We start from the raw sequence: 42,034 nt of genomic DNA, 5'->3' as shown, positions 1-42,034 counted from the left end.
GCAGCCTGGCCCTACAAGTGGCCACCCACGCAGGGCCGGCCGATCTCACCCTCGCCCTCTTCTGCGACCACGGCAAGGAGCAGGACTGGGGCTGGGCGTCCTGGCTACCCCACACCCGCCAAGCAGGCAGCGTCACCGGCGGACGCTGGATGGCCTCGGGCCGCCAAACCAGCACCGAGATGCTGCGCAACATCCTGCAAAACATCGACCACTTCATCACCCCAGCTCTGGTGCTGGTGTTGGACTCCGAGGTGCTTACCGAAGGGCGCGACGCCCCGGCCCGTGACCTCCTGGGATACGGCAGAGAAACCACTGGCCGGTCCCTGGGCTTTGGGAACCAGCAGGAGCCACGCACAGTCTCTGGCATCGTAATCGCCAGCTCCGAAGAACAGCTGCCTGCCTCCTGTACCAGCATCGTGCGCGTACGAGAGGACGCCGACGCCGAAATCTTCGAACCCGAAACCCGCACCCTCATCAAAGATGTGGTGCTCGCCGGGCTGGGGCTCGAGCAGACAGAGACAGCCGCCATGCAGCTCGCCCACTTCGATGACCCCGAACTGGTCATCCCCGGCGCTGCCCTGCCCCGCCTGGTACGCGCCCCAGAGCTCTTTGACCTAGCCCCAGCAACCGCCCAAAAAGTGCAAAAACTGTGGAAAGAAAAGAGCGGGGTCTCAGCCCCCATCGGCATTGGCGACGACGGTCAGGTAGTGCTCGATATTGTGCGCGATGGACCCCACGGCCTGGTCGGTGGCACCACCGGCTCCGGCAAAAGCGAATTCCTGCGCACCTTCGTGGCAGGTCTCGCCGCACGCAACTCACCCGATGAGCTCAACTTCATTCTCATCGACTTCAAGGGCGGCGCCGCCTTCAAAGCCTGCGAACGACTACCGCACACCATCGGCACCATCAGCAACCTGGACGAACAGCTCGCCGACCGAGCCCTGCGGGCCCTGGACGCCGAAATGCACCGCCGCCAGGTGCTCTTCTCCCAGGCGGGTGAAGGCGTCGATAACATCAAAGACTATATGGCCACCAACCCGCCCGAGCCTATGCCCCGCATCCTGCTGGTCATCGACGAGTTCGCTATGCTGGCCAAGGACTTCCCCGACGTGCTGCAGTCCCTGGTCAACGTGGCAGCAGTGGGCCGAACCCTGGGTGTGCACATGATTCTGGCGACCCAGCGTCCAGCCGGTGTGGTCAATGATGACATTCTCGCCAACACCAACCTGCGCGTGGCCCTGCGCGTGCAGAGTAAAGAGGACTCCTCTAACGTTATCGGCGTGCCCGACGCATCGGCCATTGAACGTACCCAGATGGGCCGCGCTTACGTGAAACTGGGCCAAGAGGACATCTCGGCAGTTCAGACTGCCTTGGTTACCGGTCAAACTCCGGTCGAAGGTGCCACACAGCTAGAGCTGAGAGACAGCAGCATCTTTGGGGTGCCCCAGAAATCCCTGGTCGATAAACCAAAAATTATCTCGGATGAAAACGACCTAGACCTACTGATTACCGCCATCTGTCAAGCCCACCAGGAGCTGGGGCTGGTAGAACCCCGCCAGGTCTGGCCCGAAGCCCTGGGCAAGCGCGTAGCCCTAGACGGTTTCTCAGAACCCATCGTCACCGATCTGGGTAAAACCCAGCAGCCGGTTGGCTCTTTTGACGGCAAGCACCTGCACTTTGCACTAGCCGATCAGCCCCACCTGCAACGTCAAATCTCCACAGGCTGGGATCTGGGCAAGGGTAACCTCATGCTGGTTGGCATTCCCGGCAGCGGCACGACCACCACCCTGGCGTCCCTGGCTCTCACCGCAGCCCGCCATGGTTCCCCTGCAGAAGTAGACATCATGGTGCTGGACGTTGGCGCAGGCGGCCTCAAAGATCTACAGATGCTGCCCCACACCATTGCCTACGTGGGGCACGGTGGGCGCGCTAAAGAACAGCGCGTCAGGTTTTTGCGGTTCCTGCAGGCAGAGCTAGAACGCCGCCGCGCCAGTTCAGCCCCCGAAAAACCCCTGCTCATTCTCATTGACGGTCTGGCAAGCCTGCGCGATGAATTTGACGACTACGACGGGCAAACTCTGCTCAACCTGCTCTACCGCGCCTACGCCGAGGGCCCGTCCCTGGGCATGCACTTTGCCATCGCCACCCCGCGTATCAAAGCTATACCCACCGCTATGGATGAAGTCACCACCCAAAAGTGGCTCTACCGCCTGGCCGATGCCTACGACTACTCAGGCCAGGGCGTCAAGGGCAAGACCGTCCCTGCGCCCATCGCAGGCCGATGCGTGAGCGTCGAGCACCTGCTGCAAATGCACGTGGCAACTCCCGATACCTCCCTGGCTGAAGCGGTAGGAAAGGTCCAGGCTATCTGGCCTACCGCTGAGCCTAAACCCGAGGTAATTGGCCAACTACCCACCGAGGTTAAGGTGGCAGAGCTGGGTGCTCATGCTGATGTTTCAGGTGAACCCTGGCGTCTACCTGTGGGACTAGGTGAGCAGAACCTTCTACCTGTTTACTTGGAAACATACCAGGGTGAGCATATTCTAATTGCCGGGCCTGCCCGCTCTGGCAAGTCCACCCTCCTGCTGGCCCTTCGTAACGCCCTAGAACAAGCCCATACGGCAGACGGTGGCCAGCAGCCCAGTATCTGGGCCATCTGCTCCCGCCGCTCCCCCCTAGCCCAAGAAGGCTTCGAGCACTGTGCCGTGGGCGATGACGAAATCCCGGCACTAGTAGCCCAGCTCCGTCTATCTACCGGCCCTTCTGTGCTGCTCATTGATGACGCCGACGGCTTTGCTGATGGCGATAAGTCAATTAGCAGCCTGCTAGATCAGCCCCTGCCGGGCCTCTGCATTATCGCTGCCGGCAGGTCAGACGAGCTACGCACGCTCTATAGCCACTGGACCAAAACCCTGCGCAAAGCAAAATGCGGAGTGCTCCTGCAGCCTAACGTCGACCTTGACGGCGACCTCTTTGGCGCACGCCTACCGCGCAAGGCACCCGTTGAGATTACCCAGGGCCGTGGCTACGCTATTTCTAACGGAGCCGTCCAGCTCATCCAGGCAGTCAGCCCTTAGATTTAAGTCTCGCGGCATAACCCCAGTGAACTGGTGGACACTAAGCAAGAGTGGGACCAAACTTAACAGGTGGTCTAAAAACTTTTGTCAAAACTGGCACTATTTTTAGACCAGTTATCTGGGGCACAGTAGAACCCATGACTGAAAACCAGACCACCGAAACCACCGGCTCGCCCCTGCTCAAAACCGGGCTAGCTGACATGCTCAAAGGCGGCGTCATCATGGACGTCGTGACCCCCGAACAAGCAAAAATCGCTGAGGACGCCGGCGCCGTAGCTGTCATGGCACTAGAACGAGTGCCTGCAGACATCCGCGCCCAGGGCGGCGTTGCCCGCATGAGCGACCCCGACATGATCGAGGGCATCATCGACGCCGTCTCCATTCCCGTTATGGCAAAAGCCCGCATCGGCCATTTTGTTGAAGCCCAAATCCTGCAGCACCTGGGTGTGGACTACATCGACGAATCTGAGGTGCTCTCACCTGCTGACTACGTCAACCACATCGACAAGCAGGGCTTCACCGTGCCCTTTGTCTGCGGTGCTACCAACCTGGGCGAAGCCCTGCGCCGCATCACCGAGGGTGCCGCTATGATTCGCTCCAAGGGCGAGGCGGGCACCGGCGATGTTTCAGAAGCCACCAAGCACATTCGCACCATCAAAACCCAGATCGCCGAGTTGCAGGCTCTGCACGCTACCGCGCCAGACTTGCTCTACGTCAAGGCTAAAGAGCTGGCAGCCCCCTACCAGCTGGTCGAAGAAGTAGCGCGCACCGGCAAACTCCCCGTGGTGCTCTTTACCGCCGGTGGCGTCGCCACCCCCGCGGACGCTGCCATGATGATGCAGCTGGGCGCGGACGGCGTCTTTGTGGGTTCGGGTATTTTCAAGTCCGGCAACCCCGAGGCGCGTGCCAAGGCAATCGTCAAAGCAACCGCTTTCTACGATGACCCGGCCGTGGTAGCTGAAGCCTCCCGCGGTCTGGGCGAAGCAATGGTGGGTATCAATGTTTCCGACCTGCCTGCGCCCCACCGCCTGGCAGAGCGCGGCTGGTAACCGGCAAAAGTTCTCGGCATCTAAGTAAGACACGAGCGGCGGTTTGCCGGTGAGCACCCTTGAACGCTCGCCCCGAGCCAGGTCATCGGCACACCACCGCCTGCGTCCACCCGTAAAAAACCCGGAATCATGTTTCCCCAACTTTTTGTAATTACAAGAGGAAGGCGCCTATGAGCCACCTACCCGGAACCGGTAAAACTGTAGGGATCCTAGCCCTGCAGGGTGGAGTTGCCGAGCACTCAACCCTCTTGGAAAGCCTAGGTGCGCAGGTTCGGTTAGTTAAAAAGCCTGAGCAGATAGAGGGTCTAGACGCCCTGGTGCTACCTGGCGGCGAGTCCACCGTTCTTGACCGTCTCACCCGTCTCTTTGGGCTGCGTCAACCCCTAATGGACGCCATAAGCGGCGGATTACCCACTCTGGGCACCTGCGCCGGGCTCATTATGCTGGCTGACCGGGTAGAAGACCCGGTAGCAGGCCAACAAACCCTTGGTTGCCTAGGTGTGACGGTTCGACGCAATGCTTTTGGCCCGCAGGTCAATTCTGCCGAAACCACCCTTGGCTGGGGTAACCCGGGAAACCAGGTGGACGTCCGTGCGGCCTTTATTCGCGCCCCGCTGATGGTGCGGGCGAGCGCTGGGGTGGACGTGTTGGCCCGCTACCGCGGGGAAATTGTGGGTGTACAGCAGGGCAAGATAATCGGCATTTCTTTCCATCCCGAGCTGACCGGTGACACCACGGTGCACCGGCACCTGCTGAGCCTGACCTAAACAGTGCCGTACCTGCAACATAAGAAAGTCGTTGCACTTATTTCATTAGCGTTAATGAACTACGCGACTGCTATTGATGCTATCAATTAGGTATTTACTTCACAGAGTATCCCGGATCAGTTCGGCTACCACTGGCGCTGGTCTAGCCCGGCGTCCTGCTCTAGAAGCTCGACCCGCCGCCACCGCCGCTAAAGCCACCGCCGCCACCGAAGGATGAGCCGGAACTGAACCCGCTACCACCGGTGTCATCACTACCGCTACTGGGCGTGACGTTACTCCCTGAATAGAGCAGAGGAGCTACCATGTAGAGCGGCAACCAGCTATTAAAGGTGCCGGCATAGCGGGTGTACTCTTTCCCGGTTTTCTCTTCTTCCTCACGCAGTTTTTCATCCTGCTCTTCAGTGCTCTCAGCGGGTGGCTTGCGGTTAGCGTAGCGGTATTTGATGTAGGCGGCACGCATCTCGTCGGAGATTTCCAAGCCAGGGTTTTCCTCCTGGTGCCGCCGCATCTCGTCTTTGGCTTTGCGGGCTACCTTACGGTAATCCAGCCAGATCCAGATGCCCGTGACGGCGCCAAGAAGAGCCAGCACTCCGCCCACGACCCAGCCAATATAGCTGGGTACACCTTCACCCTCGTCATAGGCGCTCTCCCCACCGTCAGCCAGCAGGTAAAGCTCAGTGACGGTATCGGTGAGCCCAGCGGCATAGTTTTCGTCAGCAAGGGCGGGGCTTAGAACCTTACCGGCAACGTCCTGAGCTTCACGGTCGCTAATCTGCTCACCGGCGCCGTCTGCTACAGCAATATAGGTTTCCCGCTCACCCATATCAACTACTACCACCACGCCGTTGTCTTCACCCGCGTCCCCTACACCCCAGGCGTCGCCCAGAGCGGTGGCGTAGTCAGAAATGCCGCCAGGGGCGCTGTCGGTGGTATGCACGACCACCCGGGCAGCGCCCGTGCCAGAGTTTTTGCGGTCGATGAGCGCGCTCAGCTCGGTTTCTTCGCCGTCAGTCAGCAGTTCGGCGCTATCAAGTACGTTGCCGTTGGGTGGAGGGGCGGGCAGTTCCTGCCCCTGGGCCGGGAGCCCCAGTGCCAGGGCACCGGCGATAGCCAGCAGAAGCAGGGCGGGTTTACGAGCGGTCATGGCTTCCACCTTTCTAGCCGTCATTGGCAAGCTGTTATATCCACCTTACTCAAGCAGTAGACTCCCTACCTCCACCGAGCGGAGGATATTAGAGGGGTAGGTGCGCCCTAGAAAGTGCTGACGCCACTTGCCTCCTGGGCGCGGTAGGCAAAATTCTGCAGGACGCCGCGTAACCCGGTAGACGCCGGGTGCACCGCATAGTCAACAGTAAAGAGGGCGGGTGCACCGGCGTCATTGGTCCAGATCACCTGCCACATAGCCGCGAACTCCTCGGCAAGGGGGGAGCTTTCTGGCACCTGCACACGCAGGCTAGTTTCCAGATTAAAGCCGCTCACGTTGCGGCGGGTAAAGTTCCCCGACCCGGCAAGGATCTGGCACTGTCCCGGGGTGAAAACTGCCAGGTACTTGGGGTGGAACTGCTCGCCGTGGGTCTCGTACCAGCGCACCTCTACCTCGGCCTTCACCAGTTCAGCTGCCACCGGCTTACCCGGTAACCCGGTTTTCCTACGCCCAAAGGCGTCGATGTTCTGGTCCAAAATGACCTGCACCTGCGCACCGCGGGCAGCAGCACCCTTGAGGGCAGAGATAATACTGCGTTCAGAAAGGTAGAACATCCCCAGGAGAACCCGGTCACCGCAACCGGCGCCCGCCAGCATCTTTAAGGCAGCATCACGAATACCTGTCTCAGTCACCAGCTGAACCTGCGCGCTGCCTGCCGCGGCGGCGTCCTCACCTGTCTCAGAATCGAGTGCCAGCCAAGAGGCGAAACGCTCAAAGACCGCAGGATCTCCGCCAGAGAGCCGATACACCGCAGCTTCACTTGCTACTAAATCAGCTAGCATCGGGCCGCTGACCCAGAATCCCAGGTTGTTGTTAGGGGCAGAAGCATCGTGCGGGTTAGCCGAGCTGACCACCGCTTCGCGCTCGCTGATAGCCACCTTGCGGTGATTTGCCTTAAAATTCAGCAGGCGCAGGTAAGAGCCCAGGCTCACCTTGGAATCAGAAGGAGCGAGCGGATGAGGTAGAACGCCGGGCAGCTCGGGCAGGTGCCGCAAATAGGTGCGGTAGAAGCTGGAGTAGAGGGGATGAGAGTCGCGCAGCGGCTCAAGGTTGGTTTCCACCACTTGCACCCCGGCGGCGCGCAGAGCCTCAAAATGAGGCTGGGGCGTGCTGCCGTAGAAAGTGTTCATGGGGTCAGTGATAAGCACTATCGCAACATTTGGGGCGTCCGCTCGCTTAGCCAGGAGGGCGTCGGTTAGCCGCTGGGCTAGAGCGGGGTAGGTGCCGGCAGGCTGGCTGTGATCGGCGTTGAAGAGGAACATGTCCAGCACCAGGAAGCGCTCGGCTCGGTCAATGAGCTGCTCCACGACGTCAAAAATCTGCTGGCCAGAGATGCTTTGCCCCTCAGCCCGGTAGGTGAGGTCAACCAGAAGGCGCACCTGCCCCGAGTGGACGTGCCCACTGACATTCAGACCGGCAGGTAGGGCACGGCGGGCGGCAGCGACCCCCACCAGTACTGGGGCAGCAAGAAGTGTGGCTGTTGTGAGCTTGGCGGTAGGGTGCATAAACCCAATCTATCGATTAACTCTTGATTTTGTGCACTCTATATTTCCTTGACTGTGCCCTGGGGGTACTCCGATGACCCTAGAACCACCCGTACCCCGCTTGCAGATTTTCCTTACATGTGTAAACTTTACAAACGTAAGGAAAATCTAGGCAGAAGAAACGCATGACCACCGACCCCCGCCCCGCACGCTCCCGCACCGCCCTCATTCACGCCATCACCGACGTTCTGACACAGCAAACTCCTGACGCCATCAACATCACAGACATTGTTAAGGCCGCTGGCGTCAGTCGCCCCACCTTCTACCAGCACTTCCCAGACACCACGGCACTCACCCGCGCCGCTGCACTTGAAAAGCTCAAAGCAACCTTCGCTGCTGTTGACGCACAAAATCTCACCCCCGAGACTGAGGGCTTCACCAACCGGTTCACCACCGCTCTCCTCCTCGAGTTACGTGATGATGCCACCTTCTGCCGCAACGTACTCAAAACCGCCGGTGACTCCGCCCTGATGAGCGAACTCGTCAGCTTTCTTAGTAACCGTCTGCTCAACCACTCCCCCTTTGCGGCCGGGGTGCGGTCCAAGACCATAGAACACGAAAGTTACGCCGAGTTTATTGCTGCTGGCATGAGCTGGTCGGCAATGCGCTGGCTGTGCACGGACTTCACCGGAAATAATGCCCCCGAGGCTATGGCAGAACGGCTCACCGCCACGGTCCGCGCGGCAACCTACTAAACCATCAGAACCGAACCTACCTGCCACAAGATTTTAAAAGCCGAAAGAAGAATTAAGATGTCGTCACACCGAGCTAAAAAACCGCAGCTCAACGACCGCTTTAACGTTATGAAGTACCTGGTGCTATTAGCGGTCATCATCATCCCTTCCGTCTACGCAGGGGTGCTGACCTGGGCTAACTATGATCCCACGGGCAGAATCGATACTGTGCCTGCTGCCATCGTCAATGAAGATCAGCCTGCGCAACCATCAGAGGGTGATCAGCTCAATCTGGGGGCAGATATCACCGATGAGCTACTGAGCAACACCAGCACCAGCAATTTCAACTGGCGGGTGATGGAGGCGGATACAGCCAACAAAGCACTTGAGGACGGTGAGGTCATGGCAGTTTTAACCATCCCCTCAGATTTCTCTGCCAACGTAGTTTCCGTTTCTGATAACGACCCAGCGGCGGCCCGCAAGGCACAGTTATATATTGCCACCAATGATGGGTCTAATCTTGTCGCTGGCAATATCGCCAACGTTCTGGGCACCTCGGTGGCTGACCGCCTCAAAGAGCAGGTAACGGATCAGTACCTGCAAAACATCTACGCCGGTTTCACGACCCTGCACGATTCTCTGGGTGAAGCTGCTGACGGCGCGAGTCAGCTGACCGACGGCGCTACCAGTGCTAAAGACGGCAGTGACGAGCTGGTTCTGGGCCTGAATGACCTCAAGAGCGGCGCCGATTCACTGGCATCCGGCTCTAACGACCTTGCCACCGGCGCTGCCAGCGCTCGTGATGGTGCCGGTTCGCTGGCGCAGGGTGCGGGTTCTTTGGCGACCGGCGCAAACGATGTGAATACCGGCGCCGGCGCCCTAGACGATGGCAGTAGCAAGGTAGCTGAAGGTGCCAGCAGTATCAATGACGGTGCAGGTCAGCTCTCAGAAGGCGCAACCAGCGCTAAGGAGGGCGCGAGCGCTCTATCCACCGGAGCTACCTCGGTGAATGAGGGTGCGAGCGCTCTGTCCACCGGAGCTACCTCGGTGAATGAGGGTGCGGGTTCTTTGGCGACCGGCTTGGATCAACTTAATACCGGGGTTTCTGGACTACCCGCCCAGGCCGATGCGCTGGCTGCTGGCACGCAATCGCTGGCTGATGGTGCCGCGGGCCTTGCCACCGGCGCACAGGATCTTGAAGAGGGTGCCGGGCAAGTTTCTGAGGGAGCTTCTGCCCTATCTGAAGGTTCTGTTGCGGCTCTTGAAGGTGCACAGCAGCTGGACGCTGGTGCTGTGGCTCTGCGTGATGGCACGGGGGTCTTGGCGGAAGGTGCGGACAAGGTTTCCACCGGTGCTCAGACTCTGATTGATAACTGGGCTCTACTGACTGACGAACAGAAGCTGGCTGCCGTTCAGGAACTTAAAGTCGGAGCTGACGCGGTCAGCACCGGCGCCAGTACATCCCACGCGGGTGCCAGCACCTTAGCCGAGGGCACCACTGCCCTTGTGGGTGACCAAAACGGTGGCCTCACCAAACTTTCTGCCGGGGCAGGCACCCTAGCGACCGGGGCGTCATCCCTAGCCACCGGAGCAACTACGCTCTCTGACGGGGCTGACACCCTATCAGCCGGCACCACCGAACTGAAAGATAAGGCAGCCGCCCTCCCTGAGGGTGTAAGCACCCTAGCAGATGCTATCTCCCAGGCTTCTGATGGGGCAGACGCTCTAGCGCAGGGAACCGAGAAGCTAGCGGGCGGTGCCACCGGCCTCTCTGAAGGCACGGACAAACTGGCAAGCGGCGCGTCCAATCTTGCCACCGGCACCGACACTCTGGCTACTGGCGCATCTGACCTGGCGGCAGGCACCGGAACCCTGGCAACGGGGGCATCTGATGTATCAGCAGGTGCTACCGCCCTGCACGATGGCACCGGCAAGCTGGCAAGCGGCGCAGGTGATCTCTCATCAGGTGCCGGCACCCTGGCAGATGGAACCAGCGAACTGGCCTCCGGGGCGCAGACTCTTGCAGACGGTGCGGGGCAGCTCAATACCGGCGCAGGCAGTGCGGTGGACGGCGCGAGCTCGCTTTCCCTTGGCCTGGGAGATTTGGAGGAGGGTAACCAGAAGCTCTCCACCTCCCTGGGTGAAGCAGTAGATGAGGTTCCCGCCTTTAGTACCGAGCAGGCGCAGCAGCTAAGTAACGTGACCTCCAACCCGGTCACACTAGAGAAGTCCCGTCTGAATGAGGTAGCTACCTACGGTCACGGCCTGGCCCCGTATTTCATGTCACTGGGTATGTGGGTGGGTGCGATTGCCTACTTCATGATGTACCCTGCGATCTCCCGCAAGTTCGCCCGCAGCGGTCACTCCGGCCTCGCTACTTTGCTGGGCGCGCTTACTCCGGTGGGCGTTATGGGCGCGATCCAAGGCCTCGTGGTTGCTCTGGTCCTGCACTTCATGGTGGACATCAACATGGCCTCTTTCTGGGGCATCGCCGCTTTCTCTATGCTGACCTCTATCACCTTCATGACCATCAACCAGGCGCTCATCGCCCTGCTGGACGCCCCAGGCAGGTTCATCGCGCTCATTCTGACGGTTCTGCAGGTGGGGGCATCGGGCGGCACCTACCCCATCGAAACGGCCCCGGGCTTCCTACGTGCTGTTCACCCCTGGCTACCACTCACCCACTCCCTGGAAGGCCTGCGTTCCCTCATTGCCGGTGGAACCCTGGGCATTGCTAGCGGGGTGCTCTGGCTGCTGGGCTGGACGCTGGTTGCCGTTGCGGGCACTGCCTTCAGCATCTGGGTGCGCCACCGCCGCGAAGAACGTGCTGAAGTAGCCCTAGCAGCGGCACGGCAGGCGCAGGCGGTCTAGCAAGGCAGCTTTTGGGCGGATGGAAGAGGGCTCATTCACCCAACAAAATCGTGGATGAGCACAGAGCGCCGCTCAAATCTGCGGGGCACGGATAAACTTGGTGAAGACCACCAGCCCCCGCAGAAAGTTGACCATGGGTTTCTTTGACTCCGCGCTCGCTCCCGCTGCTGCCCTTCAGCCCCTCACCGCTGAGAGGTTGCAGCAGGCACTGACCCGCCTTGAGGTGAATTGCGATGAGGAAGGCGGCAACCTTATTACCCAATTTGAGCAGGGATACTTCTTCTTTCTGCTGATGGGCAAGGGACAGTTGCTCAATATTCGCGGCACCTGGCGCGGCTCTCTACCCGCCGATAAACTGCCGGCAGCTAGTGCTTTTGCTGAGAGTTGGAACCGTGAGATGGTGCTGCCTAAAACCTACCCCACTGTTTTTGAGCAAGATAGCCAGCAGCTGGTCATCATGATGGCAGAGACTAACTACCCCACCGGTGCAGGGGTGACCGATGAGCAGCTGGATGAGCTACTGAGCACCGGTATTTCAGCCGGACTTAACGTTTTTGAGGCACTGAATCAGAACCTGGGTGAGGCATAAATGGCACAGCGTTTTAAGGTCGATTTAGGTGGCCTGGTTGAATTGCTCTCTAAGAATCTCTACTCGGGCCCGCAGGTTTACTTGCGCGAGGTTTTGCAGAACGGGGTAGACGCTATCACCGCCCGCACCGACCTTGACCCGGACGCTCCTGCACGCGTCCGGTTGGAGCCTTGGGTTGACGGTGCCGGTATCACCATTACCGATACCGGTATTGGTTTGACCGCCACCCAGGCGGAAGAATTCTTGGCGACCATTGGGCGCACCTCCAAGCGTGATGAGGTGCTGGGGGAGGGCCGTGCCGAATATTTGGGACAGTTCGGTATTGGTTTGCTGGCCTGTTTCTTGATTGCTGACGCCGTTGAGGTGACCTCCCGCAGCGCCACCCCAGGGGAAGCTCCGGTGCGCTGGGTAGGCCTGGCTGACGGCACTTTTGAAGTGCAGACTCTCGCTGATGCTGAAGTTGAAATCGGCACCACGATCTCGCTCAAGGCACGGGCGGACGCAACCCACTGGGTTGCTGAGGAAACCGTGGTGACATTGGCGAGCGATTATGGGGATATGCTACCCTTGGATGTTTCTGTGCGGGTAAACGCTGGCGGTCAGCGAGTCTGGCGCCGTATTTCCCGCACCGGCCTGCCCTGGGCGGTGGCTGTGGAGAAAGGCGCTGAGGGCACAGAGCATGGCAGCACTGCGCCCAACCCCCATGAAACCGCTATGGCGCTCACTAACTACGCCGAGGCGTCCCTGGGCTTCACTCCCCTAGCCACCATTCCCCTAAATGTTCCGGCAACCGGCACCACCGGCGTCGCCTATGTTCTGCCGCAGGCGGTATCCCCCGGCTCTGGGCGCCACCGCGTCTATGTGAAGCAGATGCTGGTCAGCGGTCGAGAGGACACCCTGCTACCTGACTGGGCGTTTTTCGTGCGGGCGGTGCTGAATTCTGAGAGCCTGACCCCCACGGCCTCCCGAGAGCAGCTCCGTGAGGACGAGGTGCTTTTGTTGACCCGGGAAGCTATCGGCGAGCAGCTCAAAAGCTGGATTACCGCTACCCTTACCGAGCCCTCCCCTGTGCAGGCCCGCCTGCTGGAAACCCACCACCTGGCACTGCGTGCTGTAGCGCTGGCTAGCGACGACATGCTGGATGTGGTGGCCCAGGCTCTGCCTTTTGAAACCACCCAGGGCTTTACCACTCTGGCTGAGGTTGCTCGTGAGGGCGGGGCAGTCCGCTTCACCCCCACCACCGAGGGCTACCGCCGTATTGCCCCGGTGGCGCGCGCCCAGGGTCTCTGGGTGGTCAATGGGGGCTACGTCTATGACGCCGATATTCTCGCCAAGCTGGCGCACCGCCCTGGCTGGGAGGTTACCGAAATGACTGCCGGTGAGCTGACCCAGACCCTTGAAGGGGTGGGCATCGACCGTGAATTTGAGGTCATGGCCGCCCTAGAGCGCGCCAAGACTCTATTGGCTGAAGAGGACTGTGACGTGCAGCTACGCAGTTTTGCCCCGGCGGACGTACCCGCCGTGCTTCTGCGTGATGCTGAGGCTGAGCGCCGCAGGGCTATCAGCCAGGAAAACGAAGCTGCCGGGGACGTGTGGGGCGGACTACTGGGGTCCTTTACTGACCCGTTAGACAGTAAACCCAGCCGCACGCTGATGCTCAATGACACTAACGACAGCGTCTGCCGTTTGCTGGCCCAACCGCACCATACATCCTTTGAAGCGGGCATGAACACCCTTTATCTCTCGGCGCTGATGCTGGCCGGTGAGGGGCTGGGATCGCGGGAAACCGGGCTGCTCAGTGACAGTCTGAGCCAGTTGCTGGCCGCTGCCCTGCGCACCGAAAACTAGGGGTCATCATGTGGTCACTTGAAGAAGCAAATCTAAAAATCGCCCGTCTGCGGGAGATGCCCTACGGCACCGGCCGCACCGCAGCTGCAGAATTCATCGCACGTACCATTGAAAACGAGGGGCCGGAGCAAAAGCTGCCCGAAGCCCTGCTTGAGCTGGTTGAAGCCTACGTTTTTGGTACCCCCAACCCCGCGTCCTTCGCTACCTTTTCTCAGTTGCTGCGCCTCTGGGACACTCACCCCGAATACTTCAGCGAGCATGATGGCCGCACCCTTTTTTGGCAGTTTAAGTGGGTGACCGGAGACCTCGCCGCCTGGCCGCAAATCTCCCGGCAGCAGGCCCGCGGCCTACTGGATGAGATGCGCAAACGCTACGCCGTAGCCGGGTTTAGCGCCGCAGCGGTAGACCGCGCCGAGTACATGTGGGCAGGGCACTTGGGGCTGGACGAGGAGGCCGAACGTTGGCGAGCTATCTGGCTGGCACACGGTGAAGACGAGATGGATTGCGGTTCCTGTAAAATCGGCGGCACCCTGCGTGATCACGTGGTGGCCGGGGAATTTGAGCAGGCAGTTGCTCTGGGTGCGCCTACCGAAGATTTGTGCAACAGGGAACCCGCGAATTCCCACCGACAGCTTGCCCTGGCTTATCTGCAACTGGGCGATGGTGAAGCGGCGGGGCGACAGCTGGCTCGGGCGCAGGCGACCAGCGGCGGGCACTACGACCCCGATGATCTGGGTATGGAGTTTGAGATTTTGGCACGCGGCGGTCAGCTTCATGCTGCATTGGATTTACTGGCGGCTCACGGCCAGCGGGCACTGCAGCTAGAGGGAGACCCCGGCGATAACCGCGGCTTTTTACGCTATCTGGTGGCAGGTTTGGCCTGGACAGCTGAAGAACAACGCCAGTTACCCACCCGCCTGCACCAAGCTGGCACCCTGGGCGAGCTTTATGACTGGGCGGTTCAACAGTCCGTTCCGCTGGCTCGCGCTTTTGATGAGCGAGCAGGCAACCGCCGCTTTACCGAGTTCTTAGAGGCAGCCCAGCAGGAGCCCAGGCTAGCTGACCTGGTAGTGGTCACCGTAAAAAACACCGGGTTGAACTTATCCACCGGCACACGGGCATACGGTGCAGTGCAACCCGTTACTCACCAGAGGGGTGCATCTTCTATCAAGCACGACGGGGATACCGACCCCTACGTCACCGCCGATGGCTTCCTTGCCGCGGGTGACCTGGTGCAGGCTACCTACTGGTACGAACGTGCCGGGGAAGCACGAGAAGCTGCCGGTCAGCTGATGGAAGCTGGTATTGCTTTTGCTGATGCCGCGCAGAGCCTTGCACAGTTGCGGGAGCGCGGGCGAGCAGCCGAGCTTTTTGAGCGCGCTTGGGAGCTACTACTTGCCGGGAGCGCCCCGGCGCGCTTACTCCTGGCGGTTCTGGCCGTCCGTGGGCAGGTGGCTGAGTTGCTGGGGCAGTATGAGGGGCTGGAAGCGGCCGTTCTGACTGCACGCGCCCGGGCGGACGCTGAGCACAATCAGCTAGAGCAGGCGGACGCTGAACCCTGGCAGGTGGTAGCAGTAGATGCGCTGGTCACCTATGCTGATAACCTTTTGGCTAGACTATATGCCGCAGAGGGAAAGTATGCTGATGCCGCACAACTTGCTGGTGAGGTGGCTAAAACCTATGAGCAAGCAGGGCAGAGTGCCCACTGCGGCGCCGCGCTGCTGCTGGCTGGTCAGTGCGCTAAGGACGCCGGGCAGAGCACCCAGGCTGCGAAGTTTTTGGAGGGCGCCGTGGCAGCTTTTGATGCGGCCCAGCGTAAAGAGTCTAAGGCTAAGGCTCTAAACCTGCTGATTGAGGTGCTGAATAAGACCGGGCAAACCCACCGCGTCCAGAACCTACTGGACGGGTTGCTCTAGATGAGCCTTATTCCCAAGAAATAATTACACATCAATCACCAGTAAAAAAACTTCCGGTTTTCACCTTTTTAATGAGAGCATGAAAGGACGCCGCTAGCAAGCAATCATCCCAAGGAGTAGCCTGTGCACCACCAGTCAGAAACTCTCTTCATAGTAGAGAACTCACCAAATCCAACCTCCCCTCTGCGAGGCCAGGCAACGCTGAAGCGGCTCTCTGAACTTGGCATAGAACTGGAAATTTTCAAACAAGCTTTAGCAAACGGTCATGGTGGTGCTGGACAAACCACCGCTGTCCACGCCCGCACAGCATCTGGAAGTTACCGCTGGCATGAAACCCTCGCCTCGTTTAGGGACTCTTTAGTTCAAAAAGGCTGGAAGCAAACTGATTACAGGAACGCTCCACGGATTGTAAACCCAGAGGGCAATATTTCCATCATGGTTGCCACAGGAAACAAGAAGACAGGGACTAAAGACACACCTTCCAATGCCACCGCAAAAGGCTCGATGGCGAAGAGAGACCTTCGAAACAACAGCGACTCCGGGCAACAGGTTATTCAAGAAGTTATAGAAGCGGAAAAGGCCTACGCACCTACCACCTGGGTTCTGCTTTACTTCTACTGCAAAAAATCCAACCACATTCGCGCGGAGCTATCTCTCCCCAGTGCTGACGGAATTAGTGATCGTGGTTTCATTACAAAATGGGAGGAACGTCTTATCCTTCCGGTGATGGACCTGTCAGGCGAGGAAGAGCTACTTGATATACAGTCTGATGATGTCCCTGAAGATATTATTTTCGAGATAGGCAATGAACAAGCAAGCTAATACGATTGACCCCACCAGAGTCCAAATTGCTCGAGAGATTGCTGGCCTCTCCAAGGTGGAATTGGCCGCATTTTTAGGAGTCACCCCGCGCACCATCAACACATTCGAAAACGAAGGTGCCCCTGGTAAGCACCGGGACGCTCTAGCTACAGCGACAGGACGCCCTACGGGGTTTTTTACCGACGAGTCCTTTGAGCGTATCGATGTTGAGAATGTCCTTTTCCGGGCAGCAAAGAAGGTCCCTCAAAAAGCTAAAAATGAGAGCACTTCTCTGGGCGCTGTGGGTTTACAGTTATATGCTCGACTTGTAGCCCCTTACTCCTTACCAACAGTTGACGTGCCCACTGTAGATAGCAGTAGCCCTGAAATTGCGGCTCAGCGTATCCGCACCGCGTGGTCGCTTCGTGAAGATCCGCTACCTAATATGATTCAGCTTTTTGAATCTCGAGGTATACGGGTGCTGTCATTGCCGAAGGCTATTCAGAAGCTGGATGCTTTTAGTTACTGGTACACCGATGGTAAGCCCTATATTTTCTTGAATACGAGCGAGACTGCGGAGCGGGTGCGTTTTGATTTGGCGCATGAGCTGGGGCATCTTGTCATGCATGCGCGAGGAGCCACTGAGGGCGCTAATTTAGAGAAGGAAGCAGACCACTTTGCGGCGGAGTTTTTGATGCCTTCTCGTGCAATTAACCGCGACATGCCCACCTACGCTGACGTTTCCACGGTATTAAAGCTGAAAAAGAAATACCGTGTATCTGCAATGGCGATGAATTATCGTGGCGGAGAGCTTGGGATTCTGAAAGAGTGGGGGCTACGTCAAAACTATGCAGAACTGGCTAAACGCGGTTTCCGTTTAGGGGAGCCGGGAGGCTTGACTCTGGATCGTTCGCGTGTGATTCCTTTTGTGGTTTCGCAGATGCGTGAAAAGGGGCAGCGCATGGCTCAACTAGCTGCTGAGGTGGGGGTGACGATGCAGGACGTGAACGGTTTCCTATTCGGCGAAGTTCTGGCACCTGTCAGCGCCCTAAAGCAGGACGACATGCAAGGTTCCTCTGACTATCAGCCACCGGTGCTTTCGGTAGTCCGATAGCACCGGCCAGACTCGCCGCATCCAGGATCTGCTGGACGGGTTGTTGTACTAAGACGGCAACAATGAGCCTTAAATCCCCACAAATAGTCTCAAGTCAGATGAGAACAACCGTTACCACGAGAAGAATAGTAGAGAGGGTAGTAAACCAACCTCAACCAGATAAGGACCTCACCAGGCAACTTTAGGGTGCCGACAGGGTACACGTACACCATGCTGAACAGACTGGACCCCATCCCCTCCTAAGCGAGGGTGCAAGAGTTTGCCTACGACTCCCTGGTGATTCTGACTTATTTAGTGTTGCTCTTCGGGGTAACCATGGCGGTTTATATGCTACTTTTGGACGAAATTCCCCAAATGAGCGAACTACAGTCTCAGCTCATCGCCCTAGTTACCTCCGTGATTCCGGTTGTCCCAGTTTTTACCAATCTGGACTACACACAACGCGGTAGTTCCGGCAAGAAAAAGGCTGGCCTCAAACCGGTCTACTGCCATAAGTCAGTAAAAAGGAGTCTCCTAAGGAACGTCATCAAGTTCCTGCCCTAGCAGCTAGGGCACATGAGCACTATTCACGGAATCTACACGGATTATGACCTGCTGGCTGTCGGACTCTCATGCGCCAGCCTTGCATTAACTACTCTGCTTCTCTTGATGACATTGGTGCGGAAGGATACGAGACACCTTTGCGACTTATTGGCAGGCACCTAGGTGCAAGTTCAATAGAATCTAAAGATTTATTGCTTGTCCTACCCTGAGTCTGCGCCTATGCTCAAGGCAAGGATCCCAGAAAAGTGGTTTGTAGTGATTTATCCTCAGTTATTAACCTCCGACGGGATCGTTGTCTAGTTAGTGCGTATGGGTGTTCACCTACTTTTGAATAAGCATCAAGGAGTGATTGACATAGATACATTCAATGCACAGGATTATTTTCTTTTCTATGACCTGATGAGCAAGGCACAAGGCGGACTAATATCGCTCGATTCAGACGAAGATACAGAAGTAAATAATCTCGTATATGCGTTGTTAGATGCGGGATATGCTGAGTCGCAGGAGAGCTTAAGTGGGAACATCGACTCTGTATTTCTGACCACGAGTGGAGAAGCATTCCTAGGTAAAGTACGTCGATGGGTTAAACGTGACGGTCGCAAAGGAAAAGTGCAGCTAAAAGTCTTTGAGGACGCTGCGAACAACAGGGGTATAACGCTTGAAAAACTGCTTGATACCGAAATAGACGGGCAAGCAATCTTGGCGGCAGAAATACATGAAGCGTTAGATGAACTCGAAGATTGCAATGCTATCTATATCCCTAAAGGCGGTAGGGGAGTTAAAGAGCACGGGCTTCCCTTCCAAGCCAGAATCCATGAGGGTTGGATAACGCGTATGGAAAAGAGCGAACCGCCAGCGTGGAATAACCTAAACTCTAGAATCGGGAGCACCTACAACACCGTGGACAACACACAGCACAACACCGCAAACATCAGCGGCAACTCACAAAACGTTCAAACATCATTCGGGCATAACTCGATTCAAAACCAAACGAACTACACCCTCAACACAGACCAGTCGCGAGAAGTCCAAGACTACTTCACTAACTTACGAGAACTACTTCAAAAAATGGGGCTGGAACAAACACAGCTTGCAGCACTTGAGGAAGAAACTAGAAATGCTGAGGCTGAGATCTTAGCGGCAGAATCCGAAGAAGCAAGGCAAACCGTTGTAAGTAAATTTATGGGGAAGTTTCTAACTGCTGTGATAGCCACTGTAGGCGCAGAGGTAGGAAATGGGCTTGTTGAGACGGTTGCGCAGCTACCGGAGTTTGTAGATTCTCTAACTATGTAAGAACCCGATAAACGAAGAATGGGAGCCAAGCAAAACTGCTTGGCTCCCATTTTCGTTTTTAGTATTTCCTTTGGCTTATCTAATACCTCATGTAAGAGCTGATTTGCTCTAGCACGGTCTACTGTGGAGTCACGTACCGACGACTACTACGAGCGTGCCTTCCATGACGCTGACGGCAACCAGACCGGAATCACCGCTTAGCTCTAGCGGATCCACACTCCGCTGTGCGCCCGCCACCACAGGGTCAGAGCGCGGGCACCCATGTACCAGAGGGCATAGGCGCACCAGAGCAGCAGGTAAGCCAGGGTGGCGAGCTGAACTTGTGCACCGGCATCTTGCCCAACGAACCAAAGATGCAGACCCACCAGCACAGGAGTGTAAACCGCCAGGGTGCACAGGGCAGCTGTGCCCAGGTAACGCACATCGGCGGCACCGATCAGCACGCCGTCCAGAATAAAGACGTAGGCAGCCAACGGCTGTCCCACCCCCAGCACCAGCAGGGAGAGGGCAAAGAGACGCTGAACCTCAGGGTCCGGAGTAAAAATCCAGGCCAGACCAAAACCAAGCGCCGGGCAGATGAGCGCGGTGAGCAGACCAAAACCCAGACTCCACCGCACCAGGCGGTTCTTCAACTGCACCACAGCGCCCTTACCCGCAGGGGTCGCAAGGTTTTGGGCGCCCATCTCCTTACCCAGAAGCGCCTGAGCAGCAATCGCCAGAGCATCCAGGGCAAAGGCCAACAGGTTAAAGAAGCTCAAAGTCAGCTGGTAGGCGGCAAGATTAGCCGGCCCCTGGGCGGTCACCACAAAGACAGTTGCCAGCAGGGCGATGCGCATCGACACCGCCCGTAGCATCAGCCATGACCCCACCTTAAAAACAGCCGCCAGGCCGGGGCCGTCAGGTGCAAAACCTACCGCATAGGTGCGTACGCCCACCACCACGCGAGCAGAAAGCACCAGTGCCATACCCCACTGCACAGCTGCCGTAGCGATAGCAGACCCGGCAACACCCAGCCCCACCGGGTAGACCAAGACCCAGCTGAGCACCACGTTAACCGCAGCGCCGCCGGTGGCAACATAGAGAGGTGTTTTAGTGTCTTGAAAACCGCGTAGAGCGCCGGTTGCAGCCAAAACCAGTAGCATGCCAGGTAGCCCCACCAGCGAGGGCAAGAGGTAGGCAAGCCCGTAGGTCAGCACATCCCCCTGGGCGCCCAGGGCTGTGAGAACGCCGCGCGCACCCACCGCGAGCCCTGCGGCTATTAGAACGCCCAAACCCAGCGCCACCCAAAGACCGTTACGGGCAGCGCGATAGGCACCCGACGCATCTCCAGCACCGAAGGCGCGGGCTACTGCCGGAGTGGTGGAGTAAGCAAGAAAAATCATCAGCCCCACCACGGTATGGGCCACCGTAGAGCCCAGTGTCAGCCCAGCCAGTTGCAGACTGCCCAGGTGACCCACAATGGCAGAGTCTGCCAAAACCAGCAACGGCTCAGCGATCAGGGCACCAAAAGCGGGAACCGCCAGCGCAAGGATCTGGCGGTTCAAACTGGGGCGTGGTTCCGGTGTCTTAGACATTAGGCGCGTTTCATAATGTAGGTTTTTCTGCCAGCAAATTCATCGGTAGAGGCGATTGCAAAACCCTCTTTTTCGTAAAAACGAATGGCTCGGGCATTAGTGGTGAGCACTTCTAGCTCAGCTGGGCCATCCACAAGGACGCCCTTCATGAGCGCCTGTGCCCCACCCGTACCAAAGGCCTCCGGCAAGAGGTAAAGAATCTCTAGTTTCTGTGTTTCGTAGGGCATACAGGTAGCAAAAGCTAGCCCTAGGAGAGAACCGACCTCTGGCATGTCCAGGGAGGTACCTCCATCGGTTCTTGCTGCCACTAACGCTTTGCGGCGCTGCCCCAGTTGGTCCTGCACATCCTGGCCCGTATTGGCAGTTGACGCGATCCATTCTGCAAATACTGCTGCCCGCACAGGCACCTGGGCCTCTTGCTGGGCGAAAGTGTCGGCGGTAAAGTCATGAGCATAGGCCTTACGCCAGGACACAATGCGCAGTTTCTCCCAGGCTAAAGCCTCATCTTCACGCGGGGCGCGAACTTCAAAATCCATAATCTTCCCTTAGCGCCACCTCAAATGTGCTAACGAGGTCTAGTCCAGTGGCGCACAGAAAAATCATACAGCGCTCAGAGGTAGATGATAGATAAAATCCTGCCCCAGCACGCCGGTTGTTAACTCAAATGTGCGGATTCCCACTTTAATGAAGCCCATTTTTTCGTAAAATGCCTGCGCACGGTAGTTCTCTTGGTGGGTTCCAAGATGAATACCGTCATAGCCAGCAGATTGAGCATCTTCTACCAGTTGCCCCATCAGCATCCCAGAAATGCCTACTCCTCGGGCGTCTGCCCCCACATAGAACTTACTGAGATAAGCCGCATTCCCAGCAACCTCGATCGGCTGGGGCTGCACCGTGTCTATCGCCGAGTAGGCAAGGATTTGCCCTTCCGTATCAAGCACAAGATTAACCGTATATACCCCGCTGGTAATAGCTTGCCCTAGCACCTCTTCAGTCAGATTCTCAGCGATAAAAGCCTCAACAGCCTCACGGGGCACCACGGCAGGGGCGGCGTCCGGAAAATTCTCGCCAGCAAAAACGGAGAGAGCTGCAGCGTCCGCCGGAGTAGCGGCGCGGAGGGTAAAACTCATGGGGAGGCTATTCTTTCTCGTAACCGCGCAAGCGATTCAGAGCGCGGCGTTCGTCCTTAGTGGGTCTGCCCGAACCTCGTTCACGGCGGGGCATGACCCCGGAGCTCAAGTAGGCGGGTTTGGGTTCAGAGATATCCTCATAGCAAGTCACTGCCACCGGTGCTCCCACTCGCTTGGCCAGGGTTTTCTTGACTACGAAGGTGCGCTCCCACCCCGGGTAGCGCACCTTGACCACGTCCCCCGGCTTTACCTTTTGGGAGGGCTTGGGATGGGCATCATTGAGCCGCACGTGCCCCGCCTTAACCTCATCGGACGCCAGCCCGCGAGTCTTAAAAATGCGCACAGCCCAGAGCCAGGCGTCAATCCGCACGGGAGCCTGAGGTAACTGGGTGCTGGCATCTGGGTGAGTCATGCTCTCAAGGTTACCTAAAACAGGTGCCTAGATTGAAGTCAGCGCAGAGCTTAGACCACGCCGGTGGCGCCCAGTAGGGATCCCACTGCGAAGGTCACTACCAAAGCCAGCGCACCGCCAATCACCACGCGAGTTGCAGCACGAATGTAGTGCGGGGAGCCTCCCCACTTGGCGCCCAGGGCACCCGTAACAGCGAGGGCAACCAGCACACCGGCGAAGGTTGCAGGGATACGAATTGATACTGGCAGAAGGAGGATGAGCAGGGTGGGTAGAAGCGCGCCCACCAGGAAAGCACTGGCAGAAGCGAAGGCTGCGGCCCAGGGCGAGACGCTTTCTTCTTCATCAAGACCTAACTCAAAGTGGAGGTGGGTACCCAGAGCATCCTTCTCGGTCATTTCAATAGCCGCCTTGCGGGCAGTATCGGGGGCGATACCGCGGTCCATGAGAATCTGAGTCAGTTCGTCCAGCTCTTCTTCGGGCATATCGCGGAGTTCAGCTTTTTCTTTAGCAACCAGTGCCTTTTGACTGTCCACCTGGGAGGATACCGAGACGTATTCCCCCAGCGCCATAGAGATAGCACCGCCCACTACGGCAGCGGCAGCCGCAAGACCAATGGTGGGGGTTGAGGCGGTAGCACCTGCTACACCAACCACGGTGGCAGCTACAGAAACAATACCGTCATTGGCGCCCAGGACGGCGGCGCGCAGGCGGTTAAGTTTCTCCTGATAGGTGCCCATGGCATGAGCTTCTGAGATGTGCGGGGTGAATTCCTGTGTGGTCATATTTCGACTGTACTCTAGCGTCCTGCCAGCTTCTAGCAAGTGCACAGTCATCACCCATTCGGTAGCTCTTAACCACCGAGTTAGTAAGGGCAAACTGTCTTTGCCACCAGTGCCACCAAAGGGGGCCAGATGCGCTACTTTTTACGCCTACCCGCATAGATGAGGGGTTTCGCTACCTCAACCAAAAAGTAGACCGCGAGCCCCATACCGAATGAGACAGTGTAACTACTCGATGGTTGGGGCTGAAGCAGGGAGAGCCTAGATGAAGGCGCACTGGGCATCTCTCGTTAGTGCAGGTAGCGGCGTACCCAGTCACCCAGCTGGCTGTAGGCGTCTGACCGGACGGCCGGGGGTGAAAGGAAAATATCATGCACCGCCCCTTCAATCACCAGACTGGTGACCTGCCTGCCCAGCACCGGAGCCCATCGACGAATGTGTTGCACGTTGAGCACCGCGTCGAAGTCATGTTTCTGAGTGCGCGTCTTCATGCGCCCCGACCGTGCTGAACTCATCACAAGCACGGGCACGCGCACGTCCAGACCGCGGTGGAGCTGACGCTGCGCCCGGCGGACGGCCGCCAACCAGCCGGCGTAAATAGGTGGGAAGTCAAAGGTCTTCCAGGTCTCGTCAAAGCTCCACTCCCCACCAAATTTTTGGTGCAGGCTCTCAGCGGCCGGATCGTTTTTAGGCGGTTGGACGATGGCACGCGGCTTGACGCGCGCCAGGGCAGAAACCCCGGCGGTCAGTGCCACTCGGACTAGCGGCGGGTCAAAGTGATCCAGCCAGGGGGAATTGAGAACCAGAGCGGTCAGCTCAGCAGGCTGGGTGCGGTGCGCCCAGAGGGGAGCAATGAGGCCGCCGGTGGAGTGCGCCATCAGCACCACCTTCCGATGCCCGTCCCGCCCGGTGATGAGCTGCCAAGCACGGTTGATCTCTAGGTCGTAGTCAGCTAGGTCTTCGGTGTAGTAAAAAGTTTGACCATCGGTGTGCGAGCGCCCGTATTTTCGGAGGTCAAGGGCGTAGAAATCGTAACCCTGGGCTGCCCACCAGTCGCCGAGTTCGCGCTGGAAGAAGTAGTCCACGAAGCCGTGGATGTAGAGCACAGCACCCCGGGGCTTGCCGTCGGCAGCCGGGGCTGAAGTGTTCTCAGCGGGACGGCGTACTAGGGTGGCGGTGAGGGGCCCTTCGGCGTCAGCACCCAAATCTAGGGTTTCTCGGGTGTAGGGGGAGCCTAGAATGTCTTCGGTCATATCACCACTCTACTATTAGGGCTCCTTGAGTTTCATCGGTACACCCCTCGTCATCACCACATGGAACCCAGACTGCCCAAAAATCGGCGCCGGTAACGTATGCTTTGTTCGACTACCTTTTGAGGCCCGTGTCACCCCGTCGGGCTTTCCCCTTACCTCTTGAAAGGCCACCACCATGACCTACACCGTAAGTGACTACCTGCTTGACCGCCTGAATGAGCTGGGCCTGCGCGACCTTTTTGGCGTACCTGGCGACTTTAACCTGCAGTTCCTGGACCATGTGATTGAGCATGAGGGCATCGCCTGGGTGGGCAATGCCAACGAGCTGAATGCTGGTTATGCAGCGGATGGTTATGCTCGTGTGAACGGCATCGGTGCCCTAGTCACTACCTACGGTGTGGGTGAGCTTTCTGCCATTAATGCCACCGCTGGTTCTTACGCTGAGCATGTGCCGGTTCTGCACATTGTGGGCGCTCCTTCTAAGGACGCCCAGGCAGCGCACCTAACCATGCACCATACCCTGGGCGATGGGGATTTCACCCACTTCATTCGTATGGCGTCTGAGGTTTCTTGCACGGTGGCTGACCTGGAGCATGCCACCGCTGTCAGCGAGATTGATCGTGTGCTGCGTGAGATGATGATTCATAAGCGTCCCGGCTACATCCTTTTGGCTACCGATGTGGCGCGCGTGGAGGTTGATCCCCCTGCGGCGCCGCTGAATGTTCCTGCTAAGCTCTCCTCCCCTGGTGCCCGCGAATCCTTCCGCAAGGATCTCACCACCCTGCTTGCCGGCAAGAAAACCACCGTACTGGCTGACCTTTTGGTGCACCGCATGGGAGCACAGAACAACCTAACCGAGATGCTAGACGCCACCGGCCTACCCTACGCCACCCTCATGTGGGGTAAGACCCTGGTCGATGAGTCTAAGCCCGAGTTCGCTGGCATCTACGCCGGTGTGGTCTCTAACGAGCGCACCAAGAAGGCTGTGGAGGACGCTGAGATTCTCATTTGCGCAGGTGTCACCTTTACTGACACCACCACCGCCGGGTTCTCACAGAACCTTCCAGAGCACACCGTCTTCCTGGACGCTCAGACGTCCCGCATTGGCCGCAAAATTTACGCTCCTCTCACCCTGGATACCTCCCTGGATATCGTGCGGGAAGTTGCCCTTGAAGTCGGCGCACTACCCCAGGACCTGCTGCCCTGGGAAGAAGAAGACCACGCTGACGTCGATATGGATGCTCCTCTCACCCAGGACGTCCTCTGGTCGCTGCTTTCCCGCGAGCTAACCCCCGGCAACATTGTGGTCGCAGACCAGGGCACCTCATTCTTTGGCATGGCATCACGCCGCTTCCCCGAACGCTCTATGTTTATCGGTCAGCCCCTATGGGGTTCCATCGGCTACACTCTGCCCGCCATGATGGGCGCTGCTATTGCTGACAGGGACGCCCGCGGCGTGCTGCTGATCGGTGACGGTTCAGCACAGCTGACCATCCAGGAACTGGGCACCATGCTGGAGCAGAAAATTAACCCGGTGGTTGTGCTCATCAACAACGATGGCTACACGGTAGAACGCGCCATCCACGGCGCCACCCAGCCCTACAACGATATCCGCACTTATAACTGGCAGCTGCTCCCCGCCGCCCTGGGCGCCCGTGAGGATGAGGTGCTGATGTTGCGCGTCAACACTGCCACCGAGCTGGTGGACGCCGCCCGACTTACCCAGCAGACCCGTGACCGCCTGGTCTTTATGGAAATCATGATGGATAAGGACGACGTGCCTGCCCTGCTCGCGGACGTCGCCTCTGCCCTGACCCGCGCTAATTCCTAGCGGCGGTCTACCTACGGCCGCAGTTCCTGCCGCAGAGTAAGGCCTCTGCCCCGCTGTTATGCGGGGCAGGGGCCTTACTCATACCTGAATTTTTTGGAATTACAACTTTTCGGCTAATAAGTGCTGATATCGTCTGTTTCCATCCCCTGGTCGGCCAGCCGCTTCTCTGCAGTGTCGAGCGGTTGCATCGGCGAATGGGCGCCGCGCTTTAGTGGGATGGGTGCAAAGGCCCAGGGTTGCTTATGTAGCTAGAGGTTAGGCCACGTAGTAGAGACGCTTGTTGACGAACTCATCCATGCCGTAGGGGCCCAGCTCACGGCCGTAGCCAGAGCGCTTGACGCCGCCGAAGGGAATCTCGGCACCTTCACCGGCAGGGGTGTTGACGTTGGCCATACCCACCTCAAGCTGGCGGGCAACAGCAGCCGCGCGGGCTTCATCCTGACTAAAGACCGCACCACCCAGGCCGTACTGGGAATCGTTGGCAAGAGCAATTGCCTCTTCTTCGCTAGCTACCTTGTAGACGGTAGCTACCGGGCCAAAGAGCTCCTCGTAGTAGATTTCTGACCCAACCGGAACATCGGTGAGTACGGCGGGGCTGATGTATGAAGATGCTTCATCGAGTAGCTGCCCACCGGCGCGTAGGGTTGCCCCCGCCTCGACGGCGCGGTCCAGCTGCTTTTTCAGACCCTCAGCGGCAGTGCGGGATGAGAGCGGAGTGAAGGTCCCTTCACCGGCTTCTTCAGGTTTGGCGGGCTTCATGCCCTCTGCCAGGGTCACCAGGTGAGCCACGAAGTCCTCATAGATGTCTTCCGTGATGATCATGCGCTTGTTGGAATTACAAGCCTGACCGGTGTTATACATACGGGTGCCCCATGCCAGCTCAGCGGCAGCTTTCACGTCATCGGTATCTAGCACGATGTAGGGGTCCGAGCCACCCAGCTCCAGCACAGCCTTCTTAAGGTTCTTACCCGCGATAGCAGCAACAGCTGCACCGGCACGCTCTGAACCGGTCAGTGAGACACCCTGCAGGTGCTTGTGCTCGATGACCTTCTCAATCTGCTCGTGAGTCGCGAAGACGGTGGTGTAAACACCCTCGGGCAGACCGGCGTCCTCCATAATCTGCTGGATAGCCAGGGCAGAGCGGGGGCAAATTTCGGCGTGCTTGAGCACGATGGTGTTACCCAACATGAGGTTGGGGGCAGCAAAGCGGGCCACCTGATAGTAGGGGAAGTTCCAGGGCATGATGCCCAGCAGAACACCCAGGGGAAGGCGCTGGATGTGCGCGGTTCCGCCTTCGCTGGGAATTTTTTCATCGGCAGCAAAGCTGGGGCCGTTGGTCGCGTAGTAGTCGAAGATAGCGCTGCTAAATTCGACCTCTTCTACACCTTCAGAGAGGGGCTTGCCCATTTCGGTGGAGATAATCTGCGCCAGCTCATCCTTGCGCTCTTCAAAGAGCTCGGCGATACGGTGCACAACCTTGGCACGTTCTTCAATGGGAGTCGCTCGCCAGCTGGTAAAAGCTGCGTGGGCGGTATCCACGGCTTCTAGCGCCTGGGCATCTGTGATGCTCTCGAAAGTTTCTTCAACCTCGCCGGTGACAGGGTTTTCTACACGATAGTTAGGGGTAGACACGGTGCTCACTCCTTACAGTGGGGTGGTCTTAGTGGAGGTTAGACAGCGACAGCGCGGATTTCTTCAATGAAGATATCCAGTGCCTGATTCAGCAGGTCATCGCTGATGGTCAAAGGAGGTAGCAGGCGCACTACGTTGCCGTAGGTGCCGCAGGTAAGAATGAGGACGCCGCGCTCAGCGCAGGCGGCAGCAATCTGCTTGGCTGCGGTGGGGTGGGGGGTCTTTGAGTCGGAGTCAGATACAAATTCCACGGCGAACATGGCTCCGCGCCCGCGGGTTTCACCCACGATGTCCAGCTCTTCTACTAGGGGGCCTAGCTTTTCGCGGGCGGCTTCTTCGATATGGCGGGCACGGGCTGATAGATCCCATTCCTCCATGGTTTCGATGGTAGCCAAGGCAGCGGCGCAGGCAACAGGGTTACCCCCGTAGGTTCCGCCCAGACCACCGGGCTGAACCTTATCGAAGAGTTCAGCGCGGCCAGTAACAGCTGACAGCGGCATACCGCCGGCAATACCCTTAGCGGTGGTAATCAGGTCAGGCTCAATACCCTCATGGTCGGAGGCAAACCAGCTGCCGGTGCGGCAGAAACCTGCCTGAACTTCGTCCGCAATAAAGACGATGCCCTTTTCGCGGGCCCAGGTAACCAGCTCGGGCAGGAAACCCTCAGCGGGCACAATGAAGCCACCTTCACCCTGTATGGGTTCAATCAGAATAGCGGCAACGTAGTCGGCACCGATCTGCTTCTCAATCATTTCAATGACACGGTTAGCTGCCTCTTTGCCGCCCAGCTCGCCGTCACGGTAAGGGTAGCTCATGGGGGCGCGGTAGACCTCGGGGGCAAAGGGGCCAAAACCCTGCTTGTAGGGGGCAGCCTTAGCGGTCAATGCCATGGTGAGGTTGGTGCGGCCGTGGTAGGCATGATCGAAGACCACCACCGCGTTGCGGCCGGTAGCGGCGCGGGCAATCTTCACGGCGTTCTCAACGGCCTCAGCGCCGGAGTTGAAGAGCACGCTGCGCTTGTCGAAGTCACCGGGGGTCAGCTCGTTGAGCTTTTCAGCCACGGCAACATAGCCCTCGTAGGGGGTCACCATGAAGCAGGTGTGGGTGAAGTGGGTGGCGGCTTCCTGAACAGCGGCAACAACCTTGGGGGCTGATGCGCCCACGGAGGTTACAGCAATACCTGAACCAAGGTCGGCAAAGGAGTTGCCATCAACATCCACAATCACACCGCCGTCTGCATCTGCTGCGTAGACAGGCAGGGTGGAGGCGACACCGCCGGGTACGTTAGCGGTGCGGCGAGCTGCTAGTTCTTCGGAGCGGGGGCCGGGAACGGCACCGTTGAGGCGGATTTCCTGGGGCAGGCGGTAGGTGATGTCAGACATTTTCTCTCTCAAAGATTAGGAGTGGACGGGGGTGAGACGGTACCCGGACGCCGGGGTATGGCCCCCGGGCACCGTCAGAAGTTAGATGTGCAGCCTAGTAGGCGTAGGGGTCGCGCAGGCCGATGTACTGCACCGAGGAATATTCAGCGATACCTTCAGCGCCGCCTTCTCGACCCATTCCGGACTGCTTAATGCCGCCAAAGGGTGCTGCGGCGTTAGAGATAACTCCGGCATTGAAGCCCACCAGACCAAAGTCCAGGTGGTCGGTGGCACGGTAGAGACGGTCAATGTTCTCGGTGAAGACATAGCTGGCCAGGCCGTATTCGGTGTCGTTGGCGAGTTCGTAAGCTTCGTACTCGTCACTGAAAGTGAAGATGGGAGCTACGGGGCCGAAGATTTCTTCGCGGGCCACGCGGGCATCGGCAGGGACATCCACCAGCACGGTGGGCTGGTAGAAGTAGCCGGCACCCTCACCGCGAGCGCCACCAGTCAGGGCGCGGGCGCCCTTAGCCAGGGCGTCCTCAACCAGTTCAGCTACTGAGTCCTGAGCTTTCTGCTCAATCAGCGGGCCGCAGGTGGTGCCTTCGTCCAGGCCGTTGCCCAGCTTGAGATCTGCCATGGCGGCAGCGAACTTGGTGGAGAACTCTTCTGCTAAAGATTCGTGCACGAAGAAGCGGTTGGCAGCGGTGCAGGCCTCACCCATATTGCGCATCTTAGCGGCCATGGCACCGGCGATTGCCTGCTCCATGTTGGCATCTTCAAAGACGATGAAGGGGGCGTTGCCACCTAGCTCCATGGAGGTCCGCAGCACCTTCTCACTAGCCTTAGCCAGCAGCTGCTGGCCCACGGGGGTGGAGCCGGTAAAGGAGACCTTGCGCAGGCGGTCATCGCTCATCAGTGGCTCCGAGATAGCCGAAGCTGACTTAGAGGACACCACGTTGAGGACGCCTGCGGGCAGGCCGGCGTCCATGAGGGTCTGGGCGAAATACTGGCTAGTTAGCGGGGTCAGACGCGCAGGCTTGAGGACCATGGTGCAGCCGGCAGCGATAGCGGGAGCAACCTTGCGGGTTCCCATAGCCAGTGGGAAGTTCCAAGGGGTGATTAGTAGGCAGGGGCCAACCGGCTTGTGGCGGGTAATCATGCGCAGGGTACCCTCGGGCATGTTCAAGGTGCGGCCGTAGTGGCGGGGGGTTTCTTCAGCGAACCAGCGCAGGAACTCAGCACCGTATTTGACCTCGCCCAGCGCCTCGGCGAAGGGCTTGCCCATTTCCAGGGTCATGAGGGTGGCAAACTCATCTGCACGTTCGGTGACCAGTTCAAAAGCGCGGCGCAGAATCTCGGCGCGTTCACGCGGAGTAGTGGCTACCCAGCCGTGCTCCCCTGCGCCCTTTTCAGCTGCGCAGGCGGCGTCCAGTGCGGCCGCTGCGTCCTCTTCGGTGGCGGACGCCAGGGTCGCGATGATCTCGCCGGTGGCGGGGTTCTCAACATCGAAGGTTTCACCGTTGGAGGACTCACGCCACTCACCGTTAATCAGTAGACCTGTGGGCACCTTTGCCAGCAGCTCCTGAACGTTGACAGCCATAATGTGCACTTCTTTCTCTTCATTGAAAATATGTCCTGGGTCTATGCGACCGCTCATCTTTATCTAGTTTACGCGCCTCGGCTGGCATGTTCCCAGGGTTATACCTCGGGCAGGTCAATCATGTGCTCCACATCCATGGGCACCTTACCGGCAAAGAAGTCCGGGCGCTTGATGCGCTGGTAGATCATGGCGATGACTCCCAAAACCAGCAGAACCAGAGACAGAATGAAGACCAGCCCCACACCACCAATTTCTGAGCCTGAACCATAGGCAGGGTCCATGGAGTCAAAGAACGTCTGTGCGAAGAAGACCACCAGAATCAGACCGCCCAGCAGGGGGAAGATGAACTTATTAAAGAGAGCCTTCACCCCCGATGATAGGGAGGTTTTGCGGAAGTACCAGACGCAGGCGAAAGCGGTGATGCCGTAGTAGAGGCAGACCATGAGGCTGAGGGCTGAAATGGTATCCCAGAGCACCGAGGTGGAAATAAAGCGCATGGCTACATAGAAGACGGTAGCAATCAGACAAGAGACGATGGTGGCGTAGCTGGGTGCCTGATACTTAGGGGAAAGGCTAGCGAATTTGGGGCTCACCGCCTTGTAGTAGCCCATAGCCAGCAGGGTTCGTGCCGGGCACTCTGGGCATGTATGAACAGGTCACCAGCGCTTTTGTTGCCTTTGGATTCACCCCGCGAGATGCCCTGCTCACAGTAGAGGCGCTCGAAGCTTTCTTGCTAGGTTCCGCCACAGACGTTCACGCCCCCATCGATATTTTTGATCCGGGGCAGCGCGCAAGCAGTCACCCCACCATGGCAGAGGGGTTTGCAGAACTGGGCAGCACACCGCAGGATGAGGCTTTTGAACTGGGGCTGGCAGCCCTGCTGACTGGGCTGAGCATCAGACTCCCCTAGCCACCCTGTTCACACCCCCTGCTTTGACACGCGCAAAAAATCTTCGACTATATAGACAAACACACTAGACAGACTAACTAGTTAATGTAACTATATAGATATGACCGCAACATCCTACCCCGCAGACTGGCTCCGAGGCCTCCTCACCACCTGCGTCCTCAAAACCCTAGAGAAGGGCCCCACCTACGGCTACGCCATCATCACCCAACTGGCAGAAGCCGGGCTGGGCGATATCAAGGGTGGCACCCTCTACCCCCTGCTCAACCGCCTCGAAGACCGTGGCTTGGTTGAGGTGCAGTGGCGCGAAGGGGACGGCGGGCCTGGCCGCAAATACTTCTTCCTGACGGACGCCGGAACCCAAGAACTCGCCACCCTCACCGTCACTTGGCAGACCTTCTCCACCACCGTCACCACCCACCTGACTCACTAAGGAAATAGCTATGAAAACTCCACTAGATACCTTTAGCGCCACCCACAAGAGCTGGGTGGATCCCTTCATCGTGGAACTACGTCTAGACAACGTACCCGGCAGCGCTATTGGTGACGCCCTTGAAACCGTCCACGCTCACTGCGCTGATAGCGGCGAGACCCCGCACGAGGCCTTCGGTGACCCCAAGGACTATGCGCACTCACTAGGTCTGACAGGGGCACCCGACTCCACCCTGCTGCCGATCATCATCACCTCGGCGGTGAGTCTTGCCGCCTTCTTCATCTTCTCTGCCGCTTTCAAAGCCTGGGCACGCTCGGAGGATCTCGCAATCAATGACGTCTCGCTGGTGGCAATAGTTGGTGCGCTGGTAGCAACTGTGGCAGCTATTTCCACCATGCGCTGGTGGGCAGAAAAACCGCTACGTTTCAGCATTTTTGCGATCGCTGTTGCAGGCTTCGCCGTATTGGGAACCTTCGCCGCTAGCATGGACCGGCCGGCGCTACTGAGTCTGCCCAGCTTAGGCGTTACCATGGTCGCAGCGGTGATATTGGTGGGGACCGCGGTCTTTGCTACTGCCCGCGAGCTACGCTCCCCCGATACTGACCCATTGATCAGCCCCTTTGAGAGCCCCGAGGCCCTGGACCGCAAATCGCGCAACAGCCGTCTCCTCATGTTCTTCGGCATCTGGATGCTCCCCCTAGTTGCCGTACTGGATGCCGCCTTCACCCTCATCGTACTGAACTAGGCTCGTCCGCTCACATAGACATAAACCCCTGCCGTGCATACCCTAGGGTGGTGCACGGTAGGAGTTTATCCTTTGGTCTTTTGCCGTAGGCTACTGCCAGACGGGGGTATCTATATCCACTCCGTGGATGACAGCATTGGCGTTGATGGCTGCGCTGATCCAGGCAGCTAGGCCGGCGGCGCGCTGGTCGTAGTGGGCGGTAAAGCGGGGGTCGCTCACGTAGGTCATGCCAATGAGAACCTGCTGGTTATAGGAGCAGTCAAAGTAGTCCTGCATGAGGCTAAGATGCTCTTCGGCCAGCTTGTTGGCCTCGTCAGACCCGGGGGTAACCCTTTCTGCGAGTGCCCTGGCACAGGCCTGCTCAAAGGCGTCCATGCGGTCAGAAACCCGCGTCCAGTCTTGGTCGGTGAAGCCGGCAACCCGCTGGGCTGACTGCTGGTAGGCATCAGTGCTGCCGTAGGCAGCTTCTGCCTCGTCGCGGTACTGGGCGTGGCTTGCTTTGGCGCGGTCCGCCGCGCTCATGGTTTTTTTCATGGTGTTAACCTCAATCATGGTCTGCACCGAGTCCAGCACGGACTGTAGGTGCTCCTGTTTTTCTTGCAGAAGGTCCCGCTGGCTGATGAGCTCTTCAATGGGCGCGGTACCGCTGACTAGAATTTGCTGAATTTTTTCCAGCGGAAATTCGAGTGCGCGGTAGACAAGAATCGTGTGAAGCCTGTCGATATCGTCCGCTGAGTAGAGCCGGTAACCGCTGGTCGAGCGCTGGCTGGGGGCCAGCAGCCCGACGCTCTCGTAGTGGTGTAGCGTACGGACGCTCACCCCTACTAGCCGGGCAACTTCGCCTACGGTCAAAAAATCTGGATGCATGTTTTCCTCCTGCTAGTTACCAGGCTAGGTGCTCACGCGGCGTGAGGGTCAAGCGCTACTTCCTACCAATATTTACTTTAGATTTAAGAGAGCTACCTCCACCCACCCTGAACACCTGAGAAACCGGCGGCGCACTGTAGGCTGGTGGGGTAGGTTTTATCTTCTTTAAGGAGCGCTCGTGGCAAAAATTAATGACACTATCGGCTCAACACCGCTTGAGGTATTTGTGCCTGCTGCCGGTGATAACCCTGCTGACCCGCAGGACGTCGCCCGCAACACTTTCTTTGAGCAGGCGCAGGAGCTTCTTGACGCCGGGCTAGAAGTCGCCGTCTATTCCACCGATTCCTACCCTTCAGCGTTTACTGACTGCCCACAAGTTGCCGACCAGATTGCCATGAACGGGTGGGAAGTTCTACCCATTGTGTTGGTAGAAGGCCAGGTTAAAGTGTCTTTCAACTACCCCTCGGTAGAACAGATGCGGCGCTTTTCCCACTTTGCAGAGGTTAAGCAGCCTAAGGTATCAGCGGCAGCAGCCGCTTGTGGCCCCGTGGGCGAGGGTGCAGATGCCCCCACTCTGCCCACCCAGGAACCTGCTGGTTTTGCCGCCGTCCTAGCTGGTGTCACCGAGAAACCGGCAGGCGGGCCAGATATCGGTCACCGCCTTAACCTCATGGGTGGCGATTTTGGCGATGGAATCCCCAGCGACGGTTCATCTGTAGCAGTCAAGGGTGATGCCCAGTCATCCGTCTCTATCACCCAGGCGATGATGGGCGTAGGGAACGGTGGGGGTTGCTGCGGTGGCTCCTGCGGGTGCGGTTCTTCGTAGTTTTAGCACCTGCCTGCAGGCAGGTTAGGTTTTATTTTTCCAAGGGAGTTGTCATGATTGGTGCACGCGTAGAGCACAAGGATGAGTTTTTTATTGCGGGTTTCCGTGAGACCGTGCAGCAGGGTGCTGGCATGGGTGAGCTGTGGAAGAAGCTGACCGACCACGCTACGGCGCGCGGGGTGACGATGCCCGAGGTTCATTCCATGGGCGTCATTGTGGGCATGAATGCCAGCGGCCAGTTCGATTACATGGCGGGCATCCTGGTGGAGAACCTTGAGACCGCCCAGGCTCTGGGGCTCAATGCTCTCAAGGTGGACGGCGGGGAGTTCGCTGTAACCAACGTTGAAGGCCCGGTGCCCATGAGCATCATGGCAGGTGTTGATCATCTGATGGGCACCTTCTTACCTAAGGCTGGTTTCAAACCTAATGGCCCGGTCTTTGAGGCCTACGGCCCCGGTGACCCCTCAGCCGATGACTACCAGATGCAGGTTTGGGTGCCGGTCAAGACCGCCTAGCACACAGCATTTCGCGCTCGCATGGGTAACCCCTCCCCAGCATGGTCTAATCCCCCTGCTGGTGAGGGGTTACCCATGTTGCTGACCAAAAGGACGCCGGTGAGCAGGGTACTACTACCCCTGTATGAGTGAGAGGCGCCGATTTTTTAGGACTTTCACGAGGGCCTTACGGCGGCTTGGGTCAAAGGGCAGCTCAGCTGCTTTCTCAACCAGACCTTCAGTGTCAGCCAGAGTATTGCGGATGAGGCGGGTTGTTGCTGGCGCTCTCACTCCTAGCTGTTCACCAAATTCAATGAAAATTCGTGCTGATAGCCCGCGCTTTTTTCCCAGAATTTTTAGTGCCATTGACTGATCCCCATAGGGCGCAGTTGAAGGCACATCGTAGATCGGTGACAGCCTGGTTTTACCCCCGGCAGTAATGACCGAAAGGTTTTTGGCATGCAAGTCCCCGTTGCCGGTTAGCCAGGCATAGAGAAACTGTCGCAGTAGTTCTTGGGCTGCAAGAACGGGTTGCTGAACAAGACCGGTAATTGCGCGGGAGACCTCAAGGGCACTCACATCGTATTTATCTGCCGGGTAGAGGTTCAGCAGCTGGCAGGCGTCCTCAACCGCATATCGAGCAATTTTTCCGTCTGGGCTGATGCCGCGGTCAAAACGCTTAACCAGCAGCCCAGAAACACCGTCACCGTCAAAAACCAACTGTGATTTAACCACTCCGTTACGTCCTTTAAGTCCCTCCGCTCCCTTGAGAAAGAAGGCTTCGTTTTCAACCAACAGTGGGTATTCAGGCGGAGTGAGCTTGAGTAGGTAGAGGTCATTACCCTGCCGCAGGGGGAAGGTCAGCATCTTGCCTGAAACCTTCTCTTGAACCCCTGGCAGGGATGCCGGGTCCCGGTAAACCTGGTCAGAGAGTAGCTCTTTGAAGCTGATGTGTTTGAAGTCGTCCGGGTCAATGTCACGAGCTTCAAGGTCTTTATCTGGGGGTAGGGTGCCGCCATGTTTAATAACCCGCACGTCCCCCACGGTGTCTGAGCCAACCGCTAGGAGCAAGGAAAGCTCATCATCTCGGGAAACTTTAAGGCTGGACCGCAGGGTGGTAAGACGACGACCTTCCGGCAGTAGACCGGTAAAGAAAGGAGGGAGTGCCCCTGCTTGATAACTGAGCGGAGCTTCACTCAGCGGGAGGGTGGACGCTAGTGGCGGGTTGCTCTCGCTCAGGTAGCTGGTTGCATAACGGAATTCTGTGGTGTGCTGGGTCCTGTAGAAATGGCCCGCCAACCGGTCTTGCTTATAGATATCTGCAAGGGGCTGGTTCATGCTTCTACCAGTTTCAGTTCTAGACCCAGCACTTCTGCGATATCCAGGGCCTTCTGCAGGGAAATACTCAGTTTGCCGCGCTCAAAGTCGCGCAGGGTTCGCTCAGATACCCCGCTGAGAGCTGCTAGTTCCTCTTGCGGCATCCGCAGCTCCTTGCGCTTTGCTTTGATCTTTTGACCTAGCCCCATACCAACCCCACTCCCGGCAGTATTCTGCCGATTAGCCTTATTTTGCCCCTATCTTAGTCTTATAACCCCAATATCGGCAATACTTTGCCGGTTTTTCGGTTCATTATAGACAGCATTCCGCGCTAGCATGGGTAACCCCTCACCGGCATGGGCTAATCCCCTACTCGTGAGGGGCTACCTATGCTGCTGACCAAAAGGACGCCGGCAGGTAGCTACACAAGCTACCCACCGGCGTCCTTTTATTTCAGGGGTTAGCTGACGGCGCCGCGCAGGGTACGCAGGGCTACCTGCAGTACAGCCAAGCGGGGTCGGCCATCAGCGGCAGGGGCTGTCTGCTTAATTTCCTCCAGCATTGAATCTACGTGGCTGATACGCACGGGATGGGCGGTAATCCAGCGTTCCAAGGCCTCATCGCCCCCCTCTTCACCGGCAACGATTCCCTCGCCAGACTCCTGCAACACCTTGAGTGCAAGGGATGCAGCAATTTCATAGAGATCATCGCGCAGGGAAGATCGCGCCAGGGTCTCCCAGCGGTCATTGCGCGGCAGTTTAGAAATCATGGTCAGCAGGTGATCCACCGCGAACCGGTCGTAAACCGAGTAGTAGACGCGGGCAACCAGTTTGGCATCTAACCCGTGAGCTTCTGCGGTACGCACTACGTCCATGAGAGCAAAAGCCTCAAATTCGCGGATCCAGTTGACCGTCAGCTCCTCGGGCAGACCCCACTCTTCTGCCTGGTTGCGCAGGGCACGCACACGGGCGCGAGTGTCATCAGCAAAGTAGTTGGGTAGCTCAGGCAGCAGCTCAGCGACCGGGCGGAAACGTTCAATCATTGCGGCGATGGGGGTGCCCACAACCACTGACCGCTCGGCAGCGAACCAGCGCACCAGGCGGTCTAGTACACGCTGCCAGTCCCGGATGACTGACTGCCAAGCATCCAGGGGAATATTCGCAGGAAGGTCGCGGTGCAACTTTGCGGAATTGCCAACATTAAAAGTTTCATGTGAAACGTAGAAGGCACGCGCTACCGCCTCGACACCCACACCGGTTTCTTCAATTGCGCGGAAAACGTGGGTAATACCGGCAAGATCTACAATTTCGTTGGCAACGCGGGTGCAGATAATCTGCTGGCGCAACGGGTGGGTTTCTAGGTGCTGACCGAAACGCTCCACCAGGGCAGGCGGGAAGTAGTCGGTCAGGACGCAAGCAAGGTAGGGGTCATCGGCAATATTGGTGGCCTCTAGTTGCTCGGTTAAGTGAATCTTCACGTAGGCTGCCAGCACGGACAGCTCTGGGCCGTTGAGGGTTTCCTGAGTCGCTTCGTAGCGCTCACGGATGGTCTCATCGGTGGGCAGGAACTCCACCTCGCGGTTAAGCCCGGCATTCTTTTCCAGGTCGTGCATGAGGCGGATGTAGCCCTCAACCCCGGGAATGACGCCGTGACGCTCAGCCTGCAGCAGCACGTTCTGGCGGCGGTTGGTCTCCAGTACCTGCGCCCCAACGTCCTCACGCTGAGCCTCAATAAAGCTGGCACGTTCCTCGCCGGACAGCTCACCGTGAGCCACCAGGCGGTCCACCAGAATCTTGATGTTGACCTCTCGGTCAGAGGTTTCTACACCGGCGGAGTTATCAATGGCGTCGGTGTTGATGATGATACCCTTGCGGGCTGCCTCGATACGTCCCAGCTGGGTGAAGCCGAGGTTGCCGCCTTCACCTACGATACAGGCACGCAGGTCTGCGCCGTCCACGCGGATGGGGTCATTGGCTTTATCGCCTACTTCAGCATGAGTCTCGGTAGACCCCTTGACATAGGTGCCGATACCACCGTTGTAGAGCAGGTCTACGGGTGCCTTGAGGATGGCTGCGAGCAGCTCGGGCGGTGACATTTCGGTGACGCCCTCGTCTAGCCCCAGAACTTCACGTACCTGATCTGAAACGGGGATGGACTTGGCACCACGGGAGTAGACGCCGCCGCCTTCTGAGATGAGCTCGGGGTTGTAGTTCTGCCAGGACGAGCGGGGCAACTTGTAGAGACGTACGCGCTCTTCAAAGGACGCCTCGGCGTCCGGGGCGGGGTCTAGGAAGATGTCGCGGTGGTCGAAGGCTGCCACCAGGAGGGTGGAGCGCGAGCGCATGAGGCCGTTGCCGAAGACGTCGCCACTCATGTCGCCAATACCAACGGCGGTGAACTCTTCGTGCTGGCAGTCAATGCCCAGCTCAGCGAAGTGACGCTTGACGGATTCCCAGGCGCCGCGGGCGGTAATACCCATGGCCTTGTGGTCGTAGCCCACTGAGCCACCGGAAGCAAAGGCGTCGCCCAGCCAGAAGTCGTATTCGGCGCTGATGGCGTTGGCGGTATCCGAGAAGGAGGCGGTGCCCTTATCGGCTGCTACGACCAGGTAGTAGTCATCTCCGTCGCGGGCCAGCACGCCTTCGGGGCGGACGACGGTTTCGGTGCCGTCAGCTGCTACCGAGAGGTTATCCGTGACATCCAGCAGAGAGCGGATGAAGACCTTATAGGATTCACGGCCCTCGTTGAGCCAGGCGTCGCGGTCTAGGGCGGGGTTGGGTAGCTGCTTGGGGTAGAAGCCGCCCTTGGCACCGGTCGGAATAATGACGGCGTTCTTGACCATCTGCGCCTTAACCAGACCTAAGACCTCGGTGCGGAAGTCCTCGCGGCGGTCAGACCAGCGCAGGCCACCGCGGGCTATGGAGCCGAAGCGCAGGTGGACGCCCTCGACCCGGCGGGAGTAGACGAAGATTTCGTAGAGGGGTCGGGGCAAAGGTGCGAAGTCGATCTGCTGGGGCGAGACCTTGAGCGCCAGGGAATCACGGCCCATGTAGGCGTTAGTGCGCAGGGTGGCTGCCATGACGGTTGCCAGGGAGCGCATGAAGCGGTCAACGTCCAGGGTGGGAATGGCGTCTAGCACCGCTCCCAGCTGAGCCCAGACGTCCTCGCGGGCTTGCTCACGGGCGTCCTGGCTATCAAAGTCGGCTGCGGGGTTGAAGCTGACATCAAAGTAGCGGGCCAGCAGAGCGGTTGCCTCGGGGTAGCCCAACAGGGTGTCAGACATGAACTCGGCGGTGAAGCCGCGGCCCAGCTGCAGCAGGTAGTGGGTGTAGGCACGGAAGATACGAACCTGCTCCCACGACAGCTTTTCAGCCAGAATGAGACGGTCCAGGCTATCCGATTCGCGCTTGCCCAGCAAGTAGGCGTTCAGTGCGTCCTCATAGAGGTCAGCTACCTCGCCGGGCACTACCCCCTCGGGCAAGGTAACGCCGAAGTCATAGAGCAGGAAGGAGCGGCCATCGGCGGGAGTAATGTCGTAGGGCTTCTGATCCACCACGACCATGCCCATGTTCTGCATGACCGGCAACAGCTCGGTGAGGGTGTGGGCGTCCGAGAGGTAGGTCTTGAGGCGGGTTTCGCCGTCCTCCTCTGCACAACGCACAGCAGCCGGCTTGGTTTCGGTCAGGGACTCAAAAATCGCGATGTCCTCTACCGCGTTCTCTACTTCGTAGTCAGCGCGATAGGTGGCAGGCACAGCTTCTGCCCAATCGGACGCTGCGGCGCGGCCCAACGCTGGCTCCTGCCCCTGCTGGGTGAAGGTGTCTTCAACGGCAGCGGCGGTAGCCTCACCCCAGGAGCGGGTGGCTTCCTGCAGGCGGCGTTCAATAGCGCGAACGTCCACCGTGGGTATCACGTTGGGGTCACTCAGGCGCAGGCGGAAGAAAATACGGGCCAGCGATGAGGTGGAGAGGTATACGTCAAAGTCTAGGCTCTCGATATCTAAAAATTCGTGGAAAACTTTTTCAAGGCGTTGGCGTACCAGGGTGTTGTAGCGGTCGCGGGGTAGAAAGACGGTGGCGGACACGAAACGACCAAAGGCGTCGGGGCGCAGGAAGAGGCGGGTGGTGCGACGCTCTTCCAGGCCCATGATGCCGCGGAAGGTTTCGGTTAGTTCATCAAGGCCAGCATGCAGGAGCTCCAAGCGGGGGTAGTCCTCGATGATGCCAGCCAGAGTTTTATCAGAGTGAGATCCGGGCTGATAGCCCAGGTGGCGTCGCATAATGGCAATACGTTCACGCACAATGGGAGTTTCAACCGCCGGTAGAGCGTAGGCCTGGCGGGAGAAGAGGCCTAAGATGACGTACTCCCCCACGATGGAGCCAGAGCGGTCAAAGTCGCGCACCCCAATGTAATCCAGGTATTCGTGGCGGTGCACGGTGGAACGAGAGTTAGCCTTGGTGACATAGAGGGGTTTGGGTTCGCGGGCGTTATCTAGCCCTAGTCCTGTGAGCACGGTGGGTTCATTGCCCTCCGTGGCAGCCAGGATGCCCAGGGCGCTACCCTGACGATCGCTAAGCACCAGTTGGTCAGCGCGCTCTGAGAGGTCGCGCTCCTTGACGCCCATGAAGAGGAAGTTACCGCGGGTCAGCCAGCGCAAAAACTCCTGTACGGATTCCACGCGGGTAGCGGGGTCAGTTTCTGAGTTCAATTCCCCGGTGTAATGCTCGGACCCACCCAGGGTCACTCCCGAGAGTTCGGTGAGACGGTCAGCGATATCGAGCACGCGGGTGGCCATGGCGTCACTGTCGCGGGCCGCATGGCGCACGTCCACTAATACTGCCTGAATTTCCTCTTCGAGGGTTGAGCCGGCTTCCTCGTTGAGGCGGCTGGTAAGTTGCACTGCAATCCAGGATTCGATGATGGTTCCGCACACCTCGCCCTTGTTCTGGCCGATCCGGGGCATGACGGCGGTATCGCCGCTGGCAACGGGCTGATCGAATCCGGCGCTGGCCAGACTGGTGATCTCGCCGGCGTCATCGCGGGCTACCAAGAAGGTGGGGTGAATCAGACCCGAGATACCACCCCACTGGGCGGCAATTTGGGCGGTGATGGATGAAACCAGGAAGCTGGTGTCATCAACAACGACCAGCAGAGTGCTACCGGCATCGTTATGGTGCACGGTGACCAGCGCTTCGCCAGGCTGACGCTTAGCAGCAAGTTCGCGGTGGGTTTGTGCGAGACTGGTCAGCGCCTCGCTGGTCATACCTTCTAATTCTTCAGCTGAGCTGTGGAGGTAGTAATCGTTAATCCAGCTTTCGGAGCCGGACCACTGGGGTGAACGAGTGTTCGTAAGCAAGGGGTTACCTTTCGCTGTTTCTCATCACGTCGTTGTGATTTGTGGGCGCACCTCTGCGTGCCTCATCCTTAATAGTAGACTGCCCGCTAGGTTTAGTGAACTAAGGCACTGTAGCAGCCCCTAAGAGGTTCATTCAGAAACTTAGAGACTGCTACAAAAGGTATAAAGACACTGAGAGGCTTATTCAAAAGGGGTCTTCTGGTGAAGCAAGATCAGCTCACCAG

The 42,034-nt window shown here is 58.3% G+C and carries 34 protein-coding genes; 18 read left to right on the top strand and 16 right to left on the bottom strand.

The genetic code is table 11. The annotated features are described in order from the left end of the window. The 3 genes from VVR27_RS11285 to pdxT form a co-directional block, all read left to right on the top strand. A partial coding sequence (locus VVR27_RS11285; RefSeq protein ID WP_368548447.1) for an FtsK/SpoIIIE domain-containing protein occupies positions 1-3,077 on the top strand: 3,077 nt, incomplete at its 5' end. A gap of 137 nt (positions 3,078-3,214) precedes the next feature. Continuing rightward, positions 3,215-4,126, top strand: coding sequence for a pyridoxal 5'-phosphate synthase lyase subunit PdxS (gene pdxS / locus VVR27_RS11280; protein ID WP_368548446.1), 912 nt, complete (start codon positions 3,215-3,217; stop codon positions 4,124-4,126). A gap of 170 nt (positions 4,127-4,296) precedes the next feature. Then, entirely contained in the window at positions 4,297-4,893 is a 597-nt protein-coding gene (gene pdxT / locus VVR27_RS11275; protein ID WP_368548445.1) for a pyridoxal 5'-phosphate synthase glutaminase subunit PdxT, read from the top strand. Between the two features lie 160 nt (positions 4,894-5,053). Here pdxT and VVR27_RS11270 read toward each other — a convergent pair whose 3' ends face one another. Further along, a complete protein-coding gene (locus tag VVR27_RS11270) occupies positions 5,054-6,037 on the bottom strand; it encodes a YgcG family protein (protein ID WP_368548444.1) in 984 nt (327 codons plus the stop codon). 107 nt (positions 6,038-6,144) lie between these two features. Next, positions 6,145-7,602: a phospholipase D-like domain-containing protein gene (locus VVR27_RS11265; RefSeq protein ID WP_368548443.1), complete on the bottom strand. Its 1,458-nt coding sequence runs from the start codon at positions 7,600-7,602 to the stop codon at positions 6,145-6,147. 164 nt (positions 7,603-7,766) lie between these two features. Between VVR27_RS11265 and VVR27_RS11260 the strand changes: the two genes are divergently transcribed. From VVR27_RS11260 to VVR27_RS11220, 9 genes are all read left to right on the top strand, one after another. Continuing rightward, on the top strand, positions 7,767-8,336 hold the full coding sequence (locus VVR27_RS11260; RefSeq protein WP_368548442.1) for a TetR/AcrR family transcriptional regulator: 570 nt from the start codon (positions 7,767-7,769) through the stop codon (positions 8,334-8,336). Positions 8,337-8,393: 57 nt separating this feature from the next. Then, complete coding sequence (locus VVR27_RS11255) at positions 8,394-11,186, top strand: YhgE/Pip family protein (protein WP_368548440.1); 2,793 nt, start codon at positions 8,394-8,396, stop codon at positions 11,184-11,186. Positions 11,187-11,319: 133 nt separating this feature from the next. Continuing rightward, complete coding sequence (locus tag VVR27_RS11250; RefSeq protein WP_368548439.1) at positions 11,320-11,775, top strand: YbjN domain-containing protein; 456 nt, start codon at positions 11,320-11,322, stop codon at positions 11,773-11,775. Further along, on the top strand, positions 11,776-13,623 hold the full coding sequence (locus VVR27_RS11245) for an HSP90 family protein (RefSeq protein WP_368548438.1): 1,848 nt from the start codon (positions 11,776-11,778) through the stop codon (positions 13,621-13,623). A gap of 8 nt (positions 13,624-13,631) precedes the next feature. Next, on the top strand, positions 13,632-15,539 hold the full coding sequence (locus VVR27_RS11240) for a tetratricopeptide repeat protein (protein ID WP_368548437.1): 1,908 nt from the start codon (positions 13,632-13,634) through the stop codon (positions 15,537-15,539). A 123-nt stretch (positions 15,540-15,662) separates the two neighbouring features. Beyond that, complete coding sequence (locus VVR27_RS11235; protein ID WP_368548436.1) at positions 15,663-16,361, top strand: hypothetical protein; 699 nt, start codon at positions 15,663-15,665, stop codon at positions 16,359-16,361. Then, positions 16,345-17,454: an ImmA/IrrE family metallo-endopeptidase gene (locus VVR27_RS11230; RefSeq protein WP_368548435.1), complete on the top strand. Its 1,110-nt coding sequence runs from the start codon at positions 16,345-16,347 to the stop codon at positions 17,452-17,454. Before VVR27_RS11235 ends, VVR27_RS11230 begins: the two co-directional genes overlap by 17 nt. A gap of 354 nt (positions 17,455-17,808) precedes the next feature. Next, positions 17,809-17,997, top strand: coding sequence for a hypothetical protein (locus tag VVR27_RS11225; protein WP_368548434.1), 189 nt, complete (start codon positions 17,809-17,811; stop codon positions 17,995-17,997). A gap of 345 nt (positions 17,998-18,342) precedes the next feature. Beyond that, positions 18,343-19,290, top strand: coding sequence for a hypothetical protein (locus tag VVR27_RS11220; protein ID WP_368548433.1), 948 nt, complete (start codon positions 18,343-18,345; stop codon positions 19,288-19,290). A 203-nt stretch (positions 19,291-19,493) separates the two neighbouring features. On the opposite strand, the gene VVR27_RS11215 is transcribed toward VVR27_RS11220, so the two are convergent. From VVR27_RS11215 to VVR27_RS11190, 6 genes are all read right to left on the bottom strand, one after another. Then, positions 19,494-20,864, bottom strand: coding sequence for an MATE family efflux transporter (locus VVR27_RS11215; protein ID WP_368548432.1), 1,371 nt, complete (start codon positions 20,862-20,864; stop codon positions 19,494-19,496). Next, positions 20,864-21,400, bottom strand: a complete 537-nt coding sequence (locus VVR27_RS11210) for a GNAT family N-acetyltransferase (protein WP_368548431.1) — start codon at positions 21,398-21,400, stop codon at positions 20,864-20,866. Before VVR27_RS11210 ends, VVR27_RS11215 begins: the two co-directional genes overlap by 1 nt. Positions 21,401-21,463: 63 nt before the next feature. Continuing rightward, entirely contained in the window at positions 21,464-21,994 is a 531-nt protein-coding gene (locus tag VVR27_RS11205; RefSeq protein WP_368548430.1) for a GNAT family N-acetyltransferase, read from the bottom strand. A 7-nt stretch (positions 21,995-22,001) separates the two neighbouring features. Then, positions 22,002-22,406 carry an RNA-binding S4 domain-containing protein gene (locus VVR27_RS11200; protein ID WP_368548429.1) on the bottom strand — a complete coding sequence of 135 codons (405 nt, stop codon included), beginning with the start codon at positions 22,404-22,406 and terminating at the stop codon, positions 22,002-22,004. 50 nt (positions 22,407-22,456) lie between these two features. Next, on the bottom strand, positions 22,457-23,188 hold the full coding sequence (locus VVR27_RS11195) for a VIT family protein (protein WP_368548428.1): 732 nt from the start codon (positions 23,186-23,188) through the stop codon (positions 22,457-22,459). Positions 23,189-23,475: 287 nt separating this feature from the next. Further along, positions 23,476-24,438: an alpha/beta hydrolase gene (locus tag VVR27_RS11190; protein ID WP_368548427.1), complete on the bottom strand. Its 963-nt coding sequence runs from the start codon at positions 24,436-24,438 to the stop codon at positions 23,476-23,478. A gap of 175 nt (positions 24,439-24,613) precedes the next feature. Between VVR27_RS11190 and VVR27_RS11185 the strand changes: the two genes are divergently transcribed. Continuing rightward, positions 24,614-26,269: an alpha-keto acid decarboxylase family protein gene (locus VVR27_RS11185; protein ID WP_368548426.1), complete on the top strand. Its 1,656-nt coding sequence runs from the start codon at positions 24,614-24,616 to the stop codon at positions 26,267-26,269. A 255-nt stretch (positions 26,270-26,524) separates the two neighbouring features. Here VVR27_RS11185 and VVR27_RS11180 read toward each other — a convergent pair whose 3' ends face one another. The 4 genes from VVR27_RS11180 to VVR27_RS11165 all read right to left on the bottom strand — a co-directional run bounded on the left by VVR27_RS11180 (position 26,525) and on the right by VVR27_RS11165 (position 31,476). Further along, positions 26,525-27,901, bottom strand: coding sequence for an NAD-dependent succinate-semialdehyde dehydrogenase (locus tag VVR27_RS11180; RefSeq protein WP_368548425.1), 1,377 nt, complete (start codon positions 27,899-27,901; stop codon positions 26,525-26,527). Positions 27,902-27,939: 38 nt separating this feature from the next. Beyond that, positions 27,940-29,295 carry a 4-aminobutyrate--2-oxoglutarate transaminase gene (gene gabT, locus VVR27_RS11175; protein WP_409349959.1) on the bottom strand — a complete coding sequence of 452 codons (1,356 nt, stop codon included), beginning with the start codon at positions 29,293-29,295 and terminating at the stop codon, positions 27,940-27,942. An 82-nt stretch (positions 29,296-29,377) separates the two neighbouring features. Continuing rightward, entirely contained in the window at positions 29,378-30,865 is a 1,488-nt protein-coding gene (locus tag VVR27_RS11170) for an NAD-dependent succinate-semialdehyde dehydrogenase (protein ID WP_368548448.1), read from the bottom strand. A gap of 98 nt (positions 30,866-30,963) precedes the next feature. Beyond that, positions 30,964-31,476, bottom strand: a complete 513-nt coding sequence (locus VVR27_RS11165; RefSeq protein ID WP_368548423.1) for a hypothetical protein — start codon at positions 31,474-31,476, stop codon at positions 30,964-30,966. A gap of 14 nt (positions 31,477-31,490) precedes the next feature. Between VVR27_RS11165 and VVR27_RS11160 the strand changes: the two genes are divergently transcribed. From VVR27_RS11160 to VVR27_RS11150, 3 genes are all read left to right on the top strand, one after another. Next, complete coding sequence (locus VVR27_RS11160; RefSeq protein WP_368548422.1) at positions 31,491-31,775, top strand: TetR/AcrR family transcriptional regulator C-terminal domain-containing protein; 285 nt, start codon at positions 31,491-31,493, stop codon at positions 31,773-31,775. 100 nt (positions 31,776-31,875) lie between these two features. Then, positions 31,876-32,205, top strand: a complete 330-nt coding sequence (locus VVR27_RS11155) for a PadR family transcriptional regulator (RefSeq protein ID WP_368548421.1) — start codon at positions 31,876-31,878, stop codon at positions 32,203-32,205. A 10-nt stretch (positions 32,206-32,215) separates the two neighbouring features. Beyond that, positions 32,216-32,950, top strand: a complete 735-nt coding sequence (locus VVR27_RS11150; protein WP_368548420.1) for a hypothetical protein — start codon at positions 32,216-32,218, stop codon at positions 32,948-32,950. A 90-nt stretch (positions 32,951-33,040) separates the two neighbouring features. Here VVR27_RS11150 and VVR27_RS11145 read toward each other — a convergent pair whose 3' ends face one another. Further along, positions 33,041-33,817 (bottom strand): MerR family transcriptional regulator, encoded by a 777-nt coding sequence (locus VVR27_RS11145; protein ID WP_368548419.1) that lies wholly within the window; start codon positions 33,815-33,817, stop codon positions 33,041-33,043. A gap of 178 nt (positions 33,818-33,995) precedes the next feature. Between VVR27_RS11145 and VVR27_RS11140 the strand changes: the two genes are divergently transcribed. After that, on the top strand, positions 33,996-34,643 hold the full coding sequence (locus VVR27_RS11140; RefSeq protein WP_368548418.1) for an arsenic metallochaperone ArsD family protein: 648 nt from the start codon (positions 33,996-33,998) through the stop codon (positions 34,641-34,643). Between the two features lie 53 nt (positions 34,644-34,696). Then, entirely contained in the window at positions 34,697-35,158 is a 462-nt protein-coding gene (locus VVR27_RS11135) for a GyrI-like domain-containing protein (RefSeq protein ID WP_368548417.1), read from the top strand. Positions 35,159-35,272: 114 nt separating this feature from the next. On the opposite strand, the gene VVR27_RS11130 is transcribed toward VVR27_RS11135, so the two are convergent. The 3 genes from VVR27_RS11130 to VVR27_RS11120 form a co-directional block, all read right to left on the bottom strand. Next, entirely contained in the window at positions 35,273-36,475 is a 1,203-nt protein-coding gene (locus VVR27_RS11130; protein WP_368548416.1) for a type II toxin-antitoxin system HipA family toxin, read from the bottom strand. Beyond that, on the bottom strand, positions 36,472-36,663 hold the full coding sequence (locus tag VVR27_RS11125) for a helix-turn-helix domain-containing protein (RefSeq protein ID WP_345446959.1): 192 nt from the start codon (positions 36,661-36,663) through the stop codon (positions 36,472-36,474). The genes VVR27_RS11130 and VVR27_RS11125 overlap by 4 nt, the downstream gene beginning before the upstream one ends. Positions 36,664-36,914: 251 nt before the next feature. Then, complete coding sequence (locus VVR27_RS11120) at positions 36,915-41,810, bottom strand: NAD-glutamate dehydrogenase (RefSeq protein ID WP_368548414.1); 4,896 nt, start codon at positions 41,808-41,810, stop codon at positions 36,915-36,917. Positions 41,811-42,034: the final 224 nt, after the last annotated feature.

It is taken from the genome of Rothia sp. LK2492 (genome assembly GCF_040946345.1).
GTDB lineage: Bacteria > Actinomycetota > Actinomycetes > Actinomycetales > Micrococcaceae > Rothia > Rothia endophytica.
This window is presented reverse-complemented; position numbering and strand designations above follow the sequence as displayed.

Excerpts from the sequence above, each read along its gene's own strand:
- VVR27_RS11145 (WP_368548419.1), bottom strand. The coding sequence starts at position 33,817 with ATGCATCCAGATTTTTTGACCGTAGGCGAAGTTGCCCGGCTAGTAGGG.
- VVR27_RS11250 (WP_368548439.1), top strand. The coding sequence starts at position 11,320 with ATGGGTTTCTTTGACTCCGCGCTCGCTCCCGCTGCTGCCCTTCAGCCC.
- VVR27_RS11185 (WP_368548426.1), top strand. The coding sequence starts at position 24,614 with ATGACCTACACCGTAAGTGACTACCTGCTTGACCGCCTGAATGAGCTG.
- VVR27_RS11255 (WP_368548440.1), top strand. The coding sequence starts at position 8,394 with ATGTCGTCACACCGAGCTAAAAAACCGCAGCTCAACGACCGCTTTAAC.
- VVR27_RS11240 (WP_368548437.1), top strand. The coding sequence starts at position 13,632 with ATGTGGTCACTTGAAGAAGCAAATCTAAAAATCGCCCGTCTGCGGGAG.
- VVR27_RS11225 (WP_368548434.1), top strand. The coding sequence starts at position 17,809 with ATGAGCGAACTACAGTCTCAGCTCATCGCCCTAGTTACCTCCGTGATT.
- VVR27_RS11230 (WP_368548435.1), top strand. The coding sequence starts at position 16,345 with ATGAACAAGCAAGCTAATACGATTGACCCCACCAGAGTCCAAATTGCT.
- VVR27_RS11150 (WP_368548420.1), top strand. The coding sequence starts at position 32,216 with ATGAAAACTCCACTAGATACCTTTAGCGCCACCCACAAGAGCTGGGTG.
- VVR27_RS11125 (WP_345446959.1), bottom strand. The coding sequence starts at position 36,663 with ATGGGGCTAGGTCAAAAGATCAAAGCAAAGCGCAAGGAGCTGCGGATG.
- VVR27_RS11245 (WP_368548438.1), top strand. The coding sequence starts at position 11,776 with ATGGCACAGCGTTTTAAGGTCGATTTAGGTGGCCTGGTTGAATTGCTC.
- VVR27_RS11205 (WP_368548430.1), bottom strand. The coding sequence starts at position 21,994 with ATGAGTTTTACCCTCCGCGCCGCTACTCCGGCGGACGCTGCAGCTCTC.
- VVR27_RS11270 (WP_368548444.1), bottom strand. The coding sequence starts at position 6,037 with ATGACCGCTCGTAAACCCGCCCTGCTTCTGCTGGCTATCGCCGGTGCC.
- pdxT (WP_368548445.1), top strand. The coding sequence starts at position 4,297 with ATGAGCCACCTACCCGGAACCGGTAAAACTGTAGGGATCCTAGCCCTG.
- VVR27_RS11200 (WP_368548429.1), bottom strand. The coding sequence starts at position 22,406 with ATGACTCACCCAGATGCCAGCACCCAGTTACCTCAGGCTCCCGTGCGG.
- VVR27_RS11165 (WP_368548423.1), bottom strand. The coding sequence starts at position 31,476 with ATGGGCTACTACAAGGCGGTGAGCCCCAAATTCGCTAGCCTTTCCCCT.
- VVR27_RS11260 (WP_368548442.1), top strand. The coding sequence starts at position 7,767 with ATGACCACCGACCCCCGCCCCGCACGCTCCCGCACCGCCCTCATTCAC.
- VVR27_RS11195 (WP_368548428.1), bottom strand. The coding sequence starts at position 23,188 with ATGACCACACAGGAATTCACCCCGCACATCTCAGAAGCTCATGCCATG.
- VVR27_RS11135 (WP_368548417.1), top strand. The coding sequence starts at position 34,697 with ATGATTGGTGCACGCGTAGAGCACAAGGATGAGTTTTTTATTGCGGGT.
- VVR27_RS11130 (WP_368548416.1), bottom strand. The coding sequence starts at position 36,475 with ATGAACCAGCCCCTTGCAGATATCTATAAGCAAGACCGGTTGGCGGGC.
- VVR27_RS11215 (WP_368548432.1), bottom strand. The coding sequence starts at position 20,864 with ATGTCTAAGACACCGGAACCACGCCCCAGTTTGAACCGCCAGATCCTT.
- pdxS (WP_368548446.1), top strand. The coding sequence starts at position 3,215 with ATGACTGAAAACCAGACCACCGAAACCACCGGCTCGCCCCTGCTCAAA.
- VVR27_RS11210 (WP_368548431.1), bottom strand. The coding sequence starts at position 21,400 with ATGGATTTTGAAGTTCGCGCCCCGCGTGAAGATGAGGCTTTAGCCTGG.
- VVR27_RS11190 (WP_368548427.1), bottom strand. The coding sequence starts at position 24,438 with ATGACCGAAGACATTCTAGGCTCCCCCTACACCCGAGAAACCCTAGAT.
- VVR27_RS11155 (WP_368548421.1), top strand. The coding sequence starts at position 31,876 with ATGACCGCAACATCCTACCCCGCAGACTGGCTCCGAGGCCTCCTCACC.
- VVR27_RS11265 (WP_368548443.1), bottom strand. The coding sequence starts at position 7,602 with ATGCACCCTACCGCCAAGCTCACAACAGCCACACTTCTTGCTGCCCCA.
- VVR27_RS11170 (WP_368548448.1), bottom strand. The coding sequence starts at position 30,865 with ATGGCTGTCAACGTTCAGGAGCTGCTGGCAAAGGTGCCCACAGGTCTA.